Source organism: Bradyrhizobium sp. B039 (genome assembly GCF_038965675.1).
Taxonomy (GTDB): domain Bacteria; phylum Pseudomonadota; class Alphaproteobacteria; order Rhizobiales; family Xanthobacteraceae; genus Bradyrhizobium; species Bradyrhizobium diazoefficiens.
Genome location: NZ_CP152416.1, coordinates 2951725 through 3009158, shown reverse-complemented (window position 1 = coordinate 3009158; position 57434 = coordinate 2951725). Strand labels below are relative to the sequence as shown.

Annotated in this window: 50 protein-coding genes (2 of these 50 only partly in view); 32 read left to right on the top strand and 18 right to left on the bottom strand. The window is 65.3% G+C overall.

Annotation, left to right across the window (positions count from 1 at the left end):
- From AAFG50_RS14070 to AAFG50_RS14020, 11 genes are all read left to right on the top strand, one after another.
- Positions 1-394 carry the end of a methylmalonyl-CoA mutase family protein gene (locus AAFG50_RS14070; RefSeq protein WP_028172293.1) on the top strand. Its footprint begins 1478 nt before the window's first position, so 394 of the gene's 1872 nt are visible here — the last part of the coding sequence; its start codon lies off the left edge, out of view; the stop codon is at positions 392-394.
- Positions 391-855, top strand: coding sequence for a GFA family protein (locus tag AAFG50_RS14065; protein WP_011085839.1), 465 nt, complete (start codon positions 391-393; stop codon positions 853-855). The genes AAFG50_RS14070 and AAFG50_RS14065 overlap by 4 nt, the downstream gene beginning before the upstream one ends.
- 23 nt (positions 856-878) lie before the next feature.
- Positions 879-3035 (top strand): methylmalonyl-CoA mutase, encoded by a 2157-nt coding sequence (scpA, locus tag AAFG50_RS14060; RefSeq protein WP_011085838.1) that lies wholly within the window; start codon positions 879-881, stop codon positions 3033-3035.
- Between the two features lie 37 nt (positions 3036-3072).
- Positions 3073-3369 carry a nucleotidyltransferase gene (locus AAFG50_RS14055; RefSeq protein WP_011085837.1) on the top strand — a complete coding sequence of 99 codons (297 nt, stop codon included), beginning with the start codon at positions 3073-3075 and terminating at the stop codon, positions 3367-3369.
- A 32-nt stretch (positions 3370-3401) separates the two neighbouring features.
- Positions 3402-4175, top strand: a complete 774-nt coding sequence (locus AAFG50_RS14050) for an RsiV family protein (protein WP_028172294.1) — start codon at positions 3402-3404, stop codon at positions 4173-4175.
- Between the two features lie 128 nt (positions 4176-4303).
- A complete protein-coding gene (locus tag AAFG50_RS14045; protein ID WP_028172295.1) occupies positions 4304-5296 on the top strand; it encodes a tripartite tricarboxylate transporter substrate binding protein in 993 nt (330 codons plus the stop codon).
- Between the two features lie 161 nt (positions 5297-5457).
- Complete coding sequence (locus tag AAFG50_RS14040) at positions 5458-5949, top strand: tripartite tricarboxylate transporter TctB family protein (RefSeq protein WP_011085834.1); 492 nt, start codon at positions 5458-5460, stop codon at positions 5947-5949.
- 3 nt (positions 5950-5952) lie between these two features.
- Entirely contained in the window at positions 5953-7464 is a 1512-nt protein-coding gene (locus AAFG50_RS14035) for a tripartite tricarboxylate transporter permease (protein WP_011085833.1), read from the top strand.
- A gap of 51 nt (positions 7465-7515) precedes the next feature.
- A complete protein-coding gene (meaB, locus tag AAFG50_RS14030; protein WP_028172296.1) occupies positions 7516-8505 on the top strand; it encodes a methylmalonyl Co-A mutase-associated GTPase MeaB in 990 nt (329 codons plus the stop codon).
- A complete protein-coding gene (locus AAFG50_RS14025; RefSeq protein ID WP_028172297.1) occupies positions 8502-9149 on the top strand; it encodes a pyroglutamyl-peptidase I in 648 nt (215 codons plus the stop codon). Before meaB ends, AAFG50_RS14025 begins: the two co-directional genes overlap by 4 nt.
- 213 nt (positions 9150-9362) lie before the next feature.
- Entirely contained in the window at positions 9363-10733 is a 1371-nt protein-coding gene (locus tag AAFG50_RS14020; protein WP_028172298.1) for a TIGR03808 family TAT-translocated repetitive protein, read from the top strand.
- A 118-nt stretch (positions 10734-10851) separates the two neighbouring features.
- On the opposite strand, the gene AAFG50_RS14015 is transcribed toward AAFG50_RS14020, so the two are convergent.
- The 4 genes from AAFG50_RS14015 to AAFG50_RS14000 all read right to left on the bottom strand — a co-directional run bounded on the left by AAFG50_RS14015 (position 10852) and on the right by AAFG50_RS14000 (position 15098).
- On the bottom strand, positions 10852-11649 hold the full coding sequence (locus tag AAFG50_RS14015; RefSeq protein ID WP_049832423.1) for a TIGR03809 family protein: 798 nt from the start codon (positions 11647-11649) through the stop codon (positions 10852-10854).
- 486 nt (positions 11650-12135) lie between these two features.
- Positions 12136-13821, bottom strand: coding sequence for a S8 family serine peptidase (locus AAFG50_RS14010; protein WP_028172300.1), 1686 nt, complete (start codon positions 13819-13821; stop codon positions 12136-12138).
- Positions 13822-13836: 15 nt separating this feature from the next.
- Positions 13837-14532: a hypothetical protein gene (locus AAFG50_RS14005; RefSeq protein WP_011085827.1), complete on the bottom strand. Its 696-nt coding sequence runs from the start codon at positions 14530-14532 to the stop codon at positions 13837-13839.
- On the bottom strand, positions 14529-15098 hold the full coding sequence (locus AAFG50_RS14000; protein WP_028172301.1) for a sigma-70 family RNA polymerase sigma factor: 570 nt from the start codon (positions 15096-15098) through the stop codon (positions 14529-14531). The genes AAFG50_RS14005 and AAFG50_RS14000 overlap by 4 nt, the downstream gene beginning before the upstream one ends.
- A gap of 439 nt (positions 15099-15537) precedes the next feature.
- Between AAFG50_RS14000 and AAFG50_RS13995 the strand changes: the two genes are divergently transcribed.
- A complete protein-coding gene (locus tag AAFG50_RS13995; protein WP_028172302.1) occupies positions 15538-16695 on the top strand; it encodes a GGDEF domain-containing protein in 1158 nt (385 codons plus the stop codon).
- A 62-nt stretch (positions 16696-16757) separates the two neighbouring features.
- Positions 16758-17861 carry a DUF2336 domain-containing protein gene (locus tag AAFG50_RS13990; protein WP_028172303.1) on the top strand — a complete coding sequence of 368 codons (1104 nt, stop codon included), beginning with the start codon at positions 16758-16760 and terminating at the stop codon, positions 17859-17861.
- Here the strand turns inward: AAFG50_RS13990 and AAFG50_RS13985 are convergent.
- Both AAFG50_RS13985 and AAFG50_RS13980 read right to left on the bottom strand, forming a co-directional pair.
- Positions 17858-18496 carry a DUF1109 domain-containing protein gene (locus tag AAFG50_RS13985; RefSeq protein WP_011085823.1) on the bottom strand — a complete coding sequence of 213 codons (639 nt, stop codon included), beginning with the start codon at positions 18494-18496 and terminating at the stop codon, positions 17858-17860. The genes AAFG50_RS13990 and AAFG50_RS13985 overlap by 4 nt on opposite strands.
- 2 nt (positions 18497-18498) lie before the next feature.
- Complete coding sequence (locus tag AAFG50_RS13980) at positions 18499-19044, bottom strand: sigma-70 family RNA polymerase sigma factor (protein ID WP_028172304.1); 546 nt, start codon at positions 19042-19044, stop codon at positions 18499-18501.
- 288 nt (positions 19045-19332) lie between these two features.
- Here AAFG50_RS13980 and AAFG50_RS13975 point away from each other — a divergent pair, with 288 nt between their 5' ends.
- The 5 genes from AAFG50_RS13975 (at position 19333) to AAFG50_RS13955 (ending at position 24200) form a co-directional block, all read left to right on the top strand.
- Entirely contained in the window at positions 19333-20025 is a 693-nt protein-coding gene (locus AAFG50_RS13975; protein ID WP_028172305.1) for a hypothetical protein, read from the top strand.
- A gap of 182 nt (positions 20026-20207) precedes the next feature.
- Complete coding sequence (locus AAFG50_RS13970) at positions 20208-20987, top strand: enoyl-CoA hydratase (protein WP_011085820.1); 780 nt, start codon at positions 20208-20210, stop codon at positions 20985-20987.
- Positions 20988-21174: 187 nt separating this feature from the next.
- Positions 21175-22605, top strand: a complete 1431-nt coding sequence (locus tag AAFG50_RS13965) for a TolC family outer membrane protein (protein ID WP_028172306.1) — start codon at positions 21175-21177, stop codon at positions 22603-22605.
- A gap of 23 nt (positions 22606-22628) precedes the next feature.
- Positions 22629-23186, top strand: a complete 558-nt coding sequence (locus AAFG50_RS13960) for a hypothetical protein (RefSeq protein ID WP_028172307.1) — start codon at positions 22629-22631, stop codon at positions 23184-23186.
- Positions 23187-23237: 51 nt separating this feature from the next.
- Positions 23238-24200, top strand: a complete 963-nt coding sequence (locus tag AAFG50_RS13955) for an amidohydrolase family protein (RefSeq protein WP_028172308.1) — start codon at positions 23238-23240, stop codon at positions 24198-24200.
- 20 nt (positions 24201-24220) lie between these two features.
- Here the strand turns inward: AAFG50_RS13955 and AAFG50_RS13950 are convergent, their stop codons facing one another.
- The 3 genes from AAFG50_RS13950 to AAFG50_RS13940 form a co-directional block, all read right to left on the bottom strand.
- On the bottom strand, positions 24221-27337 hold the full coding sequence (locus tag AAFG50_RS13950; protein WP_028172309.1) for a CusA/CzcA family heavy metal efflux RND transporter: 3117 nt from the start codon (positions 27335-27337) through the stop codon (positions 24221-24223).
- Between the two features lie 38 nt (positions 27338-27375).
- Positions 27376-28620 (bottom strand): efflux RND transporter periplasmic adaptor subunit, encoded by a 1245-nt coding sequence (locus AAFG50_RS13945; protein WP_028172310.1) that lies wholly within the window; start codon positions 28618-28620, stop codon positions 27376-27378.
- 165 nt (positions 28621-28785) lie between these two features.
- On the bottom strand, positions 28786-30186 hold the full coding sequence (locus tag AAFG50_RS13940; RefSeq protein WP_028172311.1) for a CoA transferase: 1401 nt from the start codon (positions 30184-30186) through the stop codon (positions 28786-28788).
- Between the two features lie 121 nt (positions 30187-30307).
- Here AAFG50_RS13940 and AAFG50_RS13935 point away from each other — a divergent pair, with 121 nt between their 5' ends.
- On the top strand, positions 30308-30595 hold the full coding sequence (locus AAFG50_RS13935) for a hypothetical protein (RefSeq protein WP_028172312.1): 288 nt from the start codon (positions 30308-30310) through the stop codon (positions 30593-30595).
- Between the two features lie 228 nt (positions 30596-30823).
- Positions 30824-31594: an SDR family oxidoreductase gene (locus AAFG50_RS13930; protein ID WP_028172313.1), complete on the top strand. Its 771-nt coding sequence runs from the start codon at positions 30824-30826 to the stop codon at positions 31592-31594.
- Positions 31595-31845: 251 nt separating this feature from the next.
- Here AAFG50_RS13930 and AAFG50_RS13925 read toward each other — a convergent pair whose 3' ends face one another.
- From AAFG50_RS13925 to AAFG50_RS13915, 3 genes are read right to left on the bottom strand one after another with little or no spacing between them, the layout of a single operon-like run.
- Positions 31846-35298 carry an error-prone DNA polymerase gene (locus AAFG50_RS13925; protein WP_028172314.1) on the bottom strand — a complete coding sequence of 1151 codons (3453 nt, stop codon included), beginning with the start codon at positions 35296-35298 and terminating at the stop codon, positions 31846-31848.
- Positions 35295-36944, bottom strand: coding sequence for a DNA polymerase Y family protein (locus AAFG50_RS13920; RefSeq protein WP_039184086.1), 1650 nt, complete (start codon positions 36942-36944; stop codon positions 35295-35297). Before AAFG50_RS13920 ends, AAFG50_RS13925 begins: the two co-directional genes overlap by 4 nt.
- A complete protein-coding gene (locus AAFG50_RS13915) occupies positions 36844-37629 on the bottom strand; it encodes a DNA repair protein (RefSeq protein WP_028172316.1) in 786 nt (261 codons plus the stop codon). The genes AAFG50_RS13920 and AAFG50_RS13915 overlap by 101 nt, the downstream gene beginning before the upstream one ends.
- Before the next feature lie 166 nt (positions 37630-37795).
- On the opposite strand from AAFG50_RS13915, the gene AAFG50_RS13910 reads away from it, so the two are divergent.
- Both AAFG50_RS13910 and AAFG50_RS13905 read left to right on the top strand, forming a co-directional pair.
- Positions 37796-39205 (top strand): UdgX family uracil-DNA binding protein, encoded by a 1410-nt coding sequence (locus AAFG50_RS13910; RefSeq protein ID WP_028172317.1) that lies wholly within the window; start codon positions 37796-37798, stop codon positions 39203-39205.
- Between the two features lie 98 nt (positions 39206-39303).
- Entirely contained in the window at positions 39304-40932 is a 1629-nt protein-coding gene (locus AAFG50_RS13905; RefSeq protein ID WP_028172318.1) for an inorganic phosphate transporter, read from the top strand.
- A gap of 172 nt (positions 40933-41104) precedes the next feature.
- On the opposite strand, the gene AAFG50_RS13900 is transcribed toward AAFG50_RS13905, so the two are convergent.
- A complete protein-coding gene (locus AAFG50_RS13900) occupies positions 41105-42277 on the bottom strand; it encodes a M20 aminoacylase family protein (RefSeq protein WP_011085805.1) in 1173 nt (390 codons plus the stop codon).
- Between the two features lie 174 nt (positions 42278-42451).
- Between AAFG50_RS13900 and AAFG50_RS13895 the strand changes: the two genes are divergently transcribed.
- The 3 genes from AAFG50_RS13895 (at position 42452) to AAFG50_RS13885 (ending at position 44951) form a co-directional block, all read left to right on the top strand.
- Positions 42452-44071, top strand: a complete 1620-nt coding sequence (locus AAFG50_RS13895; protein ID WP_028172319.1) for a GMC family oxidoreductase N-terminal domain-containing protein — start codon at positions 42452-42454, stop codon at positions 44069-44071.
- A gap of 283 nt (positions 44072-44354) precedes the next feature.
- Entirely contained in the window at positions 44355-44582 is a 228-nt protein-coding gene (locus AAFG50_RS13890) for a hypothetical protein (RefSeq protein ID WP_049832424.1), read from the top strand.
- A 45-nt stretch (positions 44583-44627) separates the two neighbouring features.
- Positions 44628-44951, top strand: coding sequence for a putative quinol monooxygenase (locus AAFG50_RS13885; RefSeq protein WP_011085802.1), 324 nt, complete (start codon positions 44628-44630; stop codon positions 44949-44951).
- A 22-nt stretch (positions 44952-44973) separates the two neighbouring features.
- On the opposite strand, the gene AAFG50_RS13880 is transcribed toward AAFG50_RS13885, so the two are convergent.
- On the bottom strand, positions 44974-45840 hold the full coding sequence (locus AAFG50_RS13880; protein WP_342714185.1) for a helix-turn-helix domain-containing protein: 867 nt from the start codon (positions 45838-45840) through the stop codon (positions 44974-44976).
- A gap of 179 nt (positions 45841-46019) precedes the next feature.
- Between AAFG50_RS13880 and AAFG50_RS13875 the strand changes: the two genes are divergently transcribed.
- The 4 genes from AAFG50_RS13875 to AAFG50_RS13860 all read left to right on the top strand — a co-directional run bounded on the left by AAFG50_RS13875 (position 46020) and on the right by AAFG50_RS13860 (position 48765).
- Entirely contained in the window at positions 46020-46964 is a 945-nt protein-coding gene (locus tag AAFG50_RS13875; protein WP_011085800.1) for a metallophosphoesterase, read from the top strand.
- A gap of 25 nt (positions 46965-46989) precedes the next feature.
- Positions 46990-47325 carry a cupredoxin family copper-binding protein gene (locus AAFG50_RS13870; RefSeq protein WP_011085799.1) on the top strand — a complete coding sequence of 112 codons (336 nt, stop codon included), beginning with the start codon at positions 46990-46992 and terminating at the stop codon, positions 47323-47325.
- A gap of 127 nt (positions 47326-47452) precedes the next feature.
- The gene (locus AAFG50_RS13865) at positions 47453-48001 is read left to right on the top strand and encodes a sigma-70 family RNA polymerase sigma factor (protein WP_028172321.1); all 549 of its coding nucleotides are present in this window, start codon (positions 47453-47455) and stop codon (positions 47999-48001) included.
- A complete protein-coding gene (locus tag AAFG50_RS13860) occupies positions 47998-48765 on the top strand; it encodes an anti-sigma factor (RefSeq protein WP_028172322.1) in 768 nt (255 codons plus the stop codon). Before AAFG50_RS13865 ends, AAFG50_RS13860 begins: the two co-directional genes overlap by 4 nt.
- Positions 48766-49160: 395 nt before the next feature.
- Here AAFG50_RS13860 and hpnO read toward each other — a convergent pair whose 3' ends face one another.
- Complete coding sequence (gene hpnO, locus AAFG50_RS13855) at positions 49161-50552, bottom strand: aminobacteriohopanetriol synthase HpnO (RefSeq protein WP_011085794.1); 1392 nt, start codon at positions 50550-50552, stop codon at positions 49161-49163.
- 141 nt (positions 50553-50693) lie between these two features.
- Between hpnO and AAFG50_RS13850 the strand changes: the two genes are divergently transcribed.
- Positions 50694-51356, top strand: a complete 663-nt coding sequence (locus AAFG50_RS13850; protein ID WP_028172324.1) for a DUF2147 domain-containing protein — start codon at positions 50694-50696, stop codon at positions 51354-51356.
- On the opposite strand, the gene AAFG50_RS13845 is transcribed toward AAFG50_RS13850, so the two are convergent.
- Complete coding sequence (locus AAFG50_RS13845; RefSeq protein WP_011085792.1) at positions 51324-53912, bottom strand: MMPL family transporter; 2589 nt, start codon at positions 53910-53912, stop codon at positions 51324-51326. The genes AAFG50_RS13850 and AAFG50_RS13845 overlap by 33 nt on opposite strands.
- 450 nt (positions 53913-54362) lie before the next feature.
- Here AAFG50_RS13845 and ispH point away from each other — a divergent pair, with 450 nt between their 5' ends.
- Entirely contained in the window at positions 54363-55289 is a 927-nt protein-coding gene (ispH, locus tag AAFG50_RS13840; RefSeq protein WP_011085791.1) for a 4-hydroxy-3-methylbut-2-enyl diphosphate reductase, read from the top strand.
- Positions 55290-55324: 35 nt separating this feature from the next.
- The gene (gene hpnH, locus AAFG50_RS13835; RefSeq protein ID WP_028172325.1) at positions 55325-56485 is read left to right on the top strand and encodes an adenosyl-hopene transferase HpnH; all 1161 of its coding nucleotides are present in this window, start codon (positions 55325-55327) and stop codon (positions 56483-56485) included.
- Positions 56486-56562: 77 nt separating this feature from the next.
- On the opposite strand, the gene AAFG50_RS13830 is transcribed toward hpnH, so the two are convergent.
- On the bottom strand, positions 56563-57312 hold the full coding sequence (locus AAFG50_RS13830; protein ID WP_028172326.1) for a phosphorylase: 750 nt from the start codon (positions 57310-57312) through the stop codon (positions 56563-56565).
- On the bottom strand, positions 57309-57434 hold the end of the coding sequence (gene shc, locus AAFG50_RS13825) for a squalene--hopene cyclase (RefSeq protein ID WP_028172327.1). It continues 1857 nt past the right edge of the window; only the last 126 of its 1983 coding nucleotides appear in the window; its start codon lies beyond the right edge, outside the window; its stop codon occupies positions 57309-57311. Before shc ends, AAFG50_RS13830 begins: the two co-directional genes overlap by 4 nt.

Sequence of the window (57434 nt, the reverse complement as noted above, 5' to 3'; positions counted from 1 at the left end):
GCGCGGCGCGCGGCCAAAGGTGTTCCTGGCCAATCTCGGCACGCCCGCCGATTTCACGGCACGCGCGACCTTTGCGAAAAGCTTCTTCGAGGCCGGCGGCATCCAGGCCGTCGACAGCGAGGGTTTTGCTGATCCGGCCAAATTGGTCGCCGCGTTCAGGGCCTCCGGTGCAGAGCTTGCCTGCCTTTGTTCCAGCGACAAGGTCTATGCGGAACACGCCGAAGCCGCGGCGAAGGCCCTGCAAACCGCAGGCACCAGACATATCTATCTGGCAGGCCGCCCGACCGAGGCCGAGGCAGGTTTACGGGCCGCCGGCGTCACGGGTTTTGTCTTCGCCGGGGGCGATGCGCTTGCCACGCTGCAAGACGCCTATCGACGGATGGAGCAGGCATGACCGAGCCAGGCAAACCAGTTCTCACCGGCGGCTGCCAATGCGGCGCCATCCGCTTTGCGGTCTTGGCAGCGCCGGCGAAGATCAGCATCTGTCATTGCCGGATGTGCCAGAAGGCGACCGGTGCGCCGTTCGCCTCCTACGCCGACATCGAGAAGGGTGATTTCGCCTGGACCAAGGGCACGCCCTCTGCGTTCCGCTCCTCGTCCATCGCGATGCGCGATTTCTGCGCCGCCTGCGGCACGCCGCTGAGCTTCCGCCGCATCGACGGCCCGCGCATCGAGATCATGACCGGTACGTTCGATCGTCCGGATCACGTGGTGCCGACACGGCAATATGGAACCGAATCCCGCCTCGGCTGGGTGGTCGGGATCGCCAATTTGCCGAGCCAGACCACGCAACAGAATTACGGGCCGGAGAAGATGGCGACAATCGTCAGCCATCAGCATCCGGACCATGATTGAGCGTCTATGATATGGTCGAAACCATGAGCCGCATTCCCAATTTCGCCGATGTCGCCTTCGAGAGAGCAACCACCGCCGCGCCGGCCGGCAGCGCCGAGCCGTGGCTGACGCCCGAGGGCATCCTGGTGAAGCCCGCCTATGGCGAGGCCGACCTCGCCGGGCTCGATTTCCTCGAGACCTATCCGGGCATCGCGCCCTACCTGCGCGGCCCCTACCCGACCATGTATGTCAACCAGCCCTGGACGGTCCGGCAATATGCCGGCTTCTCCACGGCGGAGGATTCCAACGCGTTCTATCGCCGCAACTTAGCTGCCGGACAGAAGGGCCTCTCGGTCGCCTTCGACCTCGCCACCCATCGCGGCTATGACAGCGATCATCCGCGCGTCGGCGGCGACGTCGGCATGGCCGGCGTGGCCATCGATTCCATCTACGACATGCGCACGCTGTTTGCGGGCATCCCGCTCGACCAGATGAGCGTGTCCATGACCATGAACGGCGCGGTGCTTCCGATCCTCGCGCTGTTCGTCGCCGCCGCGGGCGAACAGGGCGTGCCGCCGGAAAAACTCTCGGGCACCATTCAGAACGACATTCTGAAAGAGTTCATGGTGCGCAACACCTATATCTATCCGCCTGCGCCGTCGATGCGGATCATCTCCGACATCTTCGCCTACACCTCCACGAAGATGCCGAAATACAATTCGATCTCGATCTCCGGCTATCACATGCAGGAGGCCGGCGCGACGCAGGATCTCGAGCTCGCCTATACGCTCGCCGACGGCGTCGAATATTTGCGCGCCGGACTTGCCGCAGGCCTCGACGTCGACCGCTTCGCGCCGCGGCTGTCGTTCTTCTGGGCGATCGGCATGAACTTCTTCATGGAAGTCGCCAAGATGCGCGCCGCGCGCCTGTTGTGGGCGAAGCTGCTCAAGCCGTTCAACCCGAAGGACCCGCGCTCGCTCTCGCTGCGCACGCATTGCCAGACTTCGGGCTGGTCGCTGACCGCGCAAGACGTCTTCAACAACGTGATGCGGACGACGGTCGAGGCGATGGCGGCCACGCAAGGCCACACCCAGTCGCTGCACACCAACGCGCTCGACGAGGCGCTGGCACTGCCGACCGACTTCTCGGCCCGCATCGCCCGCAACACCCAGCTCTTCCTCCAGCAGGAGAGCGGCACCACCCGCATCATCGATCCCTGGGGCGGCTCGTATTATGTCGAGCGTCTGACGCGCGATCTCGCCGCGAAGGCGTGGAGCCACATCCAGGAGGTCGAGGAACTCGGCGGCATGGCGAAGGCCATCGAGGCCGGCGTGCCCAAGCTGCGCATCGAGGAGGCTTCCGCCAAGACCCAGGCCCGCATCGACGCCGGCAAGCAGGCGGTGATCGGCGTCAACAAGTACAAGCCGACCGACGAGGCCCCGATCGATATCCTCAAGGTCGACAACACCAACGTCCGCCGGCTCCAGATCGACAAGCTGACCCGGCTGAAGTCCGAGCGCAACCAGAAGGACGTCGATGCCGCGCTCGCCGCGCTGACGCGTTCGGCCGGCGAAGGCAACGGCAACCTGCTCGCGCTCGCCATCGACGCGGCGCGGGCCAAGGCGACCGTCGGCGAAATCTCGGACGCGATGGAGAAGGTGTTCGGCCGGCACCGCGCCGAGATCAAGTCCATCACCGGCGTCTACAAGCGGGAGGCGTCCAGCATGGGTAACCGGGTCGAGAAGGTTCAGGCGCTGATCGACGCCTTCGAGGAGGCGGAAGGCCGCCGCCCGCGCATCCTGGTCGCCAAGATCGGCCAGGACGGCCACGACCGTGGCCAGAAGGTGATCGCCTCGGCGTTCGCCGATATCGGCTTCGACGTCGACATCGGGCCGCTGTTTGCCACCGCCGATGAAGCGGCGCGACAGGCCGTCGAGAACGACGTGCACATCCTCGGCGTCTCTTCGCTTGCCGCGGCCCACCTCACCGCCGTGCCTGAACTGAAGGCCGCGCTGAAGAAGCAGGGCCGCGACGACATCATGATCATCGTCGGCGGCGTGGTGCCGCCGCAGGATTACGAGGCGCTCTACGCGGCCGGTGCCGAAGCGATCTTCCCGCCGGGCACGGTGATCGCCGACGCCGCCGAGGAGCTGATCCGCAAGCTGAACGCCCGGCTCGGGCATAGCGAGGCGGCGGAGTAGATGCTACGCTGGCCGTATCACCGGTCGGGTTGTCTTCATGACACGTGATGAGATCATCGCTGCGATCCGCAAGAACGCCGATGCCATCAAAGCCAAGGGCGTCTCGAAGCTCGCCATCGTCGGCTCGCGGGCCGACGCCGACTATCGGCCGGACAGCGACATCGATGTCCTGGTCGAGGTCGAACCGGAGGCCTCCTTCTCGCTGCTCAACCTGATCGACGTCGAGCAGATCATCGAGGACGCGACCGGCTTGCAGGCGCAGGCGACTGTCCGGCGCTCCGCCTCCCCCCACTCTGCGCAGCAGATCGCAGACGACATCCTCGAAATATTCTGACGCTCACGTAAGGAGCACTCCCCTTGAAGTTCATGATCGGTTTGAGCGTCGCCATGGCGCTTAGCGCAACGTGCGTGATCTCCGCCTTCGCCGCGGATCCAAAGCCCGACGCCGTCGTCAAGACCAAGAGCATCGAGGCGCGCGTCTTCCTCGACGACAGGATCAAGGCGGATGCAGCGCTCGCGGCGGATTGCCTGGCCGAAGGCAGGAAGTGGCTCGACAAGAACGCGGCCGAGGCCGCCGCCGCGCGCAAAGAAGATCCGCAGTTCTTCAAGGACGGCGGCTGGGACTTCGAGCGCAAATATGCGATCCGCTCGGTCGTTGCCGACCGCTATGCCAGCATCCTGCGCAACGACTACATGGACACCCACGGCGCCCATCCCAATTCGGACGTGAACACGATCCTCTGGGACAAGACCGAGCGCAAGCGCATCTCGATCCGCCCGTTCTTCAACGAGACCGCCGATGGCGGCCCGACCATGAAGGCGATGCTGAAAGCCGTGATCGCCTCGCTCAAGGCCGAGAAGAAGAAGCGCGACACCAGCGAGACCGCAACCGACGAGTGGTTCAAGAGCGTGGAGCCGAGCCTGCTCAAGATCGGCGCGGTGACGCTCGCCCCGTCGACCGAAGCCGGCAAGAGTTCCGGGCTCACGTTCCACTATCCGCCTTACGCGGTCGGTCCCTACGCCGAAGGCGAATATGTCGCATTCGTGCCGTGGGAGACGCTGAAGCCTTACCTCACCGCGGAAGGCACGCGCATTTTCGGCGGCGCACGACCGAAGGGCGATGTGGAAGAACCGCAATGATCATCGCGTGAGCAGCGACACATTGCTCACAGCGCTCTGGTAGCGCTACCTTGCAGCCGCGCTGCAAAGCTGACTAGAATGCCGTCATTAAGAGCGCCCGGTGTCACGGGCGCCGCTGGGAGGCATTCATGTCCAAGATTACGCGCCGCGCTTTTGCGGCTTCATCCGCCGCGGTCGCGGCGTCCGCCGCATTCGGTCTCACGCCCGCCCGCGCCCAAGCCTATCCGGCGCGGCCGGTCACCGTGATCGTGCCCTGGGGCGCCGGCGGCGGCACCGACGCGACTGCGCGCATTGTCGCAGCCCTGTTGGAAAAGGACCTTGGCCAGCCCTTCAACGTGGTGAACCGCACCGGCGGCTCCGGCGTCGTCGGCCATACCGCGATCGCGACTGCGCAGCCCGACGGCTACACGATCGGCATGCTCACGGTCGAGATCTCGATGATGCACTGGCAGGGCCTCACCGAGCTGACGCCGAAGAGCTACACCCCGCTGGCGTTGATGAACGAGGACCCGCCCGGCATCCAGGTCTCCTCCTCCTCGCCCTACAAGACGGTCAAGGACCTTGCCGAAGCGATCAAGGCCGCGCCGCCCGGCAAGTTCAAGGCCTCGGGCACCGGCCAGGGCGGCATCTGGCATCTGGCGCTGGTCGGCTGGATGCAGGCGATGGGCCTGCCCGCCAACCAGGTCGCCTGGGTGCCGTCGAACGGCGCCGCGCCCGCGATGCAGGATCTCGCCGCCGGCGGCCTCGACCTTACCACCTGCTCGGTGCCGGAAGCGCGCGCCATCATCGAGGCCGGCAAGGCAAGGAGCCTCGCCATCATGGCGCCGGCGCGCAACCCAATCTTCCCGGACGTGCCGACGCTGAAGGAGGCGATGGGCATCGAATACGCGACCGGCGCCTGGCGCGGCATCGGCGCACCCAAGAACCTGCCCCCGGAGCTCGCAACGAAGCTCACCGCGGCGCTGAAGAAGGTCTACGACTCCGCCGAGTTCAAGGACTTCATGAGCAATCGCGGCTTCGGCACGGTGTGGGGCGATGCCGGCCAGTTCGCTGGCTTCATGGACAAGGGCGACGCCCAGATGGGCGAAGCGATGAAGGCCGCAGGTTTGAGCAAGGCGTGAACCTTCACCTCTCCCCGCGTGCGGGGAGAGGTCGAATTCGAGCTCCGCTCGAATTCGGGTGAGGGGGGTCTCCGCGAGTCCAACTCTCACCGTCCGCGCGGAAAGTCCCCCTCTCCCCGTAAGAACGGGAGAGGGAGAAGAAACCCCACAGGACTCCTCCCATGCGTCTTCCCGACTCCGTCACGGGCTCGTTTCTCGTCGTGCTCGGCGCCGCTTCTGCCTATGGCGGCTACATCTTGCCGCCGGTGCCGGGGCAGCCGGTCGGCCCCAACGTGTTTCCGCTCGTGATCGGCACCGGGCTTGCGCTGTGCGGGCTCGCGATCGTGTTCGGCATCGGCCATTCCTTCGAGGAGGAGGAAGAGCTGATCCCGCTGGAGGGCGGCCAGGCCGCAAGCCCGCCGCCGCAGGGCAAGCTCTACGGCCTGCGTGCGCTGCTGCCGCCGGCGCTTTTGCTGTTCTACGTCGTCGCCGCCGACCGGCTCGGCTTCATCATCACCGCGGCGATCATGGTCTACGTGACCTCGACCGCGCTCGGCGCCAAGTGGAAGCTGGCGCTGCCGCTCGCCGCGCTGTCGCCCTTCGCCATCCACCTCATCTTCGGCAAGCTGCTGCGCGTGCCGCTTCCTGCCGGCCTGCTGCCGACGCCCTGGTGATCCATGCTGAAGACCCTGATTGAAGCGTTCGCGCTGATCTCCACCTGGGAGGTGGTCATCGCGATGTTCGCGGCCTCCGTTTACGGCCTCGTCATCGGCTCGCTGCCGGGCCTGTCGGCGACGATGGCGACCGCCCTGCTCGTCCCCGTCACCTTCTATCTGTCGCCGATCGCCGCGATCGCGACCATCGTCGCGGCGTCCTCGATGGCGATCTTCTCCGGCGACATTCCCGGCGCCCTGCTGCGCATTCCCGGAACGCCCGCGTCCGCCGCCTATGCGGACGAAGCCTATGCCATGACGCGCAAGGGCCAGGCCGAGCTGGCGCTCGGGGCCGGCGTCTGGTTCTCAGCGGTCGGCGGCATCGCCGGCGTGCTGTCGCTGATGATCTTGGCGCCGCCGCTCGCTGAGGTCGCGCTGTCGTTCTCCACCTTCGAATATTTCTGGCTGGCGCTGCTCGGCCTGATGTGCGCCACCCTGGTCGCGCGCTCCTCGCCGGTGAAGGCGATCGCCGGCATGTTCCTCGGCCTGCTGGTCTCCTGTATCGGTATCGAGAATCCCGGCGGCGTGCCGCGCTTCACCTTCGGCATTACCGACCTGTTCGGCGGCATCGAGCCGATCCCGGCGCTGGTCGGCGTGTTCGCGGTGGCGCAGGTGATGCGCGCGATGCTGACGCCGGAACCACCTCCACTGCCGCGTCGAAAATTCGGAAGCATCATGGCCGGCCAGTGGAAGCTGACCAGGAAATACCATTGGCAGATGACGCGCGGAAACATCGTCGGCATCATCATCGGGGTGCTGCCCGGCGCCGGCGCCGACATGGCCGCCTGGGTCAGCTACGCGATGTCCAAGCGCTTCTCCAAGGAGCCGGAGAAATTCGGCACCGGCCATGTCGAAGGCCTGGTCGAGGCCGGCGCCAGCAACAATGCCAGCATCGCCTCGGGCTGGGTGCCCTCGCTGCTGTTCGGCATCCCCGGCGACACCATCGCCGCGATCGCGATCGGCGTGCTCTACATGAAGGGGCTCAATCCCGGCCCGACGCTGTTCACCGAGAAGGCGTCGAGCATGTACGCGATCTACCTGATGTTCATCATCGCGAACATCCTGATGATCCCGCTCGGCATCGCCATGATCCGGATCGCCGCCTACATCCTGCTGGCACCGCGCTCCGCCATCATGCCGATCATCATGCTGTGCTGCGCGGTCGGCTCGTTCGCGATCGGCAACAACATGTTCGGCGTCGTCACCGTCGCCGCCTTCGGCGTGATCGGCTACGTGATGGAGGCGAACGGCTATCCCGTCGCCGCGATGGTGCTCGGCATCGTCATGGGCACCATGGTCGAGCAGGCCTTCGTGACCTCGCTGATCAAGTCCGACGGCAGTATCCTGCCGTTCTTCGAGCGCCCTGTCGCTGCCATCCTCGCCGCCATGGCGATCGGCGCACTGCTGTGGCCAGTGATGGTGTGGGTCTGGCGCAAGGTGAAACCGGTGCAGACGGCGGCAGCAACATCCCGGTGATAGGGGGCGGGCGGCCCTCGCCTGCCCCGCCGGGGCGTTGTAAAGCAAGGCATGGTTGAGAAGAAGGTTTCACTGGACATCAAATCCCTCGCGCGCGACCTCCGCTCCGGCAGTCGCGCGGCCCTCGCCCGGGCCATCACGCTGGTGGAGAGCCGGCGCGGCGACCACCAGGCGCTGGCGCGGGAGCTCGTGCAGATGCTGCTGCCCGACACCGGCAAGGCGTTTCGCGTCGGCATCACCGGCTCGCCCGGGGTCGGCAAGTCCACCACCATCGACGCGCTCGGCACCTATCTGATCGAGCAGGGCCACAAGGTCGCAGTGCTCGCGGTCGATCCGTCCTCGGCGCGCAGCGGCGGATCGATCCTGGGCGACAAGACGCGGATGGCGCGGCTGTCGGCGTCGGATGACGCCTTCATCCGCCCCTCGCCATCCTCGGGCACGCTCGGGGGCGTCGCCGCGAAGACGCGCGAGGCGATGCTGCTATGCGAGGCGGCCGGCTTCGGCGTCGTGCTGGTCGAGACCGTCGGCATCGGCCAGTCCGAGACGGCGGTCTGCGACATGACCGACTTCTTCCTCGCATTGATGCTGCCCGGCGGCGGGGACGAGCTCCAGGGCATCAAGAAGGGCCTGGTCGAGCTCGCCGACATGATCGCGATCAACAAGGCCGACGGCGACAATCTCAAGCGCGCCAACATCACCGCCGCCGACTATCGCAGCGCGCTGCATATTTTGGCGCCGCGGTCCGAGCATTGGCACCCGCCGGTCGAGACCTATTCGGCGCTGACCGGCGACGGCATCGCAAAGATCTGGCAAAAGGTCCTCGATCACCACAAGGCGATGAACGCGTCCGGCGATTTCGCCGCGCGCCGGCGCGAGCAGCAGGTGAAATGGATGTGGTCGATGCTGGAGCAGCGCATGCTGGCGCGGCTGCGCAGCGAGGCATCGGTCCGCACGAAGGTTCGGAAGATCGAGGCCGAAGTCGCCGACGGCCATCTCACGCCGGCGCTCGCCGCCGAGCAGATTCTGGGGCTGCTGCAATGAGCCAAAAGCTCCGCGTTCTCCTGACCGGCTTCGGTCCCTTCCCCGGCGCGCCCTATAACCCGACACAGCCGCTGGTGGCACGGCTGGCGCGGCTGCGCCGCCCGGCACTCGACGACGTCGAACTTGCGACCCACATTTTCCCTGTGACCTATGCCGCCGTTGACCGGCAATTGCCGGAGGTGCTCGCGGCGCAAAAGCCCGACGCGCTGCTGATGTTCGGCCTTGCGGCGCGGACCTCGTACCTGCGCGTCGAGACCCGCGCGCGCAACGCGGTCACCATGCTCTGGCCCGATGCCGCGAACACGCGCTCGAGCAAGCGCGGCATCGCCGGCCATGCGGATGCGATGCTGTTCGGCCCGCACACCGCAAGGCTGCTGCGCGCCGCACGCCTCACCGGCATCGATGCACGCGCCTCGCGCGATGCCGGCGCCTATCTCTGCAACTACTTAAGCTGGCGCGCGATCGAGAACGCGAGGGACGGCGGGCCACGGCTGGCGGCGTTCATCCATATTCCGCTGCTTGCGCGCAGCGGTACAGTGCGGCTCAAGGGTGCGCCACGGATCACGCTGGAGGAACTGGTGGATGCCGGGGAAGCCATGCTGATGGAAATGGTGCGATTGGCCCGGAAGGCCCGCACTTCGTAGGGTGGGCAAAGGCGCACTTGCGCCGTGCCCACCTTCTCTTTCAATCCGGGTGACAATGGTGGGCACGCTGCGCTTTGCCCACCCTACGGCACCTCGCTTTGCGTAAACATTTAACCCTACCGCGAACAATCCTCATCGCCCCGGCCGCCGTGCGCCATTTCTGCGCTACCTAACCGCTGCGGACACTTCCCGCGTCCGCCGGAGGACGCATCCATGGACCTCAACCGGCGTCATCTCATCGGAGCCTCGACCGCCGGCATCGCCGGCGCGCTGGCCATGCCGGTCGACGCTGCGCGCGCGGCGCCGCTGACGTCGCTGCTCGGCCGCGATGCCACGCAATATGGCGTGCGGCCCGGCAGCAGCGAGGACCAGACCCGCGGACTCCAGCGCGCCATCGACGAGGCCGCGCGAGCGCAGATGCCGCTGGCGCTGCCGCCAGGCGTCTACCGCAGCGGATTGCTACGGCTGCCGAACGGCACACAACTGATCGGCGTGCGCGGCGCGACGAAATTCGTCTTCACCGGCGGGCCGTCGGCGATCCAGAGCGACGGCGCCGATGCGATCGGCCTTTCCGGCATCACCTTCGACGGTGGCGGCATCCCGCTGCCGACACGGCGCGGACTGATCCACGTTCTCGGCGGCCGCGACGTCCGCATCACCGATTGCGAGATCACAGGCTCCGGCGGCAGCGGCATCTGGCTCGAGCAGATCTCAGGCGATATCTCCGGCAACATCTTCACCAGCATCGCGGTGACGGCCGTGGTCTCGTTCGACGCCAAGGGCCTCAGCGTCGCCCGCAACACCATCATCGGCACCAACGACAACGGCATCGAGATCCTGCGCAGCGCGATCGGCGATGACGGCACGCTGGTCGCAGACAACCGCATCGAGGACATCAAGGCCGGCCCCGGCGGCTCCGGCCAGTACGGCAACGCCATCAACGCCTTCCGCGCCGGCAATGTGATCGTGCGCGGCAACCGCATCAAAAATTGCGACTATTCCGCGGTGCGCGGCAATTCCGCCTCCAACATCCACATCACAGGCAACAGCGTCAGCGATGTGCGCGAGGTCGCGCTCTATTCCGAGTTCGCGTTCGAGGCCGCCGTGATCGCCAACAACATTGTGGACGGCGCCGCCGTCGGTGTCTCCGTCTGCAATTTCAACGAGGGCGGCCGCATCGCGGTGGTCCAGGGCAACATCATCCGCAATCTGATCCCGAAGCGGCCGATCGGCACCGCGCCTGACGACGATGCCGGCGTCGGCATCTACATCGAGGCGGATACCTCGGTGACCGGCAACGTGATCGAGAACGCGCCGTCCTACGGCATCGTCGCCGGCTGGGGCAAATATCTGCGCGACGTCGCGATCACGGGCAACGTGATCCGCAAGGCGCTGGCCGGAATCGGCGTCTCCGTGGTGCCGGGCGCCGGCACCGCGCTCGTCAACAACAACATGATCTCCGAGACCCCGCGTGGCGCTGTGGTCGGCCTCGATCACGCGCGCGCGGTGACGGCGGATCTGGCGGCGGACGGCGCGCAGCGCTTTGCGCAGGTGGTGGTCGGCGGGAACGCGGTGCGGCGGTAGCTGCGCGGCAGCGGACGGGCCGTTCATCCTTCGAGGCTCCCCATGGGACGCGTTGCGTCCCATGCCTCACACCTCAGGATGACGGGTTTGAAAAGGCGCGGCCGCCTCACCTTTCCTCTTAGAACGTATTCCGCAGCAGCGGGTATTTCGCTTCGATGCCGTCGAGGCTGAGGGTGAATTCGACGACGCGCTCGGGGGCGGCGACGATTTCGTCCGCCGGGGGCGAGAATTGCTGCAGCAGCGTTGCCACCGCGGCAGGCGCCTTCACTGCAGGTGCGGCAACCGATGCTATTGCAGCGGGTTCGGCGAACGGCGACCTCACGGGAGGCGCGGTGCGCGGCGCCAACGCAGCAGGCGCTGCGGACGGCGGCCTCACGACAGGTACCGTCGGCAGCGCCCTCGCCGCGGGAGCCTTGAGCGGGGGGACGGCGGCGGGTGCAGTGAACGATGCCACCGCAGCGGGCGCCGCGAGCGGTGCGCTGGGAGCGAGCGGCACGAGCGGGGCTTCGGTCACCTCGGCGAGCACATTCGGCGTGGGGGCGAGCCTGACCGGCACGGCGGTCTCGGGGGCGATGTGGACCGCCTTCGGCTGCATGGTCTGGGCCTGCTGCTCGCGCGGCGCCATGCGGGGCATTGTCGCCGGCGACCAGCCGAATGCGGGGGTGACGCTCGCGGCCGCCGCGGCAACGTCCCCGCCGGTGGCGATGGCGCGCCAGGTCTGGACGGCGCGCTTGGCTTCCTGGATGTTTTCGAGGAATGCGATCTCGGAGTGATAGCGGCGCCAGCGTCCGGTCTCGAACATTTCGGAGAGATGTTGCAGCCGCTGTTCCGCGAGAACGCACCAGCGTGCCGCGATCTCACGGCTACCAGCCGCGCCGCGAACAAGATCGCGAACAGACTCTTGGCGATGTGTCATGGACCAGCCCGTCAGGAGAAAAATACGGACGCGGGGGACGCAACGCACACGAATCAATTTAGACGCGACATGAATATTTTGTGGAAAAGTTTTGACTTGTCCAGCAACGACACCTCGTTCGTCGTCAAAGACCGTAGTCGTGCGGAGATTTGCTGTGTTTTCGAGTCAAGCTTCGCACAAGCATAGCGGGCGTGCGAGATGCCGGCCGACCGATGGCGATGAACGCAAACGCGATCGCTCAACCGGAAGCTGATCTCAAACACGGCTTCAAGGAATCGGATGCCCCGAAAAGAAAAGACCCGTCCGGGGGGACAACCGGACGGGTCGAGCCATATGGGCGCTTGGGGTGGATGGGCGCTCGCGCCTGATATGACTGATGGGGAGGGATGACCGCTCCCACATAATTTGGTCGTGGCAGCCGGCTGAACGTTCAATGCGGCGTTCGATTATTTAACCTTCGACCCGCGCGCAAAGTTGTCGCAGCGCCTATCGCGTCGCCGGCCTATCCACCTGAGAAATCGTGGATTTATCATCCGAGCTCGACAGCGAGGGCTGCTCGATCGCGCGGATGCCGGGCTCGTCGCGACGTGGCTGCCCATCTTCACGTTTTGTTGTACCGGACGCAGCCGCAACCGGCGTCGCGCTGTCGGCGGGAACAGCCATGATCGCGGCAAACGCATCGGCCTCGCCGTCGCCGAACAGATCATCACGCCCGGGTGAGCCGAGATCGCGCGCGGTCTTCGCAAGCGTCATACGCAGCGCCTCCGGCTTGAGCGCGTAGTTGCGCTCGAGCAGCAGCGCCGCGACGCCGGAGACATAGGCCGCCGAGAACGAGGTTCCCGACGTCATCTGGTATTTGCCTTCCGGCGCCGGCAGGAAGATGTCGACGCCCGGCGCCGCCAGCGCGATGTAGTTGCCGCGGTTCGAGGCGGTGAACAGCTTGTCCTGCTGGTCGGTCGCGCTGACCGCGATCACGTTGGGATTGGCGGCGGGATAGAGCGGCGGCGATTTCGCACCCGCATTGCCGGCGGCCGCGATCAGCACGAGGCCGCGCGCCGCGGTCGCCGCGATGGCCCGCTCGATCACGGCATCCTTCGGACCTGCAAAGCTCATATTGACGATCTGCGCGCCATGCTCGGCGGCGTAGTTCAACGAGCGCAGGATGATATAGGACGAGCTCTCGGCGCCACCCGTGGTGCCGCCGAAGGCGCGGATCGCGATGATGCGCGCCTCGGGCGCGCTGCCCATCAGCCGGGCATGCGCCACGATCGCCCCGGCGATGCCGGTGCCGTGAATATGCGGGCCCTCGGCGCTGCCGAGCGCGTCGAAATTGTCGGCGATGGAATTGGCGAGCTCGGGATGTTTGGCGTCGATGCCGGAGTCGATCACGGCAACCGTCACGTTGGCGCCGTGCGCCAGCGTGTGCGCCTGCGGGAGGCGAAGCTTTGTCAGCACATATTGCGCGGGATCGCCCTCGGTCGGCACGGAGGATTTCTGGTCCTGGAGCACGTAGCGGAAGTTGGGCTGGACCGAGCGCACGCTACCGTCGGCGGCGAATTCGCGCCGCACCGTCTCGGCGGGCCGGCCGTCGGTGATGCGGAACAGGCCGAAGGTCGCCCCGATCAGCGGGAAATTCTCGGACGCGACGCGCGCGAGGCCGTGGCGACGCGCGAGCTCGTCGGCTTCGGTCACCGATAGCGCGCCGTCGATCTCGGCGACGAATTCGCCTGCGAAGATGCGCTGGTTCAGGGCGACGGGCGTGTTGTTGCCGCGCCCCTTGCCCGCGCTCTTCTTGCCGGACTTGCCGGCGCCGTCACCGCCTGTATTTGGCTGCGCCAGGCATTCGCCGTCGGCGTCGCGGTACGGTGCCGTGCAGGACGGATACAGGTTCGGCGAGTAGCGCGCATAAGGCAGCACCGGCGCCGGCCCGATTCGGGGCGTAGAGATACGTGCGGTCGTCGTCGTGCGCGGGCCGCGATCAATGCTTACCGCCCGCGCAGCAACGTTGGGAGAGATGGTCGGCGTGCGCGAGGGAACGCTGATCGTGGGCGTGCGCATGATCGCCTGCGCCTGCGCAACCTCGACGCCGAGACTGGCGGCGAGCAGGAGCGCGGCTCCGACCGACGAAGCGTAGGCCCCGGCTCGCGACTTACTCTCGGACTTGCGCGTCATCGGTTCAGCGGCGCCTTACGGCGCCGCGACGGCGAGGTTGACGAACTTCTCGCGCTGCATCCTGCCGAGCAGCGAGGCGAGTTCGTCCTGGCTCATCGCCTTGTCGAACTGGAGGCGGAACATGCCGCCCTTGGCATCCCCGATGATCGAGGCCTGGTAGCTGTCGAGCAGCGCCGTGATGTCGGCGACCCGCGCCTCGGGCGTGAAGCGCACCAGCGCGCGCGCCGGCGCAACGGCAGCGCCAAGCTCGCGCGTGATCGGCGCGCTGGTCGAAAGCGAGGCGGTCTGGAAGGTCGTGGGCTGGGTCTTCATCAGCACCGCGCCGATGATGCCGGCCTGGAGCACGAGCGCGACTGCACCGAGGCTCGCCGACCAGGCCAGGGTCCGCGGCGACAGGCTCGCGAAGAAGGTCGCGATGCGCGCCGACAGCGGCAGCGATCCGGTCTCACGCGCCGGCTCGGCGTCGATCGCGCCGAACAGCTTCTGCATCGCGCGTGCCGACGGAGCCCCCAGGCTCTCGTTCAGATGGATGGTCTCTTCGTACTCGCCGCGGATCGCGGCATATTGTTTCGCGAGCTCGGGATCACGCGCCAGCGCGTCCTCGACGCGGCGGGCGTCGCGCGCGTTCAGCGTGCCGGCCGCGTGCCACGGCAGCAGCAGTTCAATCTCACTGGGCTCTTGCTCCAGCATCTTTTTGCTCAAAGCCATCATGGCCAGCCTCGCTCAACGCCGGCTGCCTTCAGCAGTTCGGCCAGTTTCTTGCGCGCATGGAACAAGCGCGTCTTTACAGTGTTCTCCGGTATCCCGACGATTTCGGCCACTTCTTCCACGGACTTCTCGTGGTAGTAGACGAGATCGACGATTTCCCGGTGTTCCGGCGAAAGGCCCGTCAGACACTCCCGCAACGCTTCACTGGTATCCTTCTTCTGCACCACCGTTTCCGGATTGTCGGACGTATCCTCAATCGCGTTCGCGGCGTCTTCGTCCAACTCAAAGTCCTTCCTGCGCCGGAGCGCCGAGAGGGCCTTGAATCGGGTAATGGCCAGCAGCCAAGTGGAAACTGCGGATCGACCCTCGAACTTGCCGGCTTGACGCCAGACGTCGAGAAACACCTCGCTGATGAGGTCTTCCGCCGCCTGCTCGTCCCGTACGAGCCTGAGGCCGAACCTGTAGACCCTGACATGGTACCGCCCGTACAGCACCTGCATGGCAAGCCGGTCACCCTGAGCGATCCTGGCGATGAGGATCTCGTCCGAAGCCGCCTGTGTCACGCTCAAAGGCCGTCTCGCAAGGTTGGTCGGGTCGATGCAGCGGACGGTTCGACGGCAGGTGCAAAATTGTTCAACCTACCGCAGTCATACGGGAGCTTGTGTGATCTACCCCACATACGCGGATTTTTCCTGTCCCGCCCGTGCGGGTCGGCCGTTTGGATCCAGATCGGTAACATAATACTGCAACATTTCCCTGCGGAACGCCTGCCCGGTCACGGGCGGGCCGACCAAGTTCGGTTCCATAGCAGTCCTGCACGACGTATGTCTCACGAAGGCCTGCTTTGGCTCGACCGCATCGCAAACGATGCCTAATCGCCGGCAAATTCCCCCAGCGACCGACATCACCCTGTTCTGCGCTGCACGGTTCGGATTCGCTTCCAAAGGATACCAAACCTAAAGGCTTGCCACGTAGATTTTTGGGCTGACATCCACCATTGGCGGGACCATGAACACGGCCGCGACGTCCTTTCCGGAGAGGAATGCCGCTGAGGTCGCGGAACTCGCTCTCGCGCCCGAGGCGGCGGCCCCCGAAGTCCGGGAGCGCCGGGCCCGGCAGCGCCGCCAGATGTATGTCGGCCAGGTGGCGAGCTACTCGCTCGGCGCCTCGGTCCTGCTGATCTACGCCTATGACGGCGCGATCTCGGTCGACATTGCCTCGCTGTTCTGGTTCGGCGGCCTCCTGATCATCGGCACGTTCACCGTGCTGTCGGAAGCCGGCGTCGGCGACAGATTCACCGACCACTATCTCACCGTCTTCCAGATCTCGGCGCATATGGCGCTGCAATTCGTGTTCCTGCTGTCGGTCCCGACCATCGGCATCGCCTTCATCTGCGTGCTGTTCCTGATCTTCGCCTTCGGCACGCTGCGCATGACCTCGGCCCAGGCGATGATCACCTGGACGCTCGCAGCCATCGGCCTTGCCGCCGTCTTCCTCGCCTCCGACCTGCCGATCGGCATGCCCGTTGCAACCCGGCTGCAGCGGACCGCCTCGATGCTGTGCTTCGTGCTGGTGATCGGCCAGTGCGCCTTCCTCGGCCTGTTCGGCGCCACGCTACGCAAGATCCTGTACCAGCGCAGCATCGAGCTGAAGGCTGCCTATCAGCGCATCGAGGAACTGGCCGAGCTCGACGAGCTGACCGGCTCCTACAACCGCCGCTGCATCATGCGACTGCTCGACGTCGAGATGGACAAGTCGCGGCGGGCATCGACATCTTGCGCGATCGCGCTGATCGATCTCGACTGGTTCAAGCGCATCAACGATGCCCACGGCCATCCCATCGGCGACGAGGTGCTGCGCACCTTCGCGATCACCATATTCGCCAACATCCGCCCGACCGACTGCTTCGGCCGCTACGGCGGCGAGGAATTCCTGCTGTTGCTGCCGGACACCGACGGCGAGGCGGCCTCGCGCATGCTCGAGCGCTTGCGCAGCATCGTCGCCGATCTCGACTGGAGCGCATTCTCCCCCGGCATGCGCGTGACGATTTCCGCGGGCGTCGTGACGCTGCGCGACGTTGATACTGCCGACACGTTTCTCGCGCGCGCCGACAGCGCGCTCTATTCAGCCAAGGCGCAAGGCCGCAACCGTATTGCAACGAACTGACCAACCCATTTTCTCCGGCACGTGAGAAGCCGCCGCCGGACCAAACGCTCCAGGACAGGGCAATGATATCCAGATCCGCCAGACCATCCGAGAACCTGCTCGAGGAATTGCAGGCTGCGCTCTCGCACGGCACCGTTGCGCGCCGGGTCGAGGCGCTGCGCCGCGTCACCGATCTGTTCGTGGGCAATGCAGTGGATTACTCCGACGAGCACATCCGCGTGTTCGACGACGTATTCCAGTGCCTGATCGAACAGATCGAGACCTCGGCGAGGACGCTGCTCGCCGACCGCCTCGCACCGATCGCGGCGGCACCGCCGAAGATCATCCGCACGCTCGCGCTCGACGAGGTGATCGAGGTCGCAGGACCGGTGCTGTCGAAATCGGAACGGCTGGACGAGGCGACCCTGATCGAGATCGCGCGCACGCGGAGCCAGGCGCATCTGAAGGCGATCTCGCTGCGGCGGGTGCTGTCGGCAGCACTCACCGACGTGCTGGTGACGCGCGGCAACGAGGACGTCGTGCAATCGACCGTCAGCAATCCCGGCGCACAGCTCTCCGAGGACAGCCTCTCCGACCTCGTCACGCGGGCCGAGCGCGACGACGACCTCGCCACATGCATCGGCCTGCGGCCCGACCTGCCGCGCCATCACTACCTGAAGCTGGTCGCGAAGGCGTCCCTGAGCGTGCGCAGGAAGCTCGAGGCCGCGCATCCGGAGCTCGCGGACGAGGTGTCGAGCGTGGTCCAGGAAGCGGCCCAGCGGGTCCGCGCCGCGGCCATGACCCGGCAAACCGAGATAGCGCGCGCGCTGGTAAAGTCGCTCCACGAGGACGGCCGCCTCAACGAATTCCAGGTCACCGCCTTCGCCGAGCAAGGCAAGTTCGACGAGACCAATGCGGGCCTCGCGGCGCTCGCCGGCGTTGCGGTCGAGACCGCCGAGAACATGATGATCGAGAGCCGCACCGAGGGCGTGATGATCCTCGCCAAGGTCGCGGGCATGTCGTGGGCGAGCGTGCGCGCAATCATCGCCCTGCGCGAAAAGCTCTCGGGCGGCTCGCAGACCGACATGCTGACGCTGCGCGATACCTACGAGGCCCTGCGCTCATCGACCGCGCAGCAGGTGCTGCGTTTCCACCGCATGCAGCACGGCACGACGCCCGCGGCCTAATACCGCAACACCCTCGCCCCGAGCAGCGCTCCGATCGCGGCTACCAGCGCCGTCGCGATCGTGTACCAGGTCGCGACGAACAGCGGCGAGTCGTCGGTGCAGTGCGAGGCGTAGAGCGTCGCAGCGAGCCCGGCCGACACCAGGCCGGCGAGCGCACCGGCGAGCGCGGGGTGCGATGGCGCGCCGTGGCGCAGGCCGAACAGCGCCCCCGCCAGCAGCGGCAGCGACATCGCCGGGATCGCCAGCAGGCAAACCCTGGAGTTCTTGCCCATCAAGCGCATCGACATCGGCATGGCCGGCGCCATCATCGTCTCGCCGCCGATCGCGACCGCAAGAAGGCCGACGGGAAGCAGCAATAGCCAGCCCCAGCCGCGCAGCAAGGCCTCGGGCCGCGACAGATGCAGGCTGACGATGATCGCGGGGATCGCGAGCGACAGCGTCACGGCGAACTTCATGTCGAAGAACGGGTTGTGCATGGCACTCATCACGTCGGGCCGCACGCCGAGGAACGTCGCGAAGATCAGGATCGACAGCGGCGCGGCGACCAGGAGCGCCATGGTCAGCACGGCGCCGACGCGCGGGGTGCGATGGGCGTTGTCGGCCGCAAGCGAGCGAATGAGTTGATCGGTATCCATGACTAGTGGTCCCGCAGTTTGGCCGTGAGCGCCGCAAGCCCGCGATGCAGCGCGACCCGTACTGCGCCCTCGCTCATCGAAAACTTTGCCGCCGTGTCCTTGATCGACGCGCTGTCGACCGCGATCGACTGCAACACGTCGCGCTGGCGCTGCGGCAGCGTGTTGAGCTGCGCCGTGACCTCGCCCGCCGAAGCCGTCTCCTGCGGCGTCTCGCCCGGCAGGGTCTCGGCGAAATCATCGATGTTGACGAAGACCCGCCGGCCACGTCGTCTTAGCGCATCGATCAGCTTGTTGCGGGCGATCGCGAACAGCCAGGGTGCGAAGGGGGCTTCGCTGTCCCAGGTGTGCCGCTTCAGATGCACCGCCAACAGAATCTCCTGCACGATATCCTCGGCCTGGTCGGGAGGCTGGCCGGCCCGCGCCAGCCCGCGCCTCGCGGCAGCGCGCAGCACCGGCGTGACCGCCTTCAACAGGCGATGATACGCCGCATCATCGCCCGCCATGGCCGACCGCATCAGGCCGGTCCATTCGTCCTCACGTCCGCGCACCCGCGCCCTCATCATGCAATTCGGCCGCTCTTTCAATTTGTTACGCCGGCACCGGTACGATCACGGTTTCGTGATTGACGCTGTGCCACCGTCCAATGCGGCCGTGGAAATCCGCGACGGCTCATAACACCGATCGGTCCCGTTCGCATCCGGCGACCGGCCGCGAAGGGGCGGCTTGCCCCGTTTTTGCCCGGTCTAGCCCGAAGATTCCCATTTTTTGCCCCGCTATCGTCACGCCACGGCGTCTCTGTTCGGTCCGGGCATGGGTGGATTGGGGAGATCGTCAACATGATCAAAGCCAGCGGGCGCGCTGCCCTGATTCTTTTGGCCGGGCTTTTCCTGCTGTTCGGAGGCGCTGCACAGGCGGCGCCGAGTTCGGCTGCGAGCAGCCCATCGGACAGCGCAGGCAAACAGGCTGATGCAGTCCAGCCGAGCAAGCACCGGCGTCACTCTGCGCGCCGCACCAGCAGCAAGACGGCGCAGAAGTCCTCCGACGACAAGGCCGGCAAGACGGACGCTGCGGCAAAGACCGATGCGGCCAGGGCTGACAGCAAGGCCGACAACAAGGCTGGTGGCGATGTGCCGGCCTCGAGCCAGATGCCGCCGGAGGTCGCCAACGCTAAGGCTCAGCTCGCCGCCGCCGATACGCCGCCCGCGGCTGCGGCCTCCGCGATGACGGACCGCGCCAACGACAACGTCCAGGCAGCGGCCGATAATACCGCCGCCCCGAATGCCGAGAGCCAGGTGGTGGCGCCCGACCAGCTCAACGATCTCGACCGCGCCCTGCAACAGGACAGCCCGCCGGCGCAGAAGCAGAACGCGGTGATCGCCGCAACCGACGCGCAGCCGCGACCCGCGCCGGTGATGGCGAGCAGCCACCAGAGCTCGGCCTGGGACCAGAGCTCCCTGATCGGCAAGATCTTCATCGGCGTCGGCACGCTGCTGACCCTGGCCTCCGCCGCGCGGATGTTCATGGCCTGATCTCTTGGCCTGAGTTCTTGGCCTGATCTTATGGCCTGATCTTTTGGCCCGACGGACCTCGCCCGGGACGCGCAGTTTGCTGCGCGTCCCGGGCGGCCTTGTTCCGGCAGCTTTTCGGGGCCCCTTGAAGCCCACCGCGGCAGCAGGCACATTGCCCGCCCAATCAGAAGCGTGGGTGGAGCATGAGCACGTTCGAACACATCATCGTCGAAAGCCAAGGCGCGGTCGGCATCATCAAGCTGAACCGGCCGAAGATGCTCAATGCGCTCTCCTTCGGCGTCTTCCGCGAGATTGCGGCCGCCGTCGACGATCTCGAGGGCGATGATGCCATCGGCTGCATCGTCGTGACCGGCAGCGAGAAGGCCTTTGCCGCCGGCGCCGACATCAAGGAGATGCAGCCGAAGGGCTTCATCGACATGTTCTCCGAGGATTTCGCCGCGATCGGCGGCGACCGCGTCGCGCGCTGCCGCAAGCCGACCATCGCCGCTGTCGCGGGCTACGCGCTCGGCGGCGGCTGCGAGCTCGCCATGATGTGCGACTTCATCATCGCCGCCGACACCGCCAAGTTCGGCCAGCCCGAAATCACGCTCGGCACCATTCCCGGCATCGGCGGCACCCAGCGCCTGACCCGCGCGATCGGCAAGTCCAAGGCGATGGACCTCTGCCTCACCGGCCGCATGATGGATGCGGCGGAAGCCGAGCGAAGCGGCCTTGTCAGCCGCATCGTGCCCGCCGACAAGCTCATGGACGAGGTGATGGCGGCCGCCGAAAAGATCGCGTCGATGTCACGGCCCGCCGTCGCCATGGCCAAGGAAGCGGTGAACCGCGCCTTCGAGACCACGCTCGCCGAGGGCATGAGCGTCGAGCGCAACCTGTTCCACTCGACCTTCGCGCTGGAAGACCGCTCCGAGGGCATGGCCGCGTTCATCGAGAAGCGCAAACCGGTGAACAAGAACCGCTGAGGCGGCACCTGGTCAGGCCGGTGTAAGGCTCTGACGCTTTCCCGCACAACCCCTGTGACGCGCCTGCAACAAGCACGGAATACATGGGGGTTTTCCCCGCGGCAGTTTGCCTGCGGGACCCCGGCTGGTTAAACAGTTAAGAGGCCACCGTCGGCGGGGGCGGACAGCCGGGGTTTAGCGGGATTACATGATTGGGCGTGCCGCCAGAGTTGGTCGCGTGATGACGCGGCATCGATCGGGCGTGGGTCCTGTGCTTGCGACATGGACCGCGCTGGCGCTCTGTTGCGCCCTGCCCTCGGCCGCCGGGGCCGAAGCCCTGCCGGAGGCGCTGGCCAAGGCCTACCAGACCAACCCGCAGCTCAATGCCGAGCGCGCGCGGCAGCGTGCGACCGATGAGAACGTGCCGCAGGCGCTCGCCGGCTACCGGCCGCAACTCGTTGCAAGCCTCAGCGCCGGCTTGCAGTCGGTGCGCAACCTGTTGCCCAACAACACGATCCAGACCGCCAATCTGACGCCATGGGTCATCGGCGTCACCGTGACGCAGACCCTGTTCAACGGCTTCCGCACCGCCAATAACGTGCGGGCCGCCGAGCTCCAGGTGCAGTCGGGCCGCGAGGCGCTGCGCAATGTCGGCCAGGGCGTGCTGCTCGACGCGGTCACCGCCTACACCAATGTGCTGGCGAATCAGTCGCTGGTGGAGGCGCAGCGCTCCAACGTCGCCTTCCTGCGCGAGACGCTTTCCGTCACCCAGCGCCGTCTCAACGCCGGCGACGTCACGCCGACCGACACCGCGCAGGCCGAGGCCCGTCTCAACCGCGGGCTCTCCGACCTCAATGCCGCCGAAGTCGCGCTCGCGGTGAGCCAGGCTATATACGCGCAGGTGATCGGCAATGCGCCATCGCAGCTTCGGGCCGCCGAAGTGGTCGACCGCTATCTGCCGAAGAGCCGCGAGGATGCGCTGACAATGGCGATCCGCCAGCATCCAGCCGTGATGGCGGCAGGCTTCGACGTCGATGTCGCCTCCACCAACATCCGCGTCGCGGAAGGCGCCCTGCTGCCGAGCGCCAGCATCCAGGGCAGCGCCAGCAAAAGCCGCAACAACGACCCCACACTCGGCACCTTCGCAGAGGACCAGGCCTCGATCGTCGCCAACGTCACCGCGCCGATCTATGACGGCGGCCAGGCCGCCGCGCAGACCCGGCAGGCCAAGGAGATTACCGCTCAGAGCCGGCTCGTGCTCGACCAGGTGCGCAATCAGGCCCGCACCGCGGCGGTCAGCGCCTGGGTTGCGAACGAAGGCGCCAAGATCGCGGTCTCGGCCTCCGAGTCCGAAGTGAAGGCGGCGACCGTCGCGCTCCAGGGCGTGCAGCGCGAGGCCGCCGGCGGACAGCGCACGACGGTGGACGTGCTGAACTCGCAGGCCGATCTGATCCAGGCCAAGGCCCGTCTGATCGGCGCGCTGCGCGACCGCGTGATCGCTTCCTACACGCTGCTCAGCGCCGTCGGCCATCTCGACGTCAAGACCTTGAGCCTGAACACGCCGGACTACCTGCCGGAGGTGCACTACCAGCAGGTCCGCGACGCCTGGCACGGCCTGCGCACGCCGTCGGGGCAGTAGTTTCAATCTTTTGGCCCGGTGCCATGAAGAGCCGCCGCATCCATCTGATGGGAGCTTCGGGGTCCGGCGTGACGACGCTCGGCCGCGCGCTCGCCGGGCGGCTTGCGCTTCCGCATCACGACAGCGATGATTATTTCTGGCTGCCGACCGCGCCGCCCTACCAGACGACGCGCCCCGCCGCAGAGCGCCTGCGCCTGATGCGCGAGATGTTTCTGCCGCGTCTCGATTGGGTGCTGAGCGGATCGGTCACCGGCTGGGGCGACGAGCTCGTCCCGTTCTTCGATCTTGTCGTCTTTGTGACGACGCCGCGCGAGCTTCGCTTGCAGCGCCTGCGTGGCCGCGAGGCTGCGCATTTCGGAGCTGATGCCGTCGCACAGGGCGGCTGGCGTCATGAGGAGACGGAGTCGTTCGTCGAATGGGCCTCGCGCTACGAAGCCGGCGATCGCGAGGGCCGCAGTCTCGCAAGAGATGAGGCCTGGCTCGCGGGCCTGCCCTGCCCGGTCGTGCGCGTTGACGGCTCACACCCGCTTGCGAACCTTGTCGAGCAGCTATGCAGCGAAGCGGAGCGATTGCCGGGCTGATGTGATACTGTCCCGGTCCAACCTCCAAATAACGAAGCAGGGAGAGAAACCATGCTCGACCGACGCAGCGTCCTGCTTGCCTCACTTGCCGCCGGAGTAGCCATGACCAGCAAAGCCCACGCCCGCGCGTCGCAGCCCGCGACGCCGGTCAATTTCGACGTTCCGGCGCATGCCTGCGACTGCCACACCCACATCCATGGCGATCCCGAAAAGTTTCCGTTCTTCGCAGGCCGCGTCTATACGCCGGAGCTGGCGAGCCCTGAAGAAATGGCCGCGCTGCACAAGGCGCTGCATATCGAGCGCGTGGTGATCGTGACGCCGAGCGTCTACGGCACCGACAACTCCTCCACTCTGTTCGGCATGAAGGCGCGTGGCGGGACCGCGCGCGGGGTCGCCGTGATCGACGACAAGACGACCGAAGCGCAGCTCGACGCGATGCAGCAGGAAGGCTTCCGCGGCATCCGCATCAACCTTGCGACCGGCGGCATCAGCGATCCCAATGTCGGCCGGGCCCGCTTCACTGTGGCCGTCGAGCGCATGAAGGCGCGCGGCTGGCACGTGCAGCTCTACACCACGCTGCCGATGATCTCGGCGATCAAGGACCTGGTGCTGGCCGCGCCCGTGCCCGCGGTGTTCGATCATTTCGGCGGCCTCGAGGCTTCGCTCGGGCTGGAGCAGCCGGGATTTTCCGACCTGGTCGCGCTCGTCAAATCCGGCAAGGCCTATGTGAAGATCTCCGGCGCCTATCGCTCGTCAAAACTCGCGCCGGACTATCAGGACATGGTGCCCTTTGCGCGCGCGCTGATCGAGGCCAATCCGGATCGCATCGTCTGGGGCACCGACTGGCCGCATCCGGATTCGAGTCATGTCGAGGGACGGAAAGCCACCGACGTCGCGCCTCTCTACCAGATCGATGACGGCCGCCTGCTCAACCAGCTTCCGGTGTGGGCACCGGATGCGGATGTGCGCAAAAAGATCCTGGTCGACAATCCGGGGCGGCTCTACGGATTCTGAGTCGCGACGGCCGCCCGCGATCAGCGCGCACGGCGGGAGAAGAAGGAGATCAGGACCGGCAAGGTCACCAGGATCACGACCGGCGCCAGCATCATGCCGGTGACGACGACGACCGCGAGCGGCTTCTGCACCTGCGATCCGATGCCCTCCGACAGGGCAGCGGGCAAGAGGCCGACGCCGGCGACGACGCAGGTCATCAGCACGGGCCGAAGCTGAAGCTCGCCGGTGCGGATCACCGCGCTCACGCGGTCCATGCCTTCCTCGATGAGCTGGTTGAACTGCGACAGGATGATGATGCCATCCATGACCGCGATGCCGAACAGCGCGATGAAGCCGATCGCCGCAGAGACGCTGAACGCCGTGCCGGTGATCAACAGCCCGAGCACGCCGCCGAAGATCGCCATCGGGATCACGCTCATCGCGAGCAGCGTGTCGGTCATCGAGCCGAAATTGAACCAGAGCAGAACACCGATCAGCGCCAGCGAAATCGGCACCACGATCGACAGGCGCCGGATCGCGTCCTGGAGATTGCCGAACTCGCCGACCCAGTCCATGTGCGAGCCGGGCGGCAGTTGCACCTGGTCGGCGATCTTCTGCTGCGCCTCGCGGATCGCGCTGCCGAGATCGCGCTCGCGGACCGAGAACTTGATCGGCAGGTAGCGCTCCTGCTGCTCGCGGTAGATGTAGGCCGCGCCCGAGACGAGGCTGATGGTGGCGACCTCGCTCAACGGGATCTGCGTGACGGTCCCGTTCGGCCCCGGCGCGCCGATGCGCAGGTTCTGGATCGCCTCCGCGCTCCGGCGGTATTCCGGCGCAAGCCGAACGATGATCGGGAAATGGCGGTCGCTTCCGGGCTCGTAGAGATCGCCCGCGGTGTCGCCGCCAATCGCGACCTTGATGGTGGCGTTGATGTCGCCCGGTGCGAGGCCGTAGCGCGCGGCCTTGGCGCGGTCGATGTCGATCTGGATGGTCGGCTGACCGAGCGATGTGAACACCGCAAGGTCGGTGACACCCTGCACCGTCGACAGCACCTGCTTGATCTTGTTGGCGGTGTCGGTAAGCGCCTGCAGATCGCTGCCGAACAGCTTGATCGAGTTCTCGCCCTTCACGCCGGAGACGGCCTCGGAGACGTTGTCCTGGAGATATTGCGAGAAGTTGAACTCGACGCCGGGGAAGCGGTCGTCGAGCTGCTTGAGCAGTTGCGCGGTCAGCTCTTCCTTGTCGCGCGTGCCGGGCCATTGGCTCACGGGCTTGAGCGGCGCGAAGAACTCGGCGTTGAAGAAGCCGGCCGCGTCGGTGCCGTCGTCGGGACGGCCGTGCTGCGACACCACCGATTCCACCTCGGGCCGGGCGCGGATCACCTTGCGCATCTCGTTGACGTAGGTGTTGCCTTCCTGGAGCGAGATGGTCGGCGGCAGCGTGGCGCGGATCCAGAGATTGCCCTCTTCCAGCTTGGGCAGGAATTCGAGGCCGAGCAGCCGGCTGAGCGCCACCGTCATCAGCACGAGGCCGACCGCACCGCCGAGCATGATGCCGCGATTGGCGACGGCCCAATGCAGCACCGGCATGTAGATCCGGTGCAGGATCAACATGACTTTGGTCTCGGTTTCCTCGACATGCGCGGGCAGGATGATCGCGGACAGCGCCGGCGTCACCGTGAAGGTGGCCAGCAGCCCGCCGGCAAGCGCATAGGCATAGGTGCGCGCCATCGGTCCGAAGATGTTGCCTTCGACGCCGGAGAGCGTGAACAGCGGCAGGAAGGCCGCGATAATGATGGCGGCGGCGAAGAAGATCGAGCGCGACACGTCGGCCGCGGCGCTGAGGATGGCGTGGCTCTTCATGCCGAACAGCGTCTCGGATGACATGTGCTCGGATTCGGACACCGGCGTCGTCTGCGTCAGGCGGCGGAAGATCGCCTCCACCATGATGACGGTGGCATCGACGATCAGGCCGAAGTCGATCGCGCCGACCGACAGCAGGTTCGCCGATTCGCCGCGCAGCACCAGGATGATCACCGCGAAGAACAGCGCGAACGGAATGGTGGCGCCGACGATCAGCGCGCTGCGCAGGTCGCCGAGGAAGATCCACTGCAACAGCACGATCAGCAGAATGCCGACCACCATGTTGTGCAGCACGGTGTGGGTGGTGAGCTCAATCAGGTCGCCGCGGTCGTAGATGCGCTCGATGCGCACGCCGGGCGGCAGAATGCTGGAGTTGTTGATGGTTTGAACGAGCTGGTGGACGCGCTTGATGGTTGGCGAGCTCTGCTCGCCGCGGCGCATCAGGACGATGCCCTGCACGATGTCGTCGGCATCGTCGATGCCGGCAATACCGAGGCGAGGCCTCTGCCCGACTGTGACTGTGGCGACGTCCTTGACCAGCACCGGGTTGCCGTTGGTCTGCGAGACCATGGTGTTGGCAAGGTCGTCGATCGAACGTATCAGGCCGACGCCGCGAACCACGGCCGATTGCTGGCCGATATTGACGGTGTTGCCGCCGACATTGACGTTCGCATTGCCGACCGCCTGGAGCAGTTGCGGAAGCGTCAGGCCGTTGGCGACGAGCTTGTTGAAATCGACCTGGAGCTCGTAGGTCTTGCTCTTGCCGCCCCAGCCGGTGACGTCGATGACGCCCGGCACGGCGCGGAAGCGGCGCTGCAGGATCCAGTCCTGGATGGTCTTGAGGTCGAGCACGCTGTAGTTCGGCGGGCCGACCAGGCGGTAGCGGAAGATCTCGCCGATCGGGCTGAGCGGCGAGATCTGCGGCTGCACATTGCCCGGCAGCGGCGCGAGCTGCGCCAGGCGGTTCAAGACCTGCTGCAACGCCTCGTCGTAGGTGTAGGCGAAGGAGAACTGGAGCTTGATGTCAGAGAGGCCGTAGAGCGAGATGGTGCGGATGGTCGTGAGGTTCTTCAGACCCGCGACCTGGGTCTCGATCGGGATCGTGATGTAACGCTCGATTTCCTCGGCCGACAGGCCCGGGCTCTGCGTCACGATGTCGACCATCGGCGGGGTCGGGTCGGGATAGGCCTCGATATTGAGTTGGTTGAACGCGATCAAGCCGCCGATCAGCACGGCAACGAACATGCCGACCATCAGGTAGCGCCGGTTGACGGCAAGGGCGACGAGACGATCCATTCAGGTCTTCAGTTTGTTTTCAGTTTTTGGGTCGTCGATCAGCTGCCGGACGCCGCGCGGTCGATGAACAGGCTGCCCTTGGTGACGATTTGCTCGCCGGGTTGCAGGTTGCTCGTGACTTCGACGAGGTTGCCGTTGATCAGGCCGATCTTGATCTGGCGCAGCTCGACCGACTTGTCTTCGCGCGCCACCCAGATGCGAACCTTGTCGGCTTCATAGATCAACGCCTGTTTCGGCACCGCAGGTGCCGCGCGGTCGCCGGCCGAATAGATCGTGACGTTGGCGAACATTTCCGGCTTGAGCACGCCGTCCTTGTTGTCGATGGTGGCGCGAACCAGCAGACGGCGGGTGCTGGGATCGATCGCGGCGGCGACGTAGTTGATCTTGGCGGTCAGCGGCCGGCCCGGCAGCGCTATCACGTTGACGGTGATGTCCTGCCCGATGCACACAGCGGCCGCATCGCTCTCGCGCACGAAGGCGGTGAGCCAGACCGTGGAAAGGTCGCCGATCACGAAGACCGGATCGCTGGCGCCGGAATTGACGTACTGGCCCGGGCCGATCTTGCGCTGCACGACCGTGCCGGAGATCGGCGAGTAGATCGTGATCTCCCGATCGATGACGCCCTTGTCCTGGAACGCCTTGATGGTTTCGTCGGTGAAGCCGAGAATCCGCAGCTTGTTGCGTGCGGCTTCCAACGCCGTCGCCGAGGAGCGCATGTCGTTCTGCGCCTGGACCTGGGTGGCTTCCGCCTGCTGATAGTCCTTCAGCGGAATGGCGTGGCCCTCATAGAGATCCTTGGCCCGCTTGAACTGGATGTCGGCAAGATCGATCGCCGACTTCGCCTTGTTCTGCGAGGTCATCGCCGCAATGAAATCGTTCTGGGCCTGCACGGTGTCGGCGGCCTCGATCGTGAACAGCGGTTGACCTTGCTTCAGCATCTCGCCGGGCTTGGCGAGCAGCTTGGTGACCCGGCCCGCATAGGGCGAGAACACCGGCGTCGAGCGGTCCTCGTCGACCGCGACCTTGCCCTCGGTGACATATTCGGCCCGGAAGGTCTTGGCCTTGACCGGCTCGATCGTCAGGGTCGCCCATTCGGACGGGGTCGGCGTGAAATTCTGCGCATTCCTGCGCGACTGGCTGGAGACCTCGGAATGACTTTTTTCCTTGGTCCCCGCATAGAGGAAGCCGTAGGCACCGGCGCCGGCGAGTGCCAGTAAAACTACGGATGAGATCACCCGCTGTTTTGTAAGCACCTGCAATCGCTTGGTATTTTCAACTACCATGGGGCCCGGTCATGTCTGCGACGATCTCGGCAAACAATTGCCTCATCGGTCGCGCTAATAGTGCCGAATTCAGATTTCAAACAACCTAAAAAACGCCCGGCACCTTTCCGTTTGCGTTAAAATTTTGCGACGCGTCAGCTCCAAGTAAGCCAAGTAAGCTCAGTGTCAGCTTCTCGCCGGCCACTGTGCCGGATGACTGCCGAGCGGCATCGCCGGACGGCTCCATTGCGCCGGCGTTCTCGACAGCAGCGCCGAATGGCGCACCGCTTTCAACGTGCCGAAGCCAGATGGCATGCTCTCGATGAACGCTGCATGTACAGCCTCGCCCGTAAGATCCGGGGTGTCCAGTCCGCCGTCGAGCCTGCCGAGATTCCACAACCAGCGGCCGGTCTGCGCCAGCGACACGCGCACGTGCCAGCTGCCGCCTTCGCGGGCCTGGCGCGCCCTGGCCATCATCGCGCCGAACGCCATGAGATAGCCGGTGGCGTGATCGAGTATCTGTGCCGGCAATTCCTTGGGACCGTCGATGCCGGCGGCCTTCCCCTCGGCATGGTTGAAGCCGGTGGTGGTTTGCACCAGAGAGTCGAAGCCGCGCCGCTCGGCCCAGGGTCCGGCATGACCGTAGGCTGACAGAGTCACGTAGACGATGCCGGGATTGATCTTCGCTGCCTCCTCGGGCGAGAAACCCAGAGCTGCGAGCGCGTGCGGGCGATAGCCTTGCGAGAAGATGTCGACGTCCTTCAACAGCGCACGCATCTGCGCCCTGCCCGCCTCGCTCTTCAGCTCGATGAAGGTGGTGAGCTTGCCGCGGCCGGTGTCGATGGTGAGCCAGGGAATGGCGGGCAACTCAGGCCCCGAGACCAGGAGCACATCCGCACCGTGCGCGGCGAGCGTACGGCCGGCGACGGGGCCCGCGATGACGCGGGAGAGATCGAGCACGCGGAGGCCGGCGAGCGGGCGATCGCCTTCAGGCCACGGCTTTGGCGGGGCCTCGCCGATCTTCTCGATCGAGATCAACGGCAGTTCGGCGAGCGCACATGCCTGCGGCAGTGCGGACCACTCGTCGTGAGAGCGCATCAGGGCAACGACGCCGCCGGCAGCGTAGGCCGCGGTTTCGAAATCCTCGCCCTTCCACCGCATCAAAGCGGCCTGCACCTTCTCGCGCTCCGCCTCGCAAGCCAGCACCTTGCAGACCGCGTCGCGGTGATGCGGAAAGTTGGTGTGGCAGCGGACGAAGCGGCCATCGCCTGTGCTGTAGACGCCGGCGATGGCGTCCCGGGCCGGTGGCGGCGGCTTGTCGTCGAGCCGCAAATAGCGCTCGGAACGGCATTCGGCCACGGCATGGCGCATGTCGACATGGACGTCCTGCACCTCGCCGCTGCGCAATCGCCAGATTTCGGCGGCAGCAAGGCCCGCGGCAGCGATTGTGGTTTGGCCGGCGACAGCGACACGAAACGAGGACGGGATCTGCGACTCTTCGCCGGTCAGTCGCACGCGTGCAAGCGCGGCCTGATCGCCGCCGGCGGAGGTCCAGATGCCCTCGAGAATATCGGCAGGACTTTGCATGGCCGCTTCTCTCCCTTTCGGGTTATTGTTTTGCGTACGATCCTTCCGGAAAACCGCTGCGCACTTTACCGGATCATGCTGTACTTTTCGCGACCATGTCATGATCGCAGAAAGGAATGCAATGGCCGCCATCGATCCCCTTACCGCCGGCGCCGTGTTCATCGCAACGGCGGCCACCGACGCGGTCTATGTCATGTTCACCTCCGCCGTGATCGCGCGCAAGCGCGTGCCGGCGGCGAACTGGAGCGCGGTCTGGTACCTGCTCTCCTCCTACGCGGTGATCAGCTACACCGAAAACGCCTTCTATGTCGCTTTCGCGGCGCTCGGCTCCTGGGCCGGCGCCTACGTCTCGCTGACTTACCTGCACCGCCCGCCCGGCGGCCCGCCGGTGGGGGCGGCACCGGAGTGAGGTCGTCGCCGCAGGCAAAGCAACTAACCACACGCTCGGTGTCGTCCTGGCGAAAGCCAGGACCCATTACCCCGGTCGAATGTTGTTACAGCACATCTTGGCCACAACATCGCACAGCAGCGCAAGTTCGTGGTAATGGGTCCTGGCTTTCGCCAGGACGACATTGGAGGAGGCACTGCGCTTCGTTCGCGACGACGGCGCGCGACCAACAACAAGGAAGACAAAACAATGGATCTCGGTCTCAAGGGAAAGAACGCCATCGTGCTCGGCGGCACGCGCGGCATCGGGCGGGCGATTGCGGCGACGCTGGCCGGCGAAGGCGCCAATGTCGCGGTGTGCGCGCGCAATGCGGATCAGGTTGCCGCCACCGTCACTGAGCTGAAGACGAGCGGCATCCGCGCCACCGGCAGCTCGGTCGACGTCACCGACGGCGCGGCGTTGAAGTCCTGGGTCGAGGGCGCTGCAAAGGAGCTCGGCGGCATCGACATGCTGTTCTCCAATGCCGGCGCGATGGCGCAAGGTCAGGATGCAGCGTCCTGGGAGCAGAACTTCCGGCTCGACGTGCTCGGCGCCGTGCATGCGTTCGATGCCGCGCGACCGTTCCTCGAGGCGAGCGGCGAGACAAGCGGCGACGCAGCCTTCGTCATCATCGCCTCGATCTCGGCGGCACAGGCCGATCTCGCGAGCTCCTACGGCCCGATCAAGGCGGCGCTGATCCACATGGCCAAGGGGCTGGCGCGGCAATATGCGAAGAAGAAGATCCGCGTCAACGTGGTCTCGCCCGGCACCGTCTATTTCAAGGGCGGCGTCTGGAACACGATCGAGCAGAACATGCCCGAGCGCTACAAGGATGCGATGAAGCGCAACCCTACCGGCCGCATGGCAACGCCGCAGGAGATCGCAAGCGCGGCGGTGTTTCTGGCCAGCCCGGTGTCGGGGTTCACCACGGGATCCAATCTCGTCGTGGACGGCGCGATCTCGAACCGGGTGAATTTTTGAGGGGCACGCTGTCATCGCCTGCGAAGGCGGGCGGTCCAGTATTCCAGAGACAGTGCGGCTAGAACCGAGAGGCCGCGGCGTACTGGATACCCCGCCTTTGCGGGGTATGACGACTGAGAGTGAGGCGCGATCGCTTCAACAAACTCGTCATTGCGAGCGCAGCGAAGCAATCCAGAATCTTTCCGCGGCAACAGTCTGGATTGCTTCGCTACGCTCGCAATGACGGCGTGGCAGCATCCCGCGCGACAACCTCAATGAAAATCCCGCGACGGCGGCAGGATGCGGACGTTGCGAGGGTGGCGGATTTTCTGTGCCGGAGCATCCGCGTGGTCGCGGCGGTCGTCGTTGAGCGGCTCGATCAGCGCGTCGCCTGATGGCACCGGATGCTTGCGGGTCAGCGAGTCATTGGCAAGGCCGATCAGATCGTGCGAGCGGTCGACCATGCGCTGGGCGATGAGATGCGTCACCTTCTCGGGGCTGCTCTGGATATAGCCCTCGACCAGGATGAGGCGCGCGCCCATCACCTCCTTGCGGTACTGCTCCATGATCTTGGGCCACACCACGACATTGGCGATGCCGGTTTCGTCCTCCAGCGTCATGAACACGACGCCGCTGGCGCTGCCCGGCCGCTGCCGGACCAGCACCACGCCGGCGCAGCGGACGCGCCGCCGCTCGTTCTGATGATTGACGTCCTTGCAGGCGACGACGCGCTCGCGCGAAAACATCTCGCGCAGGAATTCCATCGGGTGGCCCTTCAGCGATAGCCGGATGGTCTGGTAGTCCGCGACCACCTGCTCGGAGTGCGGCATCAAGGGCAATGGCTTTGCATGCTCGTCGGGCTGCTCACGGGCGGTGGCAGCCTCGAACAGCGGCAACGGCACGTCATCTGGCAGCCGCCGCACCTGCCACAGCGCCTCGCGGCGATCGAGCCCGAGCGAACGGAAGGCGTCGGCATCGGCGAGCAGGATCAGCGCGCGCTTGGGCAGGCCGGTGTCGCGGGCGAAATCTTCGAGCGAGGTGAAGGGACGGCGGTTGCGGGCGGCGACGATGCGGTCGGCCCAGTCTAACGCTCCGCCGTCATTCCGGGGCGCGCCTCTTGGCGCGAGCCCGGAATCCATACTCCCGATCGTGGTTATGGATTCCGGGCTCGACGCTGACGCGTCGCCCCGGAATGACAGCTGGGAGTGTTTCAGGCGCTCCTCATCCTCGTCCAACCAATGAAAACCGTCGATCTGGCGGAAGCCGAGGCGTACCGCGCGATATTTGCCGCTCCCCTGCTCCAGCGTGTTCTGCGCAAAGCTGTAGGACACGTCGATGTCGCACACCTCGACGCCGTTCTTGCGGGCATCGCCGACGATCTGCGCCGGCGCGTAAAAGCCCATCGGCTGCGAGTTCAAGAGGCCGCAGCAGAACGCATCGGGATGATGATATTTCAGCCATGACGAAATGTAGACGAGCTGCGCAAAACTCGCGGCGTGGCTCTCCGGAAAACCGTAGGAACCAAAACCCTTGATCTGGTCGAAACAGCTTCTGGCGAAGTTGGGATCGTAGCCGCGCGCGACCATGTTGCCGATCAGCTTGTCTTCGTATTTGCCGATGGTGCCGACATTGCGGAAGGTCGCCATCGAGCGGCGCAGGCCGTTGGCCTCCTCGGAGGTGAATTTGGCCGCCTCGATCGCGATGCGCATTGCCTGCTCCTGGAACAGCGGCACGCCCTTCGTCTTGTGCAGCACCTTGTAGAGCTCGTCCGCGGGACCATGCTCGGGTGATGGCGAAGGATAGTTCACCTTCTCCTGGCCGTTCCGTCGCCGCAAATACGGATGCACCATGTCGCCCTGGATCGGCCCCGGCCGCACGATCGCGACCTCGATCACCAGGTCGTAGAAGGTCCGCGGCTTCAGGCGCGGCAGCATGTTCATCTGGGCGCGGCTCTCGACCTGGAACACGCCGAGCGACTCCCCGTCACACAGCATGTCGTAGACTTTGGGATCGTCCTGCGGAACGCTCGCCAGAACCCAGCGCTCGCCCTTGTGCTGGTCGATCAAGTCAAAACATTTGCGGATGCAGGTCAGCATGCCCAGCGCAAGCACGTCGACCTTCATCATGTTGAGCGCGTCGACGTCGTCCTTGTCCCATTCGATGAAGGTGCGGTCGTCCATCGCGGCGTTGCCGATCGGCACATAGGTGTCGAGCCGGTCCTGGGTGAGAACATAGCCGCCGACATGCTGGGAGAGATGGCGCGGGAATTCGATCAGCTCGGTCGCAAGCTCGACCGCGAGGTTGATCATGGGGTTTTGCGGATCAAGCCCGGCCTGCTTCACCTGCATGTCGTTGAGGCCACTGCCCCAGCTTCCCCAGACGGTGTCGGCGAGCGCGGCGGTGACGTCCTCGGTCAGGCCCAGCGCCTTGCCGACGTCGCGGATGGCGCTGCGCGGACGATAATGGATGATCGTGGCGATGATCGCGGCGCGGTGACGGCCATAGCGGCGATAGACATATTGCATCACCTCCTCGCGCCGCGAATGCTCGAAATCGACGTCGATGTCGGGCGGCTCCAGCCGCTCCTTGGAGATGAAGCGCTCGAACAAGAGATCGACCTTGGTCGGGTCGACCGAGGTGATGCCGAGCACGTAGCACACCGCTGAATTCGCCGCCGATCCCCGCCCCTGGCACAGGATGTTCTGGCTGCGCGCATAATGGACGATGTCGTGCACGGTGAGGAAGTAGTGCGCGTATTTCAGCTCGGCGATCAGCGCGAGCTCTTTCTCGAGCGTAGCACGCAGCTTGTCATCGATCTTGCCGGCGAAATATTTATCGACGCCCGCCCAGGTCAGATCCTCCAGATGCCCTTGCGCGGTCTTGCCCGGCGGCACCGGCTCGTCCGGATATTGATATCTAAGCTGGTCGAGCGAGAAGTCGATCTTGTTCGCAAAGCGCATGGTCTCCGCGATCGCGTCGGGGAAGTCACGGAACAGCCGCGACATTTCGCGCGGAGTTTTGAGAAAGCGCTCGGCATTGGCCTCGAGCTTTCGTCCGACCGCCTCGATCGTGGTCTTTTCCCGGATGCAGGTGAGCACGTCCTGGAGGGGACGGCGCGCAGGATCGTGATAGAGCACCTCGTTGGTCGCGAGCAGCGGCACCTTTGCCGTCGTCGCGAGATCGTCGAGCCGCGCCAGGCGGCGTCGGTCATCGCCACGATAGACCAGGCTCGCCGCCAGCCACACGCCCTCGGCGCGGGTCGCTTTGAGCTTTGCAAGGAAATCCAGCGCCTGCGCCGGCTCGAAGCGATGCGGCAGGGTCAAGACCAGGAGCTGGCCTTCCGAAAACGCGAGGAGATCGGAGAAGGCAAGACGGCACTCGCCCTTCTCGATCCGCGTGACGTCGTCGCCGCGCTTGCCCCGGGTCAGGAGCTGGCAGAGCCGGCCATAAGCGGCGCGGTCGCGCGGATAGACAAGAATGTCGGGCGTGCCGTCGATGAAGACGATGCGCGCGCCGATCAGCAGCTTCGGCTTGTGCAGCACCTTGTCATTGTCGAGCTCCTTGTAGGCCCGCACCACGCCGGCCAGCGTGTTGTGATCGGCGATGCCGATCGCGGAGATGCCGAGGATGCTCGCCTGGTGCACATAGGCCCGCGGATCCGAACCGCCCCGCAGGAAGGAGAAATTGGTGGTGATGCCGATCTCGGCATAAGCAGGCGTGTTCATGCGAAGAGACCGTGCACATACCAGTTGGGAGGAGCGGGCTTGCCGTCGGCGTCGAACACCTCTCCCTCGTAAAGACCGTCGCGAAAAATCCAGAAGCGCAGGCCTTCGGCATCCTCGATGCGGAAATAATCCCGCGTCAACTGCTTGCCGTCCTGACGCCACCATTCCATCGCGATGCGCTCGGGCCCTTCCACCCGCACCACCGCGTGTTTCGCGCGCCGCCAGGTGAATTGATGCGGCGGACCATCCGGCACGGTCGCGAACGGCACTGTGACCGGCTCCGGCTTGTCGAACAGCCGCAGGGGGCGCAGCGGCGGCTCGCCCTCGGCGCGCGCCGGCCATTCGGCCTGCATGGCGGCGGCAAGGTGATGCTGCGCCGGCGCGGCCAGCACCGCACATTCAGGGACATGCGTGTCCTGCGGCAGGTGCACGACGACGCGCTTTCCGCCGATCCGCGCCGCGATGCGGTCGATCAGCGCGGCGAGCTCGTCATTGTCGTGGACATGGGCGTCGAGATCGCGCTGCTCCTGCACCACGATCTCGGTGCGGCTCGCCGACAGCCGCACCATGTCGAAGCCGAAGCCGGGATCGAGGGGATCGGCGAGCGCATCGAGCCGCTCGCGGAACAGGCGGTCGATGACGGCGCTTCGCGTCACCGGCCGTCCGGTCTCGACCATGATCGCCCGCACCACGCCGTCGGTGCGGAAGAAGGCGGCTTCCAGCCGCCGCGCGCCCTTGCCCTGCTTCTCCATGGACGCGATCAACGTGTCGGCGAGCCGCGACAGCGTCATCGCGATCATCGTGTCGGTCGCGATCGGCTCGGCAAAGCGCTTCTCCACGATGTAGTCAGGCAGCGGCTTTCGCGGATTGATCGGCGCATCGCCCTGCCCCAGCGCGTGCGCGAGCAGCGTGGAGAACCGCGCGCCGAACCGCGCCGTGATCTCGTGGGCGCCGCGCGATGCGACATCGCCGATGGTCTTCAGGCCGGCACGGCGCAGGCCGGTGGTGATGGCCTCGCCCGCGCCGAGCGCGGACACCGGCAGCCGGCTGATCGCCTCCGCCTCCCCGCCATCGACGACGATGGTGCCGGAGACCTGGCGCGTCAGCGTCCGCGCGCAGACCGAGGTGCCGGCAATCGCCGCGCTGACGGCAAAGCCTTGTCGGCCGAGCGCGCGAATGAGCGTCTGCAACAGCGCGGCTTCGCCGCCGAACAGATGCGCGCAGCCGGTGATATCAAGGAACAGCCCGTGCGGCGGATCGAGCGCCACTAGCGGCGTGAAACGGTCGCACCAGTCGGCGATGTCGCTCAGCGTCTTCGCATCGGCGACGACATCGGCATCGAACACCCGCAAGTCCGGGCACATCGCCCGCGCATTGGCCAGGGGCTGGCCGATATGCAGGCCCAGCCGCGACGCCGCATCGTCAAGCGCATGGATCACCAGCGCATTGGTCTCTTTGATGACGACGATGCTGGGCTCGTCTTTTTGTTTTGACGCGTTTTCTTCACGCGAACCGGTACCCACTTCGCTCGAAAACGCTTTGGTCTTACCCAGCCCGCCGTTGAAGAACCGCTGGATCCGGTCGATGGGCAGGCGCGGCAGCCACAGGCTGAGAATACGTCGACGGTTCACTGAACTGGCACTCATCACATTTCCATTCCATGATCCACCGGCCGCACGGGCCATGACGATTGCGCAACAGCTCGGCATCGAAGCGCGGCGCGCCCCAGGCATTCCACATCGTGCCCGGCGGCGAATGCGCCGCGCGCAGCATCCATCTGGTCTCGGCAGTCGAGGGCAGCGGCTGCGCGGCCATCCGCAACAGCAGGCCGGTGACGCCGGAGCCTTGCGCGGCCAGCGTCAGCTTGCGGCTCGCCACGAGATCGAATTGCCGCGTCTCGCCCCAGAGCTCGAGCACGACCGCGCCGAGCGCATCGCAGGCCAGTGCATCGGCCGAAGTGCGCAGCGCACCCTCCACGTCGGCCGCGCGCACCATCACCACGCGGCGCGGGTCGAGGCCGAGCTCGGCGAGCCCGCTCATCGACAGCGCGCCGGCTTCCAGTTCCGAAAAATCCTGCCGCACCCACAACAGCGGCCGGCGCGCGGTCACGCGTCCCGCAACGCCCATGACAAACCCGGTCGCGGCGGCGCCCTGGCGCCCCTCGCAAAACACCTCGTGGATCGCCGCGCGCGCGAGCCCGCCCTTCAGCGCGCTGTCGACCTCGCCGTGGCCAAGCGCGACGCGATCATGCTGATGCACGACCTCCGCCGTCTCGATGCGCTCGATCTGGCTGCGCAAGGTCGCAAGCGCGCTTGTGCGTGCGCCGCTCATATACGCCGCTCCTTCAGAGGTGATTGCCGGTGGCTCTCAAAAAGAGAACCAGCGGCTGGCTCATTTGTTCATGATATGTTCTAATATAAAGCTAACGGCGCGCCTGGAGTCAATCGAATTGGCGCGCCCATGGATTCATGAGCGGAATCAAGAGGATTCGAGTGCCATGTACCTCGTCACCCTGGACAGCGAGACCGATTTCGACGGCTGGCGTAAAGCCGCACGCGCATTCGCGCTGCACCACGTCGCCCCAGCGGACGTGGTGTGGCACGTGCAAGGCCAGACGAAAGACCAGATGCCGCCCGGCCTGTCCGAAGCGCCGAGCCTTCCGCCGATCGAGACCGAGAGCACGTTCACCGTGCCGGCCAATTTCATCGAGCTTGCCCGCATCGCGATCCTGCATCGCGAGGGCGAGCGTTTTGCGCTGCTCTATCGCCTGCTCTGGCGGTTGAAGGCCGATCACGACCTGCTCGTAACGATGAGCGATCCCGACGTGGCGCAGGCAACCGCGATGGCTGGCAGCGTGCAACGCGATGCACAGCGGATGCGCGATCTCGTCCGCTTCCGCGAGATCGGGCGCGAGCAGAAGGCGCATTACGCCGCCTGGTTCGAGCCGGAGCATTACATCGTCGCATTCGCCGCGCCGTTCTTTGCGCGTCGTTTTGCCGACATGCCCTGGTCGATCCTCACGCCTGACGTTTGTGCCCATTGGAATGGTCACGCGATCTCCTTCACGCCCGGAATCAGCCGGACGGAGTGGCCGGCACCAGGCCGCCTGGAGGAAACCTGGCGGCGCCATTTCCAGCCCGGCCGGCTGATGACGACCGACGCGCCGGTGAAGCGCCGGAGGAACCTCCAGGACGCATCGGTACTTGGATCGATACTTGGACCCCTGCTCGCCGATGCCGAACGCTGGACCGGCGGACGGATCTCCCCACGTCCGGAAGCCATCATGGGACACAAAGCCGCCGCCAACGATCTCGAAGCGCTCCGCGAGGAGGCCGCGCATTGCCGTGCCTGCCCGCTCTACAAGGACGCGACGCAAACCGTGTTCGGCGAAGGCCCGAAAGACGCCACCATCATGCTGGTCGGCGAGCAGCCCGGCGACAAGGAAGACCTCGCCGGCCATCCCTTCGTCGGACCGGCCGGGCAGATGCTCGACCGCGCGCTGGAGGAAGCCGGCGTCGACCGCAAGAAGGTCTATGTCACCAATGCGGTGAAGCACTTCAAATTCGTGCCGCGCGGAAAGATCCGCCTGCACCAGAAGCCGGCAACACCGGAAATCAAAGCGTGCCGGCCATGGTTTGAGCGGGAAGTTGCGGCAATCCAGCCCGAGCTCATCGTCGCGATGGGCGCCACCGCCGCGCAAAGCGTATTCGGCAAGATCACCCCAATCGGCAAGACCCGCGGCCGGCTCATCGACCTTCCCGACGGCCGCAAGGCGCTGGTGACGGTGCACCCGTCCTATCTGCTGCGACTGCCCGACCCGGAAGCCAAAGTGCTGGAATATCAGCGCTTTGTCGAAGACCTGAAGATCGCCGCCAGCCTGCAGAGGAAATCCGCGCGCGCCGCCTAAATACGGGCGGGAAAACGCCTTTCAACCACCGCTTGTCATCCAGCCTTCAAATCCATCGCGGACAATACCCTTACCTGAAAGTTAAGGGGCGTCCAGACATGACCGATGTAGCATTCGACCGCGCGGTAGCCGATCCCGCGCCGATCCAGCCGGCCTCGCGGCCAAATCTCGACAAGGGCTTCAATCCGCTGACGATGATCCTGTTCTTCGGCATCCTCGCCGCGGGCCTGCTGTTCGTCGCCTACAGCATCTATGCCGACGTCAACGCGACCGGCACGCGGGTCACGACCTTCCTGCCCTACATCCTGCTGTTCGTCGCGCTGCTGATCGCGCTCGGCTTCGAGTTCGTCAACGGCTTCCACGACACCGCCAATGCGGTGGCGACCGTGATCTACACCCATTCGCTCCCGGCTGAAGTCGCCGTGATGTGGTCGGGCTTCTTCAACTTCCTCGGCGTGCTGCTGTCCTCCGGCGCGGTCGCCTTCGGCATCGTCTCGCTGCTGCCGGTCGAGCTGATCCTCCAGGTCGGCTCCAGCGCCGGCTTCGCAATGGTGTTCGCGCTGCTGATCGCCGCGATCCTGTGGAATCTCGGCACCTGGTATTTCGGCCTGCCCGCCTCGTCCTCGCACACGCTGATCGGCTCCATCATCGGCGTCGGCATCGCCAACGCCGTGATGCGCGGCCGCGACGGCACCTCGGGCGTGGACTGGAGCAAGGCTACCGAGATCGGCTACGCGCTGCTGCTGTCGCCGCTGGTCGGCTTCGCCTGCGCCGCCGTGCTGCTGCTGGTGCTCAAGTTCATCGTGCGCAACCCGGCTCTGTACGCCGCGCCCGAAGGCAACAAGGCTCCGCCGCTCTGGATCCGCGGCCTCCTGATCCTGACCTGCACCGGCGTCAGCTTCGCGCACGGCTCGAACGACGGCCAGAAGGGCATGGGCCTGATCATGCTGATCCTGATCGGCACCGTTCCAACCGCTTACGCGCTCAACCGCGCTCTGCCGGAATCCCAGGTCGCCCAGTTCCAGAAGACCTCGGATGCCGCCGCCAGGGTGATCTCGGCCAAGGGCGCCGGGCACAGCATCATCGGCGATCCCCGTCCGGCGGTGACGCAGTACATCGCGCTGCATCAGATCAACGAGGGCACCTATCCCTCGCTCGCCGTGCTGGTGAAGGATGTCGGCGACCAGGTCGCCAAATACGGCACGCTGAACAAGGTGCCGGCGGAAGCCGTCGGCAACACCCGCAACGACATGTACCTGACCTCGGAAGCGATCCGCTTCCTGATGAAGGACAAGGAGAACGATCTCAACAAGGACGAGGTCGCGACCCTGAACGCCTACAAGGGCTCGCTCGACGCCGCCACGAAGTTCATCCCGAACTGGGTGAAGATCGCGGTCGCCATCGCGCTCGGCCTCGGCACCATGATCGGCTGGAAGCGCATCGTCGTCACGGTCGGTGAGAAGATCGGCAAGACCCATCTCACCTACGCACAGGGCGCCTCCGCCGAGCTCGTCGCCGCCGCCACGATCGGTGCCGCCGACGTGTTCGGCCTGCCGGTCTCGACCACCCACGTGCTGTCGTCCGGCGTCGCCGGCACCATGGCCGCGAACGGCTCGGGCCTGCAGATGGCGACCATCCGCAACCTGCTGATGGCCTGGGTGCTGACGCTGCCCTGCGCGATCATGCTGTCGGCCACGCTCTACGTGATCTTCTCGCGAATCTTCTGAAGACCTCTCCTCTCCCTCTCCCCGTTCTTACGGGGAGAGGGTTGGGGTGAGGGGCTGCCTCCGCGATCACGGTGAGAGACGGACTCGCGGAGAGTCCCCCTCACCCGGATTTTACGCTTCGCGAAAAATCCGACCTCGCCCCGCAAGCGGGGCGAGGTGAAGGACGCCGCGCCTACGACGCTGCGAGCGACTCCTCGACCAGCTTGACCCAGTAGGACGTGCCGAACACGATCGCCTCGTCGTTGAAATTATAGGCGGGGTGATGCAGGCCGGCGCTGTCGCCGTTGCCGCAGAAGATGAAGGCGCCGGGGCGCGCTTCCAGCATATAGGCAAAATCCTCACCGCCCATCAGCGGCGGCATCTCGTGCACATTGGCTTCGCCCGCGACCTGCCTTGCGATACGCCGCGCCACCTCGGTCTCCGCGGCGTGGTTGTTCACGACGGGATAGTTGCGCTTGTAGTGCAGGTCGATCTTCGCGCCGGTGATCTGCGCCACGCCCGCCACCACTTCGTGCACGCGCTTCTCGACCAGCTTGCGCACGTCCGGCGACAGCGTGCGGATGGTGCCCCTCAGCGTCGCGGTCTGCGGAATGACGTTGCGGGCGTTGCCGGCGTGGAATTCGCAGATCGAGATCACGGCCGATTCCAGCGGATCGACGCTGCGCGCCACGATCGACTGCAACGCGGTGATCACCTGCGCGCCGACCAGCACGGAATCGATGCATTTGTGCGGTCGCGCGGCATGGCCGCCGAGGCCCTCGATCATGATATCGACCTCGTCGGTCGCCGCCATGATCGGGCCCGGCCGGATCGCGAACGAGCCGATCGGGATGCCCGGGCCGTTATGCATGCCGTAGACCTGCTCGATGCCGAAGCGCTCCATCAGCCCGTCCTTGACCATGGCCGCGCCGCCGGCACCGCCCTCCTCGGCCGGCTGGAAGATCACGACAGCATCGCCGGCAAAATTCCGGGTCTCGGCGAGGTAGCGGGCCGCCCCAAGCAGCATCGCGGTGTGGCCGTCATGGCCGCAGGCGTGCATCTTGCCCGGATTCTTCGAGGCGTAAGGCAGGTTGGTCTGCTCCTCGACCGGCAGCGCGTCCATGTCGGCGCGCAGGCCGATGGTCTTCAGCCCTTCGCCGGCTGGCTTGTTGCCCTTGATCACGCCGACCACGCCGGTCTGGCCGAGGCCGGTCACGACCTCATCGCAGCCGAATTCACGCAGGCGGTCCGCGACGAATGCTGCGGTGCGGTGAACGTCATACAGCAATTCGGGATGCTGGTGGATGTCCCGGCGCCAGGCCTGAATATCGGGTTGAAGGTCGGCGACGCGGTTCACGATGGGCATGGATGGTCTCAAGCTTTGTTGGGAATACAGGACTGTCTACCATGCAAGCCGCAGTCCACCTAACCGCCGCGGATCGGGGGGAGCCCTGCCCTCTCGTCATGGCCGGACTTGTCCCGAACCGCTGCGTCTGCCTATTAGGACGGAACATCAAGTGACCATCCGGGTGGAAGCAGAATGCCAAGGCGGCTCGAAGGTGAGTTTGACTACATTGTCGTCGGGGCAGGCACGGCAGGATGCATTCTCGCCAACCGCCTGTCGGCCGATCCGAAAAATCGCGTCCTCATTCTCGAAGCCGGCGGCGACGACAACTGGATCTGGTTCCACATTCCGGTCGGCTACCTCTTCGCGATCGGCAATCCGCGCTCGGACTGGATGTTCAAGACCGAGGCCGAGCCGGGCCTGAACGGCCGCGCGCTGGCCTATCCCCGCGGCAAGGTGATCGGCGGCTGCTCGGCGATCAACGCCATGATCTCGATGCGCGGACAGGCCGCCGATTACGACCATTGGCGCCAGCTCGGCATGACCGGCTGGGGCTATGACGACGTGCTGCCGCTGTTCAAGCGGATCGAGGATCACTTCCTGGGCGCGAGCGAGCATCACGGCGTCGGCGGGGGCTGGCGCATCGAGGCGCCGCGGCTGTCGTGGGAGGTTCTCGATGCCGTCGGCGATGCCGCAGAAGAAATGGGCATCAAGCGCATCCCGGATTTCAACACCGGCGACAACGAAGGCACCAGTTATTTCCACGTCAACCAGAAGCGCGGCCGGCGCTGGTCCTCGGCGCGCGGCTTCCTCAAGCCCGCGCTGAACCGGCCCAACCTGCGGCTCGAGAAGCACGTGCTGGTCGACCGTCTCATCATCGAGCAGGGCCGCGCCGTCGGCGTGCGTTTCGTCCAGAACGGCGAGATCATCGAAGCGCGCGCGAAGCGCGAGGTGATCCTGTCGGCCGGCGCGATCGGCTCGGTGCAGGTGCTGCATCGCTCCGGCATCGGGCCTGCCGACTGGCTGTCGCCGCTCGGCATCGACGTGATGATGGACAAGCCCGGTGTCGGCCGCAATCTGCAGGACCATCTCCAGCAGCGCGCGATCTACAAGGTCGAGGGTGTGCGCACGCTGAACGAGACCTATTACAACCTGTTCCGCCGCGGCCTGATGGGGCTCGACTACGCCTTCCGCCGCCGCGGACCGCTGACGATGGCGCCGTCGCAACTCGGCATCTTCACGCGTTCCGATGCGACGCGCGCACGCGCCAACATCCAGTTCCACGTACAGCCGCTGTCGCTCGACAAGTTCGGCGATCCCCTGCACCGCTTCCCCGCCATCACCGTGAGCGCCTGCAACTTGCAGCCAACCTCGCGCGGCACCGTGCGGCTGCGCTCGGCGAGCCCGGACGAGAAGCCGATCATCGCGCCGAACTACCTGTCGACCGACGACGACCGCCAGGTCGGCGCCGACGCCATCCGCACCACCCGCCGCCTGATGCAGCAGAAGGCGCTGGCAAAATATCACCCGAGCGAATATCTGCCCGGCCCTTCCGTCGGCGACGACGATGCCTCGCTCGCCAAAGCCGCGGGCGATATCGGCACCACCATCTTCCATCCCGTCGGCACGGCGAAGATGGGCGCGGCGAACGATCCGATGGCGGTGGTCGACGAACGTCTCCGCTTCTACGGCCTCAGCGGCCTTCGCATCGTCGATGCCTCGATCATGCCGACGATCACGTCGGGCAATACCAACACGCCGACCGCAATGATCGCCGAGAAAGGTGCGACGATGATCTTGGAGGATGCGAAGTAAGTCAAACTTCCAGTCCTTAGGTCGAATGATTTCGTTTTTGACTTCCCACGTCATCGACCGCCCGTCGGCCTGCAGGTATGAGGGCCAGGCGCAGCGCGGACAGGCGTCTGCGCTCTCAGCGGGTGACGCAAGACGAGGAAGCAAAAAATGAATTTGAACGAGCTTGCCGATCGATATGTGGCTGTGTGGAACGAGCGGGACTCTGAAAAGCGGAAGCGACAAGTCGCGGAATTATGGATTCCGCAAGGTGAGCACTATGTCGAGTCGCGCAAGGTCGTTGGGCATGATGCGCTCGAGCTACGCATCATTGAATCGCACAAACGAATTCGTGCGCGATGCGGGAAATCGCTTTCGCGCAGTGCCCGGCGCTCGCCGGGAAGGCAACGTGGTGGCATTCTATTGGGAGATGTTGCCGGCCAACGCGGATACCGTGCTGGGCAAAGGCCTGGAATTCGTTGTCGTCTCGGATGCTGGAAAGATAGTCCAGGACTACCAGTTCTATCCGGCCTGACAGGCCCGCATCGCAATGTCCGACGACACGAAGGCGGAGTGATTCATGCCCGTTTCATATGCCATCGAGTTTCAAGTTGTCCCCGGCAAGCGGGAGGAATTTCTGGAGCGCCTCTGTGAAGTCCTGGACGCGATGAAGGTCGAGACGACATATTGTGAGGCTGTCCTGCACCAGGATCCGACGTCCGAAAACCACTTCATGCTCTACGAGACGTGGGACAACCACGATGATGTCGTCAACGTGCAACTGAACCGTCCCTACCGGCACGCGTGGCATGATGCTCTCCCGAGAATACTGGCGAGTGAGCGCAAAATCGGCGTGTGGGAACCAATTAGGGCGGATCCGAAGCGCTCCCCGAAGACCAGATGACCTCGTGGAGAATCGGGCGGCGCTATCTGCGCATGAGCACGTGCTCTCTGGCGCCTGCCCGTCCCCTCTCGACAGCGACCGGCGATGTCTGATCGACAAGCTCCGACTGCATCAGGTTTGCAAGCTCGATCGTACGGTTGTCTGCCGGAAACAGCATTTCGAGGGCGAGTTCGGCCAAGGTGATGTCAGTGGCGGTGCCGAAGACGGTCACGGTATTCAAAAAGGACATGGTGCCGAGGCGCGTCGTGATACGCAGCGGGGTGGCTAGCCGCTCGGACTGCTCGAAGCCCATGCTGGTGGTCGAGTCTGACGGGGCGGGATACGCTGCGACCTCTGCGAGCAGATTTTGCAGCCAGGGATCGGCGCCGGCCTCGATCTGCTGACGCAGCACGCTCAAGCAATAGGCGCGCCATGCCGCGAGGTTCAGGATTCGCGGTCCCATGCCTGCCGGATGCAGCATGAGACGCATCGCGTTGATGGGTGGCTCTAGGAGTGCTTCCGAACATCCTTCATAGAGCTGGGGAAGAGCGCCATTTGAAAGCACCACGTTCCAACGCCGATCCACTGCGAAGGCGGGATAGGGCTTGTGTGCCTGGAGAATGCGATCCATCGCCGCCCTCGCTGCTTCGAGGCCGTCGATCGACGTCTCCTCGTACGCTGGCGCAAACCCCGCCGCGAGCAGCAATCTGTTGCGATCCCGAAGCGGAACATCGAGAAGGTCTGTCAGACGGTTGATGATGGCCCGGCTTGGTTGCGCTTTCCCGGTTTCGAGGCATGACAAATGCCGGGTTGAGCTATTGGCCCCGAGAGCCAGATCGGTCTGCGTGAGGCGTCGCCGCTCGCGCCAACGCCTCAAGAGGATCCCGAAAGGAAGCTGGTGCGCTGTCATGGGGCCAGCCTAGCTTTGGGCCCAGCCATAGAAAATGACCTCCGAGGTCAAGATTGCCATGCTTTCCAAGTCGCGGCACCTTCCGACTTCACGAAATCGTCATCGCATCCGGGAATAAACCCCGCCCTCCCCCAATCACCTCCCCGAAGCCCAATTCCGGGCGAAGTGGAGACGTTGCGATGAGCGGACACGATCACGGGGATGACGGCGTCAACCGCCGCAAGGTGCTGGAATGCATGACCTGGGCCGGCACCGGGGTGCTCTGGACCATCACGGGCGGCGTGCCGCGCTCGCTCGGCATCATCGATTCCGCGCAAGCCGCCACCGCGGCCGCGCCCGGCATGACCTTCCTCCAGATCAGCGACAGCCATGTCGGCTTCGACAAGCCGGCCAATCCCAACGCGCTCGGCACGCTGGAGGAAGCCATCAACAAGATCAACGCGATGCCTGCCAAGCCGTCGTTCATGATCCACACCGGCGACATCACCCATCTGTCGAAAGCCGCCGAGTTCGACAATGCCGAGCGCATCATCTCGCAGACCAAGCTCGACGTGCACTACGTCCCCGGCGAGCATGACTTCATCGACGAGGAGGTGAAGCTCTATCGCGAGCGCTACGGCCGCGGCACCAAGGGGCACGGCTGGTACTCCTTCGATGCCGGCGGCGTGCACTTCGTCGGCCTCGTCAACGTCGTCGACCTCAAGGCCGGCGGCCTCGGCAATCTCGGCGCCGAGCAGCTTGCCTGGCTGGAGGACGACCTGCGCGGCAAGTCGAAATCGACGCCGGTCGTGCTGTTCGCCCACATCCCGCTCTGGACCGTCTATCCGGAATGGGGCTGGGGCACCGAGGATGGCGGCCGCGCGCTCGAATACGTCAAGGGCTTCGGCTCGGTCACCGTGCTGAACGGCCACATCCACCAGGTGATGCAGAAGGTCGAAGGCAACGTCACCTTCCACACCGCGCGCTCGACCGCCTTCCCGCAGCCGGCGCCGGGGGCAGCTCCTTCGCCCGGACCGATGAAGGTCGAGGACGCAAGGCTGCGCTCGATGCTCGGCGTCGCCAGCATCAACTTCAAGCAGAACGAGCAGCGGCTCGCGATCATCGACACACCGCTCCAGGGCTGAATCCAAGGTTGAATGGAAGCTGACAATGAAGACACTCAATCGCCGCGACTTCGGCGTCGACCTCGGTCTCGCTCTGGCCGCGGCCGTCCTGCTGCCCGCAACAACCGCCCGGGCCGACGACATGGACGTGCACATCGACAATTTCGTTTTCCAGCCGGCCGAGCTCAAGATCAAGGTCGGCGCCACCGTGACCTGGACCAACCGGGACGACATCCCGCACACGATCGTCTCGGCCGGCAAGTTCAGGTCCAAGACCCTGGACACCGACGACAAGTTCTCGTTCACCTTCACCAATGCGGGCGACTACAAATATTTTTGTTCGTTGCACCCGCACATGACGGGGATGATCAAGGTTGAGTAACGTCTCCAACCAAGGCATCAACGTCTTGCCCGGCCGGTGGTCCCACGCCGGCCGGGCTCGTGTGCGTTCCGTCACACACAGGGACGGAACGAAGCCACAGGCAGAACAAGAGGCAAAGCGAGGAGCGATGCCCGCCACCGACGATCTGCAGAAGGCGCAGCGCTTCCGCGAAGCGGCGCTGCCCTATCTCGACGACGTCTACACGCTCGCGCGCTATCTGCTGCGCGACGCCTCCGATGCCGAGGACGCGGTGCAGGAGTGCTATCTGCGCGCGCTGAAGCACTTCGACAGCTATCGCGGGCCGGCGATGAAGCCCTGGCTGTTCGCGATCCTGCGCAACGTCTGCAACGCAGAATATGCGCGTCGCGCGCACAGGCCCAGCGCGATCGAGGATACGCCCGGCGCCGCCGAGCAGACGCCGATCTGGCAGGAGACCGGGGCAAGCCCGGAAACCGAAGTGCTGCGCAGCCGCGATGCCGGCGCCATCCGCAAGCTGATCGACACGCTCGCCGAGCCGTTCAAGGAAACCTTCGTGCTGCGCGAGATCAACAACCTGTCCTATCGTGAAATCGCCGAGGCCGTCGGCGCCCCCGTCGGCACCGTGATGTCCCGCCTCGCCCGCGCCCGCGCCATGCTGCGCGCGGCCTGGACGGCGGAAGAGGAGCATCCAAGATGACCTGCGACGAGGCAAGAATCCTGCTTCACGCGCTGATCGACAACGAGCTCGATGCCGGCCACGCGCGCGAAGTCGAAGCCCATATCGCCGGCTGCCCGGCCTGCGCCGCGGAGCTTGCGGCACAACGCGACATGCAGCGCGTGCTGGCCGACACCAATCTGCGCTACACCGCACCGGCGAGCCTGCGCGCCCGCATCGAGGCCTCGATGCCTCAGCCGCAGCGCCTGCAACCGACCCGCCGCTCCGTGCTGCGCGGCTTTGCGATGGGCTCGGCGGTCTCCGCGCTCGCCGCCTCCGGCGTCGTCGCCGTGGTGCTGCGCCAGGACGACCAGCAGCGCATCCTGTCGGAGGTCGTCTCCGCCCATCTACGCTCGCTTCAGGCCGGCCATCTCACCGACGTGATCTCGACCGACCAGCACACCGTCAAACCCTGGTTCAACGGCAAGCTCGACGTCGCCCCGCCCGTGATCGACCTCACCGCGCAGGGTTTTACGCTGGTCGGCGGCCGGCTCGACTATATCGACGCCCGCGCCATCGGCGCCGTCGTCTACCGGCGCCGGCAGCACGTGATCAACCTGTTCGTGTCGCAGACCTCGAGCACCGAACACCGGCCGCCGAAGACCCAGACCATGCAGGGCTTCAACTGCCGCCGCTGGGGCGATCGCGGCCTGAATTTCTGGGCGGTCAGCGATCTCGGCGCCGACGAGCTCGCCGAGTTCGTCGACAAGTTCGGGGCGGCGATGAAGGTGAATGTGGAGGGGTAGCTTCTTCAGTCAAGCTGACGCTGGAGATCAAGCGCTCGCACTGCCACGACAAATGCCACCATCAGGATCGACGCCATGGCGGCAACCATGGCCGCGATCCTGAAGCGCTTAAGGTACATCAAGCAGGCCTCGGACAGAGCAGGCTCGTAAGGAAGGTGCACTGTACGCATGGACGCACGTATGGCGGTGAGAGGTCCGACTATGTGGGGTTTAGGCACCGATCGCTTGTAACTATCATAGCTGAGCCAAGCGAAAGAGACGGATATCGCGAACGTCAGAAATAAGAGAACCGAGACAAGCGCAATCATCGATCGCATAGAACGAGATCTCTACCCTTGCCCGCATTGCGCGAGGCCAAGCGCTCCCGCAAACTATATCGATAACGCGGACGGTGCCTAGGCCGACCTTCGCACCGCGTTGTCCACCAGCGTCTTGCCGAGCGACCAGATCGCACCGGGCACCTTGTGGCTGCCGGCGATGACGTCGTCGAAGGCGCGCTCGATCCAGCCGCAGTCTTCCTCGGTGATGGTGAGCGGCGGCAGCAGCTTGATGGTGTGGCTGCCGTGGCCGGCGACCTGGGTGAGGATCTTGTGATCCTTGAACAGCGGCACGGTGATGAGCTGGCAGAACAGGCCCTTGTTGGCCGCCTCCAGCACGTTCCAGGACGCCCGCAGGCGCAGCGACTTCGGCGGGCCGAACTCAACGCCGATCATCAGGCCCTTGCCGCGCACTTCCTTCATCAGCTCGTAGCCGGGCACCATGCGCGTCAGCGCAAGGCGCAGCTCGGCGCCGCGCTTGGCGGCGGACTCGATCAGCTTCTCGGACTCCATGACATCGAGCGTGGCGATGCCCGCGGCCATCGCCAGATCGTTCTTGGAGAAGGTGGAGCCGTGCACCACCGCGCGATCCATCTGGTTGAATATCTTGTCGAAGATGCCCTTGCGCGTCAGCACCGCGCCGACCGGCACGTGGCCGCCCGACAGCGACTTCGACAGCAGCACCATGTCGGGCTCGACGTTCCAGTGCTCGACCGCGAGGAAGCGGCCGGTGCGGCCCATGCCGGTCTGAATCTCGTCGGCGACGAACAGCGTGCCGTATTTCTTGCAGAGTGCTGCCGCACCGGGCAGGAACTCGTCGGTGGGCATGTTGACGCCCTTGCCCTGGATCGGCTCGACGACGAAGGCCGCGACCTCGCGCGAGGCCAGCGCCTTTTCGAGCGCGGCGAGATCGTTGAAGGGGACCGGGGTGCAGCCGGGCAGCAGCGGCTCGAAACCGGTGCGGAAGTTCGAGTCACCCGTCAGCGACAGCGCGCCATAGGTCAGGCCGTGATAGCCGTGGGCGCAATAGACGATGCCGGGACGGCCGGTGGCGCCACGTGCGAACTTGATCGCGGCCTCGACGCATTCCGCTCCGGAATTGGCGAAGAATGCCTTGTCGAGATAGGGAACGTATTTCAGGAGGCGCTCGGCGAGCACGCCGGCGAGCGTCGAGACGTCGAACTGGACGAGGTTGGGCAGGTCGGCATCGAGCACGCTCTTGAGCGCATCGCGCATGACCGGATGATTGCGCCCGATCGCAAACACGCCAAAGCCGGACAACAGGTCGAGATAGCGCGCCCCGTCGCGGTCGTAGAGGTACTGCCCCTGCCCCTTTTGGAAGCCGACGTCGTAGCCGATGGTCTTGAGAACCCGAACGAACTGCTCGTTCAGATACCGATTATGCAGGGCACTGCGCTGGGCCTGACGGTCCGCGAACAGTTGAGACATGTCTGGATTTGGGCTGTGCATCCGCTACATACTTCGGTTGAGGGCCGTCTCGTCAACTGGAAACGGACCGTTACAGAAAACGGTCTGTGCGGCCTTTTGCCCTTTTTCGGACCATCTTCGCAAGCACAGCTTTAAACCATGTTGCACTGCCAAGGAACACTCATGCGTTTGGCCCTTTACACCGGAATTATACTGGCTGGCGGTTACGCCTGCCTGACTCCTGCTCTCGCCGCCGACCCCACCGGCGACTGGCGGGTCGCCGACGGCGTCGCCAACATCCGTGTCGCCCAATGCAATGGCAGCATGTGGGGCGCGGTTTCCTGGGAAAAGCAGCCTGGCGGCCGTGACGAGAACAACCCGGATGTCTCGAAACAGAACAGGCCGACGCTGGGCATGGCGACCCTGATCGACATGAAGAAGAAGCCCGGCGTCGATCAGTGGGAAGGACAGGTCTACAACGCGAAAGACGGCCAGCTCTACAGCGCGACCATCACTCCGGCCGGTACCGACCAGCTTGAGATCAAGGGCTGCGTGATGGGCTTCCTCTGCGGCGGCGAAACCTGGACCCGGGTCGGACCGCCGATCCCCTTGAGCCCCGCCAACGCCATGGCCAAGGGCGCGCCGAAGCCCACCGGCGCGGCGCCGAAAGCCCAAGGCACTGCACCACCCCAAGGCACAGCGCCCCAAGGCACGACGGGCGCCACAGCGCCTGCGCCCGCGCCGGCCCCGAAAACCGCCACGACGGCCAAGCCCGGTCAGAAGGGCGCCGCCGACCCCGTCGGCGATATCTGCCTACTCCCTGAGATTGCGGGGCTTGCCCATTAGGGCCGGCTGGAACAGCAGCACGGCGGCGAGCGTCGTCACCAGTGAGAGCGCCAGCAGCTTGCCCATGCTGGACGTGCCGGGATGGCTCGACAGCCACAGGCTGCCGAACGCCGTCGCCGTCGTCAGCGCGCTGAAGAAGATCGCGCGTGTCAGGCTGGTCTGAAGCAGGTTTGTTCTGCCCGAGCGCCAGGCCACGACATAGTAGATCTTGAAGGCAACGCCGACGCCGAGCAGCAGCGGGAACGCGACGATGTTGGCGAAGTTGAGCGGCAGGCCGATCAGCACGCAGATCTCGAGCGTGACCGCGCCGGCAACCAGGAGCGGCACCAGCGTCATCAGCACGTCCACGAACCGGCGGAGCGTGATCCACAGCAGAAGGCCGATCACCAGCAGCGCGTAGACGCCGGCGTGGATGAACGCCTTCACCACGGTGTCGCCGGATTTCAGGATCGAGACCGGCCCGCCGATCGCGGTCGGCTCGGCAACGAGCACCGCCGCCGCAAATCTGCGCAGCGTGTCGTTGTCGTTGGGATCGCCCTTGGGCAGCGCCTCGACGCGGATGATGCCGTCCTTGCTCTTCCAGGCGCTGACCAGATCGGGCGGCAATGACTTCAGGGTGACCGGCTCAGCCTGCATCGCGTTCCTGAGCTGGTCGAACACGATCTTCATCGGCGTGACGAACACGTCCTGCGCCTTGTTGCGCATAGCCTCGTCGGCATTGGCGAGCTTCTCGAGCGCGTCCGCAAGGCGGCGCGAGGCGACCGCGCCCGGCCCCTTCGCATCGCCGGCGGTCCGGCGCAGATTGTCGACCGAGGATTTCAGCGCATCGACGTTCTCCTTGTCCGACGGCGCGGCATCGATCTGGTCGGGATTGAGCGCGGGGTTCAGCACCTTGGCGCCCTGTGCGATCAGCTTCAGCTTCGGCTGCTGGTCTTGCGGCACGAAGCTGTCGAGCGACATCACGCGCAGCACCTCCGGCACCTTCTCCAGCTTCGCCTCGACCTGCCGTGCCTGCTCCTCGGACGTCGTCATCACGTTGATGGCATTGGCACCGGTGTTGGGATCCTTGCGCAGGTCGAGGAAGGTCGCGATCGATTCGGCCTTCGGGTTGCGCAGGTTCATCGGGTTGAAGTCGAACTTCATGAAATAGAGCAGCGGCAGGCCGGCGAGCGCGAGCAGCAGCGTGCCCCCCACCACCAGCACACGATGCTTCTCCAGGAAGTGATCGAGCGGCGCCAGGAAGGCGTAGCCCACGGGCTCCTTCTCGCCGGGTGGGTTGAGCAGCTTCAGCATTGCCGGCAGAACGGTGATCGAAGAGAGGAAAGCCACCAGCATGCCGACGCCGGCGATCTGGCCGAGCTCCGCGATGCCTTGATAGTCCGTAGGCATGAAGCAAAGGAAGCCTGCCGCGGTCGCCATCGCCGCAAGCGACAGCGGCACCGCAGAGCGCTTCGCTGCCAGCACCAGCGCACCCGAAAGGTCGTTGTGCTTGTAGCGCTCCGAGCGGTAGCGGACGCTGTACTGGATGCCGAAATCGACGCCGAGGCCGACGAACAGCACCGCGAACGCGATCGACAGCAAATTGAACGATCCGACCATCATCAGGCCGGCGGCGGTCGTGATGGCAAGGCCGACGAAGAGATTGACGAACACCGCGAAGATGATCTTCGCCGAGTGCAGCGCCAGCCACAGGATCAGCAGCACGACGAGGACGGTGCCGACGCCGTTGACGACGGCGCCTTCCTGGACGGTGGCATATTCCTCATTGGCGATCGGCACCGGGCCGGTCAGTCGCACCCGCGCCTGGTATTTGGTCGCGAAATCCAGATCCGCCGCAGCCTTGCGGATCGCGTCGGTAGCGCCCTTGCCGGGCTCCAGCGCGTTGTAGTCGAGGATCGGCTTGAACTCGATGAAGGCGCGCTTGTCGGAATCCGACAGCGGCTCGTCGCTGACGAGTTCGCGCCACGAGAAGCTCGCATTGCCCTTGTTGAGCACGGTCTCGACCGTCTGCGCGATCAGGTTGAAAGGCCGCGCGGTATTGTCGAGCTTGACCTGGCCGCGCTTGACGCCGGCAAGTCCCGTCTCCAGCGCGCCGGTCAGGCCGCGGATCGAGGGGTCGCCCGCCATGATCTCGATCAGGGGCGCCGCCGATTCGAACTCGCCGGTGACCTTGGCGACCTCCTCGGTCGGCAGGAACAAGAGGCCGTTCTTCTCGAAGAACTCGCCGGTGCCGAGCTGCTGCATCGACTGGAAGTTGGTCTTGTCGTCCTTCAGCTTGGCAAACAGCGCGTCCGATGCCGCGGTCGCCATTTCCGGCGTCTTTGCCTCGACCACTGCCGTAATCGTCGCGTCGCGGTCGAAGGCGCGGTCGAATTGCTGGTCGCGCTGGCGCCAGTCCAGATTCTGGGCAATCAGCGAGTTGATGTCGGTGTTGATGGCGAAGTGCTTGGACGTGTAATAGCCGGCCCCCACCGCAAGCAGGAGCCCGAGAACGACGACGAGGGAGGCAAACCGGGTACAGGCCCTGACGATGGCAACGACTACGCTTTGCAGCACATCTTTTCTTTCTGGTGTTAACAGCTTGCCGAAAACGCCCGCTGTTTATCGGAGTTCCCGGGCGAAACCTATTGCTGTTTTAAGTGGCTCTCGCCGCAAGAAGGTTCGAGGTAAACGGCGCGGACCGTGGCAAAATCATGCGGGGCGGTCGGTATAGCCGGGGAGTTGAGGCGGGAAAGTGACGAAGGGGTGAGCACAAATGTCGCCATTTTGCTCATCGCAATTTCCATACTATAATACCCGGCGGGGAACCAAAGGTCTATCCGACCTTTCCTTTCTGCCGATTTTTTGACACAAAGTATTGCGCCTCCATGCGCCGGAGCCCCGACGGGGGTGGGTGGCTACCGCGTGCGCGAAACCAATGGTGCGGATATTGCAACTCATTGGTCAGTATCGAGGTGCCGCCGGGACTTTGAAGCGGATTGGTGCAACTTGCGTGATGGGCGTCCTATGGAAGTTTATCTAGCGCAACCGCGCGGTTTCTGCGCGGGCGTGGTGCGGGCGATCGAGATCGTGGAACGGGCGCTGGAGAAGTTCGGCCCGCCCGTCTACGTGCGCCACGAGATCGTGCACAACAAATACGTGGTCGAGAGCCTGAAGAACAAGGGCGCCATCTTCGTCGAGGAGCTGTCCGAGGTTCCGCCGAAGGCGGTGACCGTTTTCAGCGCCCATGGCGTCGCCCGCAGCGTCGAGGAAGAGGCCGCCGCGCGCGACCTTCCGGTGCTCAATGCCACCTGCCCCCTGGTCACGAAAGTTCACAATCAGGGGAAGCGCTATATCACCAAGGGCCGCACCCTGATCCTGATCGGCCATGCCGGCCACCCCGAGGTCGAGGGCACGATGGGCCAGGTTCCCGCCCCCGTGCTGCTTGTTCAAAGCGTTGAAGAGGTTAACGCCCTCACGCTGCCGGCGGATACGCCAGTGGCCTACATCACCCAGACCACCCTGTCGGTGGACGACACCAGGGACATCATTTCGGCCCTTCAGGCCCGCTTTACAGATATTCAAGGCCCGGATATCCGGGATATCTGCTATGCGACACAGAACCGCCAATCTGCGGTAAGGGACTTGAGCAAGCTGGTCGACGTGATCTTGGTGGTGGGCGCTGCCAATAGCTCGAACTCGAACCGGCTCCGCGAAATCGGCACTGAAGCCGGTGTCGCGAGTTATTTGATTGCCGACGGCAGCGAGCTCAATCCGGAGTGGTTGAAAGATGCCAGGACCGTCGGCGTCACGGCCGGCGCCTCGGCGCCCGAGGTACTCGTGGATGACGTGATCGAAGCGATGCGGCGGATCGGACCAGTCAAGGTCCAGGTGCTGCCGGGCCGCGAGGAAAACATCGAATTCCGGCTTCCGGCCGAACTGGCTGCGAGCTGACCCACCCGAATTTCAAGCCCAGAAAGAAACGTGTAATGGCTATCCCCTTCTTCAAGGAAATGCGTATCGGCGGCTATTTGCTCAAGCAGAAACTGCTTGGCCGCAAACGCTATCCGCTCGTGCTGATGCTGGAGCCGCTGTTCCGCTGCAACCTCGCCTGCGTCGGCTGCGGCAAGATCGATTATCCGGATGCGATCCTGAACCGCCGCATGACGGCGCAGGAGTGCTGGGACGCGGCCGACGAATGCGGCGCGCCGATGGTCGCCATTCCCGGCGGCGAGCCGCTGATCCACAAGGAGATCGGCGAGATCGTGCGCGGCCTCGTCGCGCGCAAGAAGTTCGTGTCGCTCTGCACCAACGCGCTGCTGCTCGAGAAGAAGCTCGATTTGTTCGAGCCCTCCCCGTATTTGTTCTTCTCCGTGCATCTCGACGGCCTGAAGGACCATCACGACAAGGCGGTGTCGCAGAAGGGAGTGTTCGACCGCGCCGTCTCCGCGATCAAGGCGGCCAAGGCGCGCGGCTTCACGGTCAACGTCAACGCCACCATCTTCGACGGCCATCCGGCCGAGGAGATCGCGAAGTTCCTCGACCTCACCGTCGAGCTCGGTGTCGGCGTCTCGATGTCGCCGGGCTACGCCTATGAGCGCGCGCCGGACCAGGAGCACTTCCTCAACCGCACCAAGACCAAGAAGCTGTTCCGCGACGTCTTCGCGATGGGCAAGGGCAAGAAGTGGAACTTCATGCATTCCGGCCTGTTCCTCGACTTCCTCGCCGGCAACCAGGAATACGAGTGCACGCCCTGGGGCATGCCCGCGCGCAACATCTTCGGCTGGCAGAAGCCCTGCTATCTGCTCGGTGAAGGCTATGCCAAGACCTTCAAAGAGCTGATGGACACCACGGACTGGGAGACCTACGGCACCGGCAAGTACGAGAAGTGCGCCGACTGTATGGCCCATTGCGGCTACGAGCCGACCGCGGCGACCGCAGCGCTGAACAACCCGCTGAAGGCGATGTGGGTGTCGCTGCGCGGCGTCAAGACCTCTGGCCCGATGGCGCCGGAGATCGACATGAGCAAGCAGCGCCCGGCGCAGTACATCTTCTCGGAGCAGGTCCAGAAGAAGCTCTCCGAGATCCGCAAGGACGAGGCCGCCGCCGCCGAGCAGAAGGCCGCACGGAAGGCCTCGACGGCGGCGTAAGCGAGAACAACGCCACGAACGAAAAAGGCCCGGTCGCCAATGGCGACCGGGCCTTTTCTTTTGTCAGATCGAGACGCTCAGACCGTCTCGGCGACCAGCGCCTCGCTGTCGACCAGCTCGGTGCCGATCAGGAAGTCGCGGCAGCCGCGCAGGGAGCGCAGCGCGCGGTTGAAGTCGATGCCGGTCGAGACCAGGGCATGCAGCGTCGTCGGATTGCGCACGATGCCACGCAGGACGGCCGCGAGGTCGATCTGGCCGTTCGGCTTGATGGCGGCGCGGGCGAGCGCCGGCAGCGCGCGATGGGCGGGGTCGCTGATGACGCGGACCGCGGCAAAGGGCAGCCCCGCCTCGGCGGCGTAGGCGGCCGCGATGTGGCTTTCCATGTCGACGGCGGAGGCGCCGGTCTCCGAATGCAGCGCCGCCTTGCAGGACCGCCCGGTGACCACTTCCTCGGCGCCGGCGAGGCTGCCGCGCACGACACGGCGGCGCCCTGACGTGAGGCGGTCGATCAGGTCGTCGCCGAGCGATAGGCCAGCGGCCCAACGGGTGTCGCCTGACAGCACCTCGGTCGCCAGCACGACGTCGCCGGAGCGCAGCGTCGGGTCGAGCCCGCCGGCCACGCCGAACGAGATCACGCCGCGAATCGTCTCAGGATCCACCACGGTCAGGAGCGCCCGCAACTGGGTCGGGCTGCTGGACGAGCAGATGACGGCCATTCCGGGGCCCGCCGCGATGCGGGCCTCCTGAACCAGACCGGTCACAATGAGTATTGGCCGCGGATCAATGGCATTGCCCGCGGTAAGATAGTCCCCCGTCCCCAAAGTCACATTCCGACCCCTACCACCCTGCTGTTGGTGTTCCGCAAGTTCCGGTACCGCGCCAGCGCCCACAGCGGGAAGAACTTCGAGTAACCATGATACCGTAGATAGAATACACGGGGAAAGCCTGT

Coding starts and splice junctions, on each gene's coding strand:
- AAFG50_RS14010 (WP_028172300.1), bottom strand. CDS start 13,821: ATGACGCGCAAGTCCGAGAGTAAGTCGCGAGCCGGGGCCTACGCTTCG.
- AAFG50_RS14015 (WP_049832423.1), bottom strand. CDS start 11,649: ATGACACATCGCCAAGAGTCTGTTCGCGATCTTGTTCGCGGCGCGGCT.
- AAFG50_RS13970 (WP_011085820.1), top strand. CDS start 20,208: ATGAGCACGTTCGAACACATCATCGTCGAAAGCCAAGGCGCGGTCGGC.
- AAFG50_RS13885 (WP_011085802.1), top strand. CDS start 44,628: ATGCCCGTTTCATATGCCATCGAGTTTCAAGTTGTCCCCGGCAAGCGG.
- AAFG50_RS13950 (WP_028172309.1), bottom strand. CDS start 27,337: ATGGATCGTCTCGTCGCCCTTGCCGTCAACCGGCGCTACCTGATGGTC.
- AAFG50_RS13945 (WP_028172310.1), bottom strand. CDS start 28,620: ATGGTAGTTGAAAATACCAAGCGATTGCAGGTGCTTACAAAACAGCGG.
- AAFG50_RS14055 (WP_011085837.1), top strand. CDS start 3,073: ATGACACGTGATGAGATCATCGCTGCGATCCGCAAGAACGCCGATGCC.
- AAFG50_RS13940 (WP_028172311.1), bottom strand. CDS start 30,186: ATGCAAAGTCCTGCCGATATTCTCGAGGGCATCTGGACCTCCGCCGGC.
- AAFG50_RS13995 (WP_028172302.1), top strand. CDS start 15,538: ATGAACACGGCCGCGACGTCCTTTCCGGAGAGGAATGCCGCTGAGGTC.
- AAFG50_RS13960 (WP_028172307.1), top strand. CDS start 22,629: ATGAAGAGCCGCCGCATCCATCTGATGGGAGCTTCGGGGTCCGGCGTG.
- AAFG50_RS13850 (WP_028172324.1), top strand. CDS start 50,694: ATGCGTTTGGCCCTTTACACCGGAATTATACTGGCTGGCGGTTACGCC.
- AAFG50_RS13905 (WP_028172318.1), top strand. CDS start 39,304: ATGACCGATGTAGCATTCGACCGCGCGGTAGCCGATCCCGCGCCGATC.
- AAFG50_RS13910 (WP_028172317.1), top strand. CDS start 37,796: ATGTACCTCGTCACCCTGGACAGCGAGACCGATTTCGACGGCTGGCGT.
- AAFG50_RS14035 (WP_011085833.1), top strand. CDS start 5,953: ATGCTGAAGACCCTGATTGAAGCGTTCGCGCTGATCTCCACCTGGGAG.
- AAFG50_RS13875 (WP_011085800.1), top strand. CDS start 46,020: ATGAGCGGACACGATCACGGGGATGACGGCGTCAACCGCCGCAAGGTG.
- AAFG50_RS13880 (WP_342714185.1), bottom strand. CDS start 45,840: ATGACAGCGCACCAGCTTCCTTTCGGGATCCTCTTGAGGCGTTGGCGC.
- AAFG50_RS14020 (WP_028172298.1), top strand. CDS start 9,363: ATGGACCTCAACCGGCGTCATCTCATCGGAGCCTCGACCGCCGGCATC.
- AAFG50_RS13965 (WP_028172306.1), top strand. CDS start 21,175: ATGATTGGGCGTGCCGCCAGAGTTGGTCGCGTGATGACGCGGCATCGA.
- ispH (WP_011085791.1), top strand. CDS start 54,363: ATGGAAGTTTATCTAGCGCAACCGCGCGGTTTCTGCGCGGGCGTGGTG.
- AAFG50_RS13920 (WP_039184086.1), bottom strand. CDS start 36,944: ATGAGTGCCAGTTCAGTGAACCGTCGACGTATTCTCAGCCTGTGGCTG.
- hpnO (WP_011085794.1), bottom strand. CDS start 50,552: ATGCACAGCCCAAATCCAGACATGTCTCAACTGTTCGCGGACCGTCAG.
- AAFG50_RS13955 (WP_028172308.1), top strand. CDS start 23,238: ATGCTCGACCGACGCAGCGTCCTGCTTGCCTCACTTGCCGCCGGAGTA.
- hpnH (WP_028172325.1), top strand. CDS start 55,325: ATGGCTATCCCCTTCTTCAAGGAAATGCGTATCGGCGGCTATTTGCTC.
- AAFG50_RS13890 (WP_049832424.1), top strand. CDS start 44,355: ATGATGCGCTCGAGCTACGCATCATTGAATCGCACAAACGAATTCGTG.
- meaB (WP_028172296.1), top strand. CDS start 7,516: ATGGTTGAGAAGAAGGTTTCACTGGACATCAAATCCCTCGCGCGCGAC.
- AAFG50_RS13925 (WP_028172314.1), bottom strand. CDS start 35,298: ATGAACACGCCTGCTTATGCCGAGATCGGCATCACCACCAATTTCTCC.
- AAFG50_RS13990 (WP_028172303.1), top strand. CDS start 16,758: ATGATATCCAGATCCGCCAGACCATCCGAGAACCTGCTCGAGGAATTG.
- AAFG50_RS13900 (WP_011085805.1), bottom strand. CDS start 42,277: ATGCCCATCGTGAACCGCGTCGCCGACCTTCAACCCGATATTCAGGCC.
- AAFG50_RS14050 (WP_028172294.1), top strand. CDS start 3,402: ATGATCGGTTTGAGCGTCGCCATGGCGCTTAGCGCAACGTGCGTGATC.
- scpA (WP_011085838.1), top strand. CDS start 879: ATGAGCCGCATTCCCAATTTCGCCGATGTCGCCTTCGAGAGAGCAACC.
- AAFG50_RS14045 (WP_028172295.1), top strand. CDS start 4,304: ATGTCCAAGATTACGCGCCGCGCTTTTGCGGCTTCATCCGCCGCGGTC.
- AAFG50_RS13870 (WP_011085799.1), top strand. CDS start 46,990: ATGAAGACACTCAATCGCCGCGACTTCGGCGTCGACCTCGGTCTCGCT.
- AAFG50_RS13985 (WP_011085823.1), bottom strand. CDS start 18,496: ATGGATACCGATCAACTCATTCGCTCGCTTGCGGCCGACAACGCCCAT.
- AAFG50_RS14005 (WP_011085827.1), bottom strand. CDS start 14,532: ATGATGGCTTTGAGCAAAAAGATGCTGGAGCAAGAGCCCAGTGAGATT.
- AAFG50_RS14040 (WP_011085834.1), top strand. CDS start 5,458: ATGCGTCTTCCCGACTCCGTCACGGGCTCGTTTCTCGTCGTGCTCGGC.
- AAFG50_RS14025 (WP_028172297.1), top strand. CDS start 8,502: ATGAGCCAAAAGCTCCGCGTTCTCCTGACCGGCTTCGGTCCCTTCCCC.
- AAFG50_RS13935 (WP_028172312.1), top strand. CDS start 30,308: ATGGCCGCCATCGATCCCCTTACCGCCGGCGCCGTGTTCATCGCAACG.
- AAFG50_RS13975 (WP_028172305.1), top strand. CDS start 19,333: ATGATCAAAGCCAGCGGGCGCGCTGCCCTGATTCTTTTGGCCGGGCTT.
- AAFG50_RS13895 (WP_028172319.1), top strand. CDS start 42,452: ATGCCAAGGCGGCTCGAAGGTGAGTTTGACTACATTGTCGTCGGGGCA.
- AAFG50_RS13930 (WP_028172313.1), top strand. CDS start 30,824: ATGGATCTCGGTCTCAAGGGAAAGAACGCCATCGTGCTCGGCGGCACG.
- AAFG50_RS13865 (WP_028172321.1), top strand. CDS start 47,453: ATGCCCGCCACCGACGATCTGCAGAAGGCGCAGCGCTTCCGCGAAGCG.
- AAFG50_RS13915 (WP_028172316.1), bottom strand. CDS start 37,629: ATGAGCGGCGCACGCACAAGCGCGCTTGCGACCTTGCGCAGCCAGATC.
- AAFG50_RS13860 (WP_028172322.1), top strand. CDS start 47,998: ATGACCTGCGACGAGGCAAGAATCCTGCTTCACGCGCTGATCGACAAC.
- AAFG50_RS14065 (WP_011085839.1), top strand. CDS start 391: ATGACCGAGCCAGGCAAACCAGTTCTCACCGGCGGCTGCCAATGCGGC.